Here is a 55,912-nt window from a genome sequence, read left to right on the forward strand (position 1 = left end):
CCACCGGCACGCCGAAGGGCGCGCCGCGGCCGCACACCTCGGCGCTGGCCTCGGCGCAGTTCCTCGACCGGATTCCGCTGCGGTCGAACGAGGCCACCTACATGGGCGCGCCGCTGTTCCACGGCACCGGCCTCTCGCAGTTCATCCTCTCCTTCGCGCTCGGTTCGAAGGTCGTGATGCGCCGCAAGTTCGCGCCGGAAGAGGCGCTGCGCGGCGTCGCCGAGCACAAGTGCACCGCGCTCGTGCTGGTGCCGACCATGCTGCAGCGCATCGTCGACCTGCCGAAGGACGTCCGCGAAAAGTACGACACGTCGGCGCTGCGGATCATCTTCGTCGCCGGCTCGGCGCTGTCCCCGGACCTCGGCAACCGCGCGAACGAGGCGTTCGGCCCGGTCGTGCACAACCTCTACGGCTCGACCGAGGTCGCCGTGGCGACGGTCGCGACGCCGGAGGACTGGGCGAAGGCACCGGGCACGGTCGGCCGCGCACCGGTCGGCTGCAAGGTGGCGCTGTACGACGAAAAGGGCGTGAAGATCACGAAGCCGCACGTCACCGGCCGGGTGTTCGTCGGCAGCGGACTCAGCTTCGGCGGCTACACCGACGGCCGCCACAAGGAGATCATCGACGGCCTGCTCTCCAGCGGGGACGTCGGCCACTTCGACGACGACGGCCTGCTGTTCATCGACGGCCGCGACGACGAGATGATCGTCTCCGGCGGCGAGAACGTGTTCCCGATCGAGGTGGAGAACCTCCTGGTGGAGCGGGAAGACGTGCTGGAGGCGGCGGTGATCGGTGTCGAGGACGCGGAGTTCGGGCAGCGGCTCAAGGCGTTCATCGTGCGCACCGAGGACTCGAAGCTCGACGTCGAGGGCGTCCGCGACTACGTCAAGGCGAACCTGGCGCGCTACAAGGTGCCGCGGGACGTCGAGTTCCTGGACGAGCTGCCGCGCAACGCGACCGGGAAGGTGCTCCGGAACAAGCTGTCATGAGCCGCGCTGGACGTTGACGATCTGCCAGCGCCCGCCGCGCCGCGCCGCCACCACCGTGCAGCCGGCGCCGTCGCGGTGACCGGTCGCGACGCCGACCGACGACGTCACCCGCAGGTCCGTCCACCGGAACGCGCCCGCGGGGGCCCGGCCGGGCCAGGCGTCCCGGTCGAGGACGCGGCCGTCCGGGCCGTCGCCGCGGAAGTCGGCGGCCAGCAGCGGCTCCCACGCGGGCGCGTCGCCGCGCGCCTCGGCGTCCCGCCAGCGCGTCAGCAGCTCTTCGAACGTCTCCACAGCGTCGAAGGTCGCAGCCGCGGCGCGCCGGGACATCTGCCACCTGGCCGAGATCCGCTGGCAGACTGGCCGGGCCATGACCGAGACGAACCTCCTCCCCGCCGGCACGGTCACGATCCTGTGCGCCGGTGACGCGCCCCCGGCCGTCTTCGCGACGCCCGAAGAAGCGCTCGCGACCCTGGCCGGCGGACCCGCCGCCCTCCACACCGGCGAAGCGCTGGTCCGCGACGACGGCACGCCCACCGGGCCCGCCGTCCGGCGCTGCGAACAGCTGCGGGAGCTGGCTGCCGACGGCCGGACGCTGATCTCGGCACCGGTCGCCGCGGGCCTGACCGGCGTCACGCTGCACGACCTCGGCGTCCACCGCCTGCCGGATCTCACCGCGCCGGAGCGGATCTTCCAGCTCGGCGGGACCCCCGCGCCGCTGCGCTCGCTCGACGCGGTCCCGAACAACCTCCCGGTGCAGCTGACCGGGTTCGTCGGCCGCGAGAGCGAGGCCGCCGAGGTCCGGGGCCGGCTGGCCGGCGGCCGGCTCGTCACGCTCGCCGGGCCGGGCGGCAGCGGCAAGACGCGGCTGGCCGCGCAGGTCGCGGCCGCGGCGGCCGGGCGGTGGCCCGACGGCGTGTGGTGGGCCGAGCTCGACGCCGTCGCCGGGCGCGCCGAGGTCGCCGAGCTGGTCGCCGCGACGCTGGGCGTGCCGGTGGAGCCGCGCGCGGGCGCCGCCCGTTCGGTCGCGACGGAGCTGCGCGACCGGCGCGTCCTGCTCTGCCTCGACAACTGCGAACAGGTCCTCGACGGCGTCGCGGACCTCGCCGTCGCACTGCTCCGGTCCTGCCCCGAGGTCGCGGTGCTGGCGACCAGCCGGGAACCCCTCGGCGTGCCGGGGGAGACGGTGTGGCGGGTGCCGCCGCTGGCCGTCGAGGAGGCCGTCGCGCTGTTCGTCGAACGGGCCGGCGCGGTGCGGCCACTGTTCACTTTGGACACTTCGAGTGCGGCCGCCGTCCGGTCGGTCTGTGCCCGGCTCGACGGCATCCCGTTGGCTGTCGAGCTCGCCGCCGCGTGGCTCGGAACCCTTACCCCGCACCAGATCGACGCCGGTCTCGACGACCGGTTCGCGCTGCTCACCCGGGGCCCGCGGGGCGGGCCGGCGCGGCAGCAGACCCTGGCTGCGTCGATCGCGTGGAGCCACGACCAGCTCGACGGCGAAGACCGCGTGGTGTTCCGCGGGCTCGCTGTCTTCGCCGGCGGGTTCACCCTCGACGCGGCGGGCGGCCCGGCCGTGCTGCCCGCGCTGGGCCGGCTGGTCGACAAGTCCTTGGTGCTGGCCGAAAACGGCCGCTTTCGGCTGCTGGAGACGCTGCGCGAGTACGCGGCGGCCCGGCTGGCCGAAGCGGGGGAGGCCGACGCCGTCCGCGACCGCCACCTCGACCACTTCCTCGCGCTCGCCGAAGCCGCCGAGCCCGACCTCGACCGGGACAAGGACGCCTGGCGCGCGCGGATGGAACCCGAGCGCGACAACCTCCGCGCGGCCTTGGAGTGGGGGCTGGGACGGGAAGATCCCACGCGGGGTCGCCGGCTCGCGGCCGCCGTCGCGTGGCTGTGGAACCTGCGGGGCCGCGGGCACGAGGGCCTGGCGTACCTGAAGCGCGCGGTCGCCCGGTGCCCGGACGAGCGGTCACCGCTGCAGGCCCGGCTGCTCACCGGGATGGGACTGGTCGCGGACACGACGGCGCCGTTCGACGTCGAGGCCGCGCGGCTGGGCCTGGAGATCGCCACCGAACTCGGCGAGACGGGACTTCGCGCGCGCTGCCTCTCACTCACCGCTCTCGGGCACCTGTACACGGACTTCGACGCCGCCTGGGACCTCGCTCTCGAAGCCGGGAAGGTCGCCGAAGCCGCCGGAGACGGCTTCGCGCGCGACAGTGCGTTGATGCTGCGCGGGATCGTCCTCCACGCCCGGGACCGGCACGACGAAGCCGACCCCCTGCTCGCCGAAGCGGCCGAAGGGCTCCTCCGCCGGGGCGATCGCGGACTCGGGTCGACGGTCCTCAGCGCCCGGTCGGCGAGCGCGCTCGCGGCGGCGGACCTGCCGCGGGCGCGCGAACTGGCCGAGCGCGCCGTCGAGGTCGCCGCGCCGCTCGGGGACTTCCACCGGGTCAACACGACGCTGTGCCGGCTGGCGATGGTGCATTGCCTGGCCGGCGACGTCGACGCCGGGTTCCGCGTGATGGGACCCTTCCTGCGGCTCCTCGAAACCGCGGGCGACGTCTTCGTGCCCGGCATGGCCGGGGTGATGGGTGAGCTCCACCGGCGGCGCGGCGAGTGGGAAGAGGCCACGCGCTGGTTCGAGCGCGAAGCCGTTCCCGGGACGTACATGGCGTCGCAGGGGCTCGCCGAACGCGGTGCCGTGCTGCGCGCGCTGGGCCGGGCCGAGGAGGCGGCGGAGGTGCTCGCCACCGCCGTCGACCTGACCCGGCGCTGGGGCCTGCGGTCGGCCCTGGCCGACGCCCTGGACCAGCAGGGGTACCTGGCCGGCCCGGAGCAGGCCGCCGAGCTGCACCACGAAGCGCTGGCGCTGCGCCTCGAGCACGGCCTCAGCCTGGGCGTGCTGAGCAGCCTGGACGCGCTGACCACGCTCCTGGCCCGCACCGGCCGCGAGGCCGACGCCGCCCGGGTGCTCGTCTCGGCCTCCCGTGTCCGCGCCGAGCTGGGCTTCCCGCGCCGCGCCGGGGAGCAGGCCGAGCTGGACGCGCTCGGGCTCGCGACGGCCGAAGCGCCGATGAGCCTCGACGACGTCGTCGCGTTCGTCCGCCGGACCCGCGGTGCGCGCGGCCGCCCGTCGAGCGGCTGGGGCAGCCTGACACCGACCGAGCTGGAGGTCGTGAAGCTCGCCGCCGAGGGCTGCACGAACCCGGAGATCGGCGCCCGGCTGTTCATGAGCCGCGGCACGGTGAAGACGCACCTCGCGCACGTCTACGCCAAGCTCGGGATCGCGAACCGCACCGAACTGGCCACCGTGGCGGCCGCGCACCGGAGCTGACGCCGGCCCGCCGGGTACGTCAGTCCCAGTCGATGCCGAAGACGCCGGGGCCGAAGTCGAGCGCCACCGCGTGCACGCCGTCGCCGCCGTCGAGCTTGAGCTGCCGGCGGGTGCGGGACCCGGTCGCACCGTTGCGGGTGTACTGCCAGCAGCGCTCGGGTGCCGTGCCCGGCGCGAACCGGACCTCCAGCAGGTACTCCCGCACCGGGCGCCGGAACTCGCGGTAGCAGGTGTTGCGGCACTCCGGGTACGGCGGCCCGCCGTTGGTCAGCGTGTACTCGATCAGGTGCGTCTCGCCCCGGTCGATCGGCCGGTCGAAGATCAGCTCGGCGACGATGAGGCCGTGGGCCTCGTCGACCTCGGCGCGGCCGACCCGGCAGTTGCGCACCGCGTGCAGCTCCGGTGCGCCGGCCGCCGGGTCGTCCTGGGTGTAGACGAGCAGCCAGCGGTCCTGGCCGTCGGTGCCCGCCTGGAACACCGCCCGCGCGGTGACCGCGCGCTGGCCGCCGTCTTCGGCGATCTCGCACAGGTCGTGCAGCCCGACCAGCTTCAGCGGGTGCTGGCGCTCGAGCGCGTCCGGCGCGCCGACCTTGTCCAGCAGCGGCTGCAGCGTCTCGCGGGGGAACGACAGGGGCTCGCCGCCCGCCTGGCGCCGCCCGGCGCCACCGCGGGGCCGGGGTGGGGGCAACAGCCCGAGGAGGGAGCCGGCCGGGACGTCGAGGATCTCTTCCAGAGTGCGGACCGCCGAGAGCGAGCTCTGCCGCTCCGGCTGGCGCTTGCCGGACTGCCAATAACTGAGGGCGGTGACGCTGACGACGACGCCGCGGGCACGCAGCCGCGCCTGGATCCGGTCGAGGGAGAGCCCGCTGGTGGCGATGGCCGCGCGCAGGTGGGTGGCGAACGCGGTGCGCTCACCCTGCTGACCGCCCGTCGTGCTGCTCGCCATTGCCGATCCCGACCCGCCCCGTGCCGTCCCCCGACGATCCCCGACACGGTGCACGTTAGCAGGATCTCCCCGGTCGCCCGCGTTCGTCTTCGCCGCGGTCGCCGATGACCGCGCCCGCGCGTCCACTCGGGCGAACGGGCTAGTACTGGCAACTGTGAACCATTGCCCCGGCCTGGGCGGACGCGCTTGTATGACTTGCCCGCACCGGTGGCTCCGCCTCCCCCTCACGGCCCATCCGGGAGCGGGCGGCAGCCGTGGACAACGGCTCCGGCTCACCCGGCCGCGTTGTGCGACCGGCCGGGGTGGCCGCGCGATGACCGGTGGCCCGGCGACGCCCCCAGCGCCGGGCCACCGGTCTTATTACCAGCGGGTAGGCTCCGGGCATGGCCGTCCGCAAGAACATCCTGATCACCGGCGCGAGCAGCGGGTTGGGCGAGGGCATGGCCCGCCGGTTCGCGGCGAAGGGGCGCAACCTGGCGTTGTGCGCGCGGCGAACCGACCGGCTCGAAAAGCTGGCCGGCGAGCTGACCGCGGCGCACCCCGGGATCAAGGTCGTGACGCGCAAGCTCGACGTCACCGACCACGACAGCGTCTTCACCGTCTTCGAGGAGTTCCGCGCCGAGCTGGGGTCCCTCGACCGGGTGATCGTGAACGCCGGGCTCGGGAAGGGGCAGCCGGTCGGCAAGGGCCGGTTCGACGCCAACCGGCAGACCCTCGAAGTCAACTTCGTCGGCGCCGCCGCCCAGATCGAAGCCGCCGCCGGGATCTTCCGCGAGCAGGGCGCCGGGCACCTCGCCGTCGTCTCGTCGTTCAGCGCGATCCGCGGCCTGCCGGGCAACCTCACCGCCTACGCCGCTTCGAAGGCGGGGATCTCGGCGTTCGTCGACGGCACCCGGCTCGAGCTGAAGCGCAAGGGCATCACCGTCACCGACATCCGGCCGGGCTACATCGAGTCGGAGATGAACGACCGGATCGGCCGGAACCCGTTGCTGGCCAAGGCCGAGAAGGGCGCGCGGGCGCTGGTCAAGGCGGTCGAGGCCGAGCGGGCGCGCGCCTACGTCCCGGCGTGGCCGTGGGTGCCGTTGAGCCTCGCGATGCGCGTGGTGCCGGCCTCGGTGCTGCGGAGGTTCGCATGACCACCATCGAGGTGCGTGAGGAAGACGCGTTCGATGCCGCCGCCGTGCACGCGTGGCTGGCCGCGCGGGTCGAGGGCCTCGGCGACGAGCCGCCCGCCGTCCGGCAGTTCCCGGGCGGCGCGTCGAACCTGACGTACCTGCTGACCTACCCGGACCGCGAGCTGATCCTGCGGCGCCCGCCCGCCGGGCACAAGGCGGCGTCGGCGCACGACATGCGGCGCGAGTACCGGGTCCAGCACGCGCTGAAGCCGGTGTTCCCGTACGTGCCGCGGATGCTCGCGTTCGGGGACGACCCGGCCGTGCTCGGCGGCGACTTCTACGTCATGGAGAAGCTGGCCGGCCTGATCCTGCGCGGTGACCTCCCCGCCGGTCTCGAACTGACCCCGGAGCAGGCCCGCGAGCTGTCCGGCAAGGTCGTCGACCGGCTGGTGGACCTGCACGCCGTCGACGTCGGAAAGGCCGGGCTGGCCGATCTGGGCAAGGGCGCCGGGTACGTCGAGCGGCAGATCCGCGGCTGGTCGGACCGGTACGCCGCGGCGCGCACGGACAACGTCGGCGACTTCGCCGAGGTCCGCTCGTGGCTGGCCGCGAACCAGCCTGGCGAAGTGAAGATCTGCCTGATCCACAACGACTACCGGCTCGACAACCTCGTGCTGGACGGGCCGTCGACGCTGAACATCACCGGCGTCCTCGACTGGGAGATGGCCACGCTCGGCGACCCGCTGATGGAGCTGGGCAGCATGCTCGCGTACTGGGTGCAGGCCGACGACGACGACGTCATGAAGGCCAGCCGCCGCCAGCCGACGCACCTGCCCGGGACGTTCACGCGCGAGGAGTTCGTCGCGCGGTACGCGGAGAAGACCGGGCTCGCCGTGGGCGACTGGCGGTTCTACGAGGTCTACGGCCTGTTCCGGCTCGCCGCGGTGCTGCAGCAGCTGTACCGGCGCTACCACGACGGCGCCACCCGCAACCCGGCGTTCAAGGACTTCTGGCAGTTCGTCGGGTACCTCGACTGGCGCTGCCGGGAGATCATCGCGAAGGGGAGTGCCTGAGTGGGCGCGATCTACCTGGTCCGGCACGGGCAGGCGTCCTTCGGCGCGTCCGACTACGACGCGCTTTCGCCGCGTGGCTTCGAACAGTCCACTGTGGTCGGTGCCGAGCTCCTGCGGCGCAACGTCTCCTTCAGCCAGGTCCGGTCGGGAACGCTCGCGCGGCAGCGGGACACGGCGGCGACGGCGCTGAAGGCCCTCGACGCGGTCGCCCCGGTCGTCGAGGACCCCCGCTGGAACGAGTACGACCACGTCGACATCGCGCTGCACCACGCCGGGGGCGCGCCGCAGGAGGATTCCCGGGCGTACCAAGGAGTTCTTGACGCGGCGCTGACGGCGTGGACGTCGGCGGGCGAGTCGGGGCCGTGCGCCGAGACGTGGCCGGCGTTCCTCGCGCGCTGCCGGTCCGCTTTGGAAGATCTGGTGGCGTCCCTGGGCAAGGGCGAGCACGCGGTGGTGTTCACTTCCGGCGGCGTGATCGCCACGATCTGCGGACTGCTGATGGGGACCCCCGAAGCCGGGTTGCTCAAGCTCAACCGCGTCACGGTCAACGGCGGGATCACGAAGCTGGTGTCCGGCCGCGGCGGCGTGACGATGCTGTCCTTCAACGAGCATCCGCACTTCGAGGCCGAAACGGCCTCGCTGCTCACCTACCGGTAGGAGACGTCCGATGCGGTTCGGCGAGGTCACGGTCATCCCGGTGAACGGGCACGGCCCGGAGGACGTCGTGGTCGACGGCGAGGGCCGGATCTACGCCGGCGTCGACGACGGCCGGATCCTGCGGCTGTCCCCGGACGGCCGGCGCATCGACGTCATCGCCGACACGGGCGGGCGGCCGCTGGGGCTGGAGCTGTACGGCGAGGACGAGCTGCTGATCTGCGACGCGCGGGCCGGGCTGCTGGTGGTCCCGCTGGCCGGCGGTTCTCCTTCTGTTTTGGCGACTTCCGCGTTGGGGCTGGACTTCGTGTTCTGCAACAACGCGGCGGTGGCGTCCGACGGGACGATCTACTTCACGGACTCGTCCCGCCGCTTCGGCATCGACAACTGGCGCGACGACCTGATCGAGCAGACCGGCGGCGGCAGGCTCTTGCGACGCTCGCCGGACGGCACGATCGACCTGCTCCTCGACGGCTTGCAGTTCGCGAACGGCGTGGCACTGGCCCCGGACGAGTCGTTCGTGGCGGTGGCGGAGACGGGCGCGTTCAGCGTGTCCCGCGTCCGGCTTTCGGACGGTCACCGGGACGTGCTGGTCGAGGACCTGTGGGGCTTCCCGGACAACATTTCGACGGGCTCGGACGGGCTGATCTGGATCACGCAGGCGTCCCCGCGAGTGGCGGCGCTGGACGTGGTGCGCCGCCTGCCGGCGTTCCTGCGAGCCGGCGTCCGGGCGCTCCCGACGTCGCTGCAGCCTCGGCCAGGACGCGAGGTGGGAGTCCTGGGCGTCACGGCGGACGGCAAGGTGGAGCACGAGCTGCGGGGCGAAATCCCGGGCTGGCACATGCTGGTGGGCGTGCGGGAGTGGCAGGGGAAGCTGTACTTCGGTTCGCTGGAGGAAGACGCGATCGCGGTGACGGCTACCCTCGGCTGATGCGGAACGACTTCCGGTTCGAATCGCGGCTCCCCACCCAGGACCTCGAGCGCGCCCGGCGCTGGTACAGCGAGAAGCTGGGCCTCGAGCCCGTCGAGGAGCGCGAAGGTGGACTCCGCTACGAAGGGGCGTCGGGAGTCTTCTGCCTGTACGCGTCGACGGGCGCGTCCGACGGGTCCTTCACCCAGGCCGGGTTCTACGTCGACGACCTGGACACGACCGTCTCGGCCCTGCGCGAGCGCGGGGTGGTCTTCGAGGACTACGGGGACGGCGGCATCGTGGAGATCCGAGGCAACTACCCGAGCAAGGGCAGCGGTGAGCGCGCGGCGTGGTTCCGCGACAGCGAAGGCAACCTGATCGGCCTCGCCCAGGTCGTTCCCTGAGACGAGTGCGCTCTCGGTGAGGTACTGGGCGTTCAGCCGCAATGACCGTAGCGGAGCACGCCGGCAGACTCACCGAGGTCGTCACTCACCCAAGGGGGGACCTTCTCCTGAAGCGACTCATCCACACCTGACTCGTCCTGGCTGTGGCGGCGGGTTTCCCGCCGGCCGCCGCCGCAGCCGCTTCCGCGGCGGAATCGGGACCTGCCTCGGCGGCCGCCTGCGCGGGGAAGGGGACGCGGTTCACCACCGGCAGCAGTCTCCAGCTCCACCTGGTCGGCCTGAGCCACCACCCCGCCGTCCACCTTTGGGACGTCGACGAAGGGTTCCGGCACATCGTGAACCGGGAGACCTTCGCCACCCGGGTACCGCTTCGACCCGGCGAAGATCGTTCGGCGTCCCAAGGCACCATCGACAGCGTCCGGGGTCCCGACTGGACCTGATCGTGCGTCAGCGGCCGGTCCAGCGGGGCTCGCGGCCCGCTGTCCAGGCTGCGTAGAACTCCTTGTGGTCCTTCGCCGTCATCAGCAGCGCCTGCGTCATCGCTTCCAGCTCGATCGCGCTGCCCAGGTCCATGTCCAGCTCTCGGGTCAGCAGCACCTTCGTCGTCGCGTACGCCAAGGCCGGGCCGTCCGCGAGCCGGCGCGCCAAGGCCGTGGCCGTGGCGGGAAGATCCGCGTCCGGCACCACCTGCGTGGCCAACCCGATCTCCGAAGCCCGTGCCGCGGACACCTTGTCGCCCAGGATCAGCAGTTCCGTCGCGCGGCCCAGACCCACCAGCCGCGGCAGCAGATACGCCGACCCCATGTCGGCCCCCGCCAAGCCCACCTTCGTGAACAGGAACGCGAACTTCGCCGACTCCGCCAGCAGCCGGAAGTCACTGGCCAGGGCGATCACCGAACCCGCGCCCGCCGCCACGCCGTTGACCGCCGCGATCACCGGCAGCGGGCACTCGCGCAGTGCTTTCACCACCGCGCCCGTCATGCGCGTGAACTCCAGCAACTCCGCCGTCTCGAACTTCTGCAGCTCGCCGATGATCTCCTCGACATCGCCGCCGGAGCAGAACCCACGGCCCTGCCCGGTGATCACCAGTACCCGCACGTCCTCGTGCTGCGGCAGCTCGACGACGAGGTCCCGCAGGTCGGCGTAGACGTCGAACGTCAGCGCGTTCAGCTTCTCCGGCCGGGTGAACGTCACCGTGGCGACGCCGTCGTCCACCGAGAACTCGAAGTGTTCCCACTCCTTCGTCAGCGGTGCGGTCGCGCGGAACGGGCTCATGACTGGATTCCTCCGCCGTCGAGTACGAGGGTCTGGCCGTTGATCGCGGCGGCTTCGGGCGCCGCCAAGAAGGCGACGGCGAACGCCACCTCCGAAGGTTCGAGCAGCCTGCCGAGCGGAGACGCCGCCGCCAGCGCGGATTCCGCGTCGTCCACGGAACGTCCGGTGCGCTCCTGGATCCGCGCCACCGAAGTCGCCGTCATGTCCGTGCGGACGAACGCCGGGCAGACCGCGTTCGCCGTGACGCCGGTGCCGGCCAGCTCCGCCGCGACCGCCCGCATCAGCCCGGCCGCCGCGTGCTTCGACGCCGTGTACCCGGCCGTGTAGCGGTAGCCGACGTGCGCCGCCGTCGACGCCACCGTGACGATCCGGCCGCGGTCCCGCGAGCGCATCCCCGGCAGCACCGCTCGGGTGCACAGGAACGCGCCGGTCGCGTTCACCTCGATCTGCGCCCGCCAGTCGTCGAGCGAAGTCTTCGAAAGCGGCGCGCTCGACGAAATCCCGGCGTTGTTCACCAGCACGTCCACCGGTCCCGCCGCCGCGAAGTACGCCGTGACGGCGTCCTCGTCGGTGACGTCGCACTCGGCGTGCCCCGGCGCGAGCACGGTGTCTCCGGCGGAACGAAACCGCTCGGCGATCGCGGCCCCGATCCCGCGGGTACCGCCGGTGACCACGACCAGGCGGCTCACGACCGGCCCGCCAGCGCGCGCCGGTCGAGCTTTCCGTTGGCGGTCCGGGGAAGTTCCGTAATGAACACCACTTCGCGGGGGTACTTGTGCTTGGCCAGCTGGGCTTTCGCGTGGTCCTTCAGCTCGTCCGCGGTCACCGACGCACCAGCCCGCAGCACGACGTACGCGCGCGGCACGACCAGGCCGTCGACCTCCTGGCCGACCACCGCGCAGTCGACCACCGAAGGGTGCCCGAGCAGGCAGTCCTCGATCTCGCCGGGCGCGACGAACACCCCGCCGACCTTGAGCAGCGCGTCGGCGCGGCCGTGGTGGCGGAAGAGACCGTCGGACCGGCTGAACAGGTCGCCGGACGTCAGCGTGTCGCCGTCGAACGTCCGCGCCGACTTCTCGGCGTCGCCGAAGTACTCCAGCGCGATCGTCGGCCCGGTGACCCGCAGCGGCCCGATTTCCCCGTCGGGCAACGGGTTTCCGAGCTCGTCGACGACCTGCGCCGTGTAGCCGGGGACCTCGGTGCCGAGCGTGCCGACCCGCGCGGCACCCGGGCGGTTCGACAGGTAGATGTGGTACGCCTCGGAAGAGCCGATCCCGTCCACCACCGGCACCCCGAAGGCCGCGTCCCACTTGCGGTGCAGCTCCGGCGGCAGCGCCTCGCCGGCGGACGTCGTCATGCGCAGGCAGCCGAGATCCTGCGCCCCCGCGTCCGGGTGCGCGACCATCGCGCTCATCATCGTCGGCACGTTCACCAGCACCGTCGGGCGGTACCGCGCGATCAGCTCGAACATCAGGTCCGCCGTGCTGCGTTCGGGGAACGCGATCCCGGCCGCGCCGACGCCGAACGGGAACAACGCCACGAGGTCGCGCGCGTAGCCGAAGAACAGCTTGGGCACGGCGAGCACCCGGTCGTCCTCCCGCAGCCCGAGCACCTGGACGGCGTACCGCTCGAAGCTCTCGATCGGGCTGCGCAGGGTGTGCACGCACGCCTTGGGCGCGCCGGTGCTGCCGGTGGTGAACTTCCAGATCCCGACGTCGTCGCGGGTCGTCGCCGCGGCTTCGAGCGAGTCCGGTGCGGCGTCGACGAGTGTCCGGAAGGGACGCTCGCCCGGCAGCAGCTCGCTCTCCGGAACTCCGGTGACCAGGAGCCCGGTGGCACCTGCCGTGCGCAGCGCGGGCAGCGTGACGGCATCGGCGACCACCGCGACGGCCCCGGTGTAGCCGAGGTAGTACGCGTAGTCCTTGGGCTGCAGGAACGGGTAGACCTCGGCGGTGACCGCGCCGATCTTCTGCGCGCCGTACCAGGTCGCGACGAACTCGTCGCCGTCGCTCAGCGCCAGCAGCACGCGCTGTCCTCTTCGGACACCGGCGTCGAGCAGCACGTTGCCGACGCGGTTGGCCAGCCGTGCCAGCTCCTCGTAGCTCACCGAGCGATCGCCGACGAACAGGGCGGTCCGATCGCCCCGCCCCGCAGCCACGTGCCGGTCGAGGAAGTACGTGGCGAGGTTGAACGGCTCACTCACGGGCCAGCTCCCGGATCGCTTCCACCAGCAGGTCGGTCAGGGTCGAGAACGTCTCGGTGCCCTCTTCCGCGGTCGCCTCGGCCGGCGAACCGCAGTACGCCTCGGTCATCCCCAGCTCGCGGAAACCACCGTCGGCGGGCGCCGAAGCCAAGCTCACCGGCACGTGCGGCAGCTCGCGCATGACCACCTGGTCGACCAGCTCGGGCCGGTCGGCGAGCACGAGCGACGTCTCGTAGCGGCCCGCGTGGCACTCGCCGGAGCGGAACTCCTCGGTCAGCCGCTGCGCGTGCCGCCGCCGGACCAGGTCGAGCAGCGCGACGCGGCCGTCGTAGGCGAAGTTCAGCGTCTCCACCGCGCGCCGCAGCGTGACCAGGTGCGCGGGCTCGAAGTGGTTGTTGACCAGCAGGATCCGGCTCAGGCGCTGGCCGATCAACGCCGCCCCGATGTCGACGAGCAGCGAGTGCAGCGTCTCCTCGCCGATGTGCACGCCACCGGCGAACCCGGCCGCGAACCGCGTCACGCCGTAGGGCACCTCGGGCAGGACCAGGACGTGCACTTCGGAATCGGCCGCCAGCCGCTCGGCCGCGCGCTCGCACATCCCGCGGGAGATCAGCGGGTCGGTGCCCAGCGGCGCGTGCGGCCCGTGCGGCTCGATCGCGCCCAGCGGGAGCAGCAGGACCGGCGTGCGTGAGCCGTCCGCCAAGGCCGCGACCTGCCGCGAGCTGAGGTCCGCGAAGTACGTCACGCAAATCAAGCTACACCGCAGCGGCCTGAGGTGTATAGAGTTGCATCATGCCCGGAGACGCCTTCGACGCCAGCCCCCAGGAGCTGGTCGTGACGTTGCTGGGCAGCTACGTGCACCCGCGCGAGACGCGCCGGGTGTGGTCGGGCGGGCTGGTCGCGGCGCTCGCCGAGCTGGGCTTCTCCGACGGCGCGGCCCGGATCGCGCTCACCCGCGTGGTGCGCCGCGGCCTGCTGCAGCGCCACCGCGAAGGCCGCACCGTGCACTACTCGCTGACGCGCCGCACCATCGCGCTGCTCGCCGACGGCGACCACCGCATCTTCTCCCTCGGCCGCCGTGAGCGCGCCGCCGGCGAGTGGACCGTGCTCTGGCAGAGCATCCCGGAGAGCCGCCGCCAGGCCCGGGAACGGCTGGTGCGGCGGCTGCGGTTCCTCGGGTTCGGGCCGTACCAGGACGGCACCTGGGTCGCCCCGCACGACCGCGAGGCCGAGGTCGTCGCCCTGCTCGGCGAGCTGGACGTCGCCGAGCACGCCGGGCTGCTGCTCGGCCGGCCGTCGGCCGCGCTGGACGTCCGCCGCTTCGCCGGCCGGGCCTGGGACCTCGACGACCTCGCCGCGCGCTACACCGCGTTCGTCGAGCAGTTCGGCGGTCACGCCGGCGAGGAGCTGCCCGACAGGACCGCGTTCGACGTCCGCACGCGGCTGGTGCACACGTTCCGCGCGTTCCCTTCGCTCGACCCCGAACTGCCCGCCGACCTGGTGCCCGCACCGGATCACCGGGCGGCGGCGGTCGAGTTGTTCCACGATCTGTACACCGCGCTGGCTCCGGCCGCTCAGCGCCATTTCGACGAGGTGACCCACGGATGACCGAAACCAGCCAAGCGACGCAGGAAGCCTTGAGCTACACCTCGTACCTCGCCCTGGACGAGGTGCTGGAAGCCCAGCGCCCGCGTTCGGACGAGCACGACGAGCTGCTGTTCATCGTGATCCACCAGGTGTACGAACTGTGGTTCAAGCAGATCCTGCACGAGGCCGAGTTCCTCCAGCGCAACCTCGAAAAGGGGAACACCGCGCACTCGATCCGGATCCTGCGCCGGATCCTGACCATCCTCAAGGTCGCCGTCGCGCAGATCGACGTGCTGGAAACCATGACGCCCAGCCAGTTCACGAGTTTCCGCACCCGTTTGGACGCTTCGAGCGGCTTCCAGTCGGCCCAGTTCCGGGAGCTGGAGGCCGTGCTCGGACGGCGTGACGAGCGCGTGTTCGCGCACTACCCCGAAGGCGGCGAGCAGCGGAAACGCATTGCCGAAGCGATGGCGCGACCGTCGTTGTTCGACTCTTTTCTCGCGTACCTCAAGGTTTCTGGCTACGCGGTCGAGTGTGACCGAGACGTCACTCGACCGGTGGAGCCCTCTTCTGCCCTGCAGGCGATATTGCTGGACGTGTACAGCGACGACGGCGGACCGTCGGTCGTCGCGGAGTGTCTGGTCGATCTCGACGAAGGGATGCAGGAGTGGCGCTACCGGCACGTGAAGATGGTCGAACGCACCATCGGCGACAAGACCGGGACGGGAGGATCATCCGGCGCGACCTACCTGCGTACCACGCTCTTCCAGCCGATGTTCCCGGATCTCTGGGCCGTACGGAGCCGACTGTGACCACTTTGGACGACCTGCGCGGTGACCACAACGCGCTCGCCCCGCACTACTCCCGGTTCGGGGTGGCCGAACGCCTGCTCCTGTCCGGGCACTCCCACCAGGCGTGGCCCGACGTCGCGGAGGAGGGCCTGCGGGAGTCCTTCGCGGACGCCGCCCGCGACGTCGACGAGAAGTGGGAGCGCGCTTTCGCGAAGGCCGACGAGCTGCGCGCGGGGTTCCGCCTGCTGCTCGGCGACCCGCACGGCGAGTACGCGCTCGGCGCGAGCACGCACGACCTGGTGCTGCGCTTCCTGTCGGCGATGGAGCTGCCGCGAAGACCGCGCCTGGTCACCACCGACGGCGAGTTCCACACCCTGCGCCGCCAGCTCGCCCGCCTCGAGGAAGAGGGCGTCGAGGTCGTCCGGGTGCCCCTGGACCCGGTGCCGACGCTCGCCGAGCGCGTCGCAGCCGAGGTCGACGACAACACCGCCGCGGTGCTCGTCTCGGCCGTGCTGTTCGAGACGTCCCGGCTGGTCCCCGGGCTCGCGCACCTGGCCGACTCGTGCCGCGCCCGGTCGATCGAGCTCGTCGTCGACGCCTACCACGCGCTCGGCGTCGTGCCGTTCGCGCTGCACGACCTCGGGCTCACCAACGCCTGGGTGCTCGGCGGCGGCTACAAGTACCTGCAGCTCGGCGAGGGCAACTGCTTCCTGCGGCTGCCCGCGCACGCCCAGGAGCTGCGGCCGGTGATCACCGGCTGGTACGCCGAGTTCGGCGCCCTCGCCGACGAGCGCCACCCCGGCAAGGTCGCCTACGCCACCGGCGGCGACCGGTTCGCCGGCGCCACCTACGACCCGGCCAGCCACTACCGCGGCGCCCGGGTCCAGCGGTTCTTCGCCGAGCAGGGCCTCACGCCGGAGTTCCTGCGCGAGGTTTCGCAGCACCAGGTGGGCCTGCTCGCGTCGGTGTTCGACCAGTTGACGCTGCCTGCTGACGTCGTCACGCGTGATCGCTCGGTGCCCTTGGACCGGCTCGGCGGGTTCCTCTCGCTGCGCTGCGCCGACGCCGGCGGCCTGCAGGCGGCCCTGGCCGCCCAGGGCGTCCGCACCGACAGCCGGGGGCCGTACCTGCGCTTCGGCCCGGCGCCCTACCTCTCCGACACCCAGCTCGAGACGGCGATGACCGCCCTCGGCAAGGTGGTCCGCGGCTGATCTCCGGGTTACCGGTCCGTATCCCGGGACCTGCACTGGTCCGGTGATCGGAAGGGATCTAGGTTGGTGCCGGGAACGCACTCGGGTGGACGACCTCCGCCCTGCGTCCTGCCACCCTTGAAGCGCGTCCCGGCCACGAACCGGGCGCGGGAGACAAAGGAGTCACCACCGTGACCGAAGGAGTGTTCGCCCGGAACTCCGGGCACGAACAGGTCGTGTACTGCCACGACCAGGCCAGTGGCCTGAAGGCCATCATCGGCATCTACTCCACCGCGCTCGGACCCGCCCTGGGCGGGACGCGCTTCCACCCCTACGCCACCGAAGCGGACGCGCTCGACGACGTGCTCGCGCTGTCCAAGGGCATGGCGTACAAGAACGCGCTGGCCGGGCTCGACCTCGGCGGCGGCAAGGCCGTCATCATCGGCGACCCGAAGACGCTCAAGTCCGAAGCGCTGCTGCGCGCGTACGGGCGCTTCGTGCAGTCCCTGGGCGGCCGCTACATCACGGCGTGCGACGTGGGCACGTACGTGCAGGACATGGACGTCGTGGCGCGCGAGTGCCAGTACGTCACCGGCCGCTCGCCCGAGGACGGCGGGGCCGGCGACTCGTCCGTGCTCACCGCGTTCGGCGTCTTCCAGGGCATGCGGGCCTCGGCCGAGCACGTGTGGGGCAGCCCGGACCTGGCCGGCAAGCGGGTCGGCGTCGCCGGCGTCGGCAAGGTCGGGCACATCCTCGTCGGGCACCTCGTGGACGCCGGCGCGCAGGTGACGATCACCGACGTCTACGCGCCCGCGATCGAGCGGACCCGCTCGATCTACCCGGACGTCCAGGTCGCGTCCGATGTGGACACTCTGCTGCGCACCGAGCTGGACGTCTTCGCACCCTGTGCCCTGGGTGGCGTCCTGAACGACGAGACCGTGCCGGTGCTCGGCGCCCGGATCGTCTGCGGTGCGGCGAACAACCAGCTCGCGCACGCCGGGATCGACAAGCAGCTCGCCGACCGCGGTGTCCTGTACGCGCCGGACTACCTGGTCAACGCCGGTGGCGTCATCCAGGTGGACGACGAGCGCCACGGCTTCACCTTCGAGCGCGCCAAGCGCAAGACGACGGCCATCTACGACACGACGAAGGCCGTGTTCGCGCTGGCCGACACCGAGGGCGTGCCCCCGGCGACGGCGGCCGACCGGCTCGCCGAGCGCCGGATGGCGGAGGTCGGGCGGTTGCGGTCCATCATGACCGTGTGAGTCCTTCTCCTGAAGAGATTTTCGAAGCGGCGGGCGTGCGGGGTTTCCTGCACGCCCGCCGTCTCGGTACGGCGGAGTCGGTGGGGGTGGACGCCGACACGCTGGTCGTCATGGCGTCCGTGGTGAAGGTGCCGCTGGTCCTGGAGTTCGCCCGCCAGGTGGCGGCCGGCCAGCTCGACCCGGCGGACCGGGTCCGCGCGACGGCGGCGGACCGCCTGGGCGGCAGCGGCACGGCGGGTTTCGCCGACGACGCCGAGTACAGCCTGCGCGACGCGGCGCTGCTGGCGTTGTCGGTTTCGGACAACACGGCCGCGGACCTGCTGTTCGACCGGGTGGGCGTGGAGAACGTGCGGTCGCTGCTGGCGGAGCTGGGGCTGTCGCGGACTTCGATCATCGGCGCGCCACGGGATCTGTTGCGCACGATCATCGACGACACCTCCGCGGGACTTCCCTTGCGGGCCTTGGATCCCGCGCGGACATCCGCCACCACGCCGCGTGAGATGACCTCCTTGCTGTCGGCGATCTGGCGTGACCCCGGGCCGGGTGCGCAGGTCCGCGAGTGGATGTCGGCGCAGGTCAGCTGGCACCGGCTGACCGCGGGGTTCCCGCCGGAGGTGGCCGTGGCGGCCAAGACCGGGACCATGCCGGGGATCCGCAACGAGATCGGGATCGCGACGTACCCGGACGGGAGCGCGTACGCGGTGGCGGTGTTCACGGTGGGGGGAGCGGAGACGTTGCGGCGCCCGGACATCGACCGCGCGATCGGCGACGCGGCCCGGGCGGCGGTGGAGGCCCTGCGGTCGTGAGTGGTCAGGGCGGTTAGAACCGCCCTGAACACTCACGAGGTCTTCAGGCGCGGTCGTAGAACACGTCCCACGGCCGCGCGCCGCCCGGGTCCGGTGGCACGATCCGCGAGACCCCGTCGTCGCGCAGCACGTCCGCGGCGATCTCCGCCAGCGTCGCCGCCTGCGGGTGTGGGCTCGACGACGGCCACGCGAACGCCATCCGCGCCCGCAGCACCTCGCCCGCCAGCGGGCGCCAGACCACCCGCGGTTCCTTGCGGGCCGCCGGCTCGAACGCCACCCCGTGCCCGGCCAGCACCAGGCCCAGCGCGAACTCCGGGTTGCGCGCGTGCCGGACGGCCGCCGGGCGGAAGCCGTGCTCCCAGCACGTGCGCAGCAGGGCGTCGTAACTCCCCGGCGCGGCCGCGCGCGGCGCGTGCACCAACCCTTCGCCCGCCAAGTCGGCGAGCGCCAGCTCCGAACGGCGCGCCAGCGGCGAGTCGCGGGGGAGGACCACACCCAGCGGCGTGTCGATGGCGGGCCCGAGGTCGAGCCCGACGACGTCGACCGGCAGCTGCAGCAGCCCCGCGTCGAGCTCGCGGTCGGCCAGCAGCCGGGTCTGCTCGGCGGTGGTCAGCTCCTGCAGGTCGAGCCGGACGGTGGGGCACTCGTCGGCGAACTTCGTCAGGATCGCGGCGAGGACCGAGCCGGGCAGCTCCGGCGGCACGCCCGCGCGCAGGGCGTCCAGCTCGCCGCGTTCGGCCTTGGCGACCAGCGCCGTCATCCGGTCCCAGCGGCTCAGCAGGTCGCGAGCCTCGGCGCGCAGCACTTCGCCGGCTTCGGTGAGCGTGACGCGCCGGCCGCGGTCGAACAGCTTCGCGCCCAGCTCGGCTTCGAGCCGCTTCACGCGCTGGCTCAACGGCGGCTGCGCGATGCCGAGCCGGTCGGCGGCGTGGCCGAAGTGCAGTTCCTCGGCGACGACCAGGAAGTACCGCAGCGAACGGAGGTGGTCCACGCTGAGACGATACCCGTCCGCATATCGATATGCCGATGTCTCGATCTTGGACAGCGCCGCCGCGCCCGTGGTCTGGTGCCGTCATGAACACTGGACTCAGCAGACGGGGGCTGTTCGGCGCGGGCGCGGCGGCGGCCACGATCCTCGCCGGGGTTTCGGCGGCTTCGGCGGCTCCCGCGGCGAAGAGCACGTCTCGGATGACACTGCGGTGGTGGGGAAACAACGGCTGGGAGATCCGCGTGCCGGGCTCGGCCGGGACGAAGACGATCCTCGTCGATCCGTGGCTGACGCGGTTCAAGACGGGGACGTACACGCCGGCGGGCGCGGACCCGAAGACGCCGCTGTCGGTGAACAAGGCGCTGATCGACGGCTACCTGGACCAGGGTTTCCTGCGCGCGGATCACATCCTGGTGACCCACGGCCACTACGACCACCTGACGGACGTCCCCTACCTGGCGAAACGCACCGGCGCGACGGTCCTCGGCACTGAGACCCATTTGAGTCTCATGGCGGCGCTGGGCGCGCCCGAAGACCAGCTGGCCGTCGCGAGCGGCGGCGAGGACCTGACCTTTGACGGTTACTCGATCCGCGTTCTCAGGTCCCTGCATTCGGCGACGGGAGAGCGGGCCCGGGTGCCGTTCCCGGGGTCGCGGCCGTTGTCCCGCCGGGATCGTCCCCGCGTGATCGAGGACCTGGTCGAGGGCGGCACGCTGGCTTACCAGGTGACCGGCGGTGGCGCGAGCGTCCTGGACTTCGGCGGCTCGAACTACGTCGAGTCCGAGCTGGCGGGGTTGCACCCGGACGTGGTGTGCGTGCCGGTGGGCGGAGCGAAGGTGACGCAGTACGTGCCGCGGCTGCTGCGCACGCTGGGCAACCCGCGTTACGTGGCGGCGACGCACTGGGACGACTTCGATCTGCCCCTGGGCCAGGCTCACGACCCGAACGGCGGCTTGGAGGCGCTGCGCAAGGCGGTGGCGGCGGCGAGCCCGGCCAGCGAGTTCGTGGTGCTGGACCACCTGGGCGAGCTCACGCCCTGACCCGGCGGGTCGCGACCAGCGGCACCGGTCCGGACGCGGTGAACGACTCGTTCATGTCGTCAGACGAGGTGAATGAGTCATTCATGACGTTCGAGCCGCAGCCGGGCGCGCCACCCCGACTTGGCCGGCCCGCGTTCCGCGACGGCCGAGCGTGCCCGACAACGGGCCCTGCCGGGCCCTGGTGTCCGACGCGGTGAACGAGTCGTGCACGACCAGCGCGGGCCCGTCGCCACCCGGGCCGTGAAGGTGCCCCTCACGACACTCCTGACACGTCGAAGGCCCCCACCGCGAGCGGTGGGGGCCTTCGACGTGTCCGCGGGGGCTCAGCCGCTCTTGCGGCGGAAAGTCCTCTTGTTGGCCGCCGGGCCGTGGGCGTGCTGGTTCTTGCCGCCGCCGTTCTCGTGGGACGCTCCCGAGCGGGCGTGGGCCTGCTTGCGCTCCAGGGCCTCCCGGAACTTGCGCTTGACGTCGTCCTCCTCGCCGCTGGGCGACGGATTCGGTTCACTCATGCTTACCTCCGGAACTGACGACGTGTGACCGCTCCAGCCTGGCATCAGACAAACCGCTTGGCGAGTCGATTACGTCACCCCGTCAGCGTTTGGGGGACGGTACCCCGCCGAACTGCACCGACGTGCGGGTCAGCGGGCGGCCGCAGTGGTCGCACAGCAGTATCGGGCGCAGCCGGTTGCCGCATTCGACGTGGTGGAGCGTGATGTCCGGCTCCTGGCCGACCACCTCGAAGCCGCGCGACCACTCCGCGATGAACGCCAGCGCCGGGAAGAACGCCAGCCCCTTCGCCGTCATCCGGTAGTCGCGGGCGTCGGTGCGGGTCTTCGCCGTGCCGGTGCGCAGCACGCCGACCTCGACCAGCTTGCTCAGCCGGGCCGACAGCACGCTCGGCCCGATGCCCAGTTCGCGCTCGAACTCCGAGAAGTGCCGGCAGCCGAGCAGGGCCGACACCAGCAGGCCCGTCGACCAGCGGTCGCCCAGCAGCTCCATCGTGTCGGGGAAGAACATCAGCGGGTCGCCGGCCAGGGACTCGGCGTCCTTGCGCCGGAAGCGCTTGGACGCCGTCGCGGCGGCGACGCCGGTGCTGTCGAGCCGCTCGGCGCGGACGTCGCGCGCGTCGACCCGGCGGCCGCAGGCGCCGCAGCCCAGTGGCGCTGATGTAGCCAGCTCACAGTCGAGGTGGATCAGCGTCGGCAGCACCTCGCGGCGGCCTTCGACCCACTCGCGCTCCCAGGCCCAGATCGAGATCAGCAGCGGCCACAGCTCCAGGCCGCGTTCGGTGAGCCGGTACTCGTGCCGCGTGCGGCGCGCGTCGCGGTACGGCACGCGCGTGAGCATGCCCGCGTCCACCATGTCCCGCAGGCGCCCGGACAACGCCGTCGGCGAGATGCCCAGCCGCAGGCGCAGCTCCTCGTAGCGCCGGAAGCGCAGGAACAGGCTCTGCAGGATGAGCAGCGTCCACTGGTCACCGACCAGTTCCAGCGCCCTGCGGAGCGGATCCCCCGCGGGCCGGATGCGGTGTGCGGTCGCCTCGGTCACCGTTCGTTCCCCCTTGTTGCTTCGCGGCCTCAGCGTACACCTGACTACAGCAAAAGAAGCCTATTGACACCTGGGTACACAAATCATAGTCTCTTCTCCATCAGCCAGCGCGGTGAGCCCGACAGTCAGGGAGCAGCCCGATGACCAGCACCTCCGAACAGCCGCTGATGGTGGCCAGGGCGGCGGACGCGGCCGCGGAGCCCAACCCCTACCTGCTGGGCGTCTACGCCCCGGTCGGCACCGAGATCGACGCCGAAGACCTGCAGGTCATCGGCGAGATCCCGAAGGACCTCAACGGCGTCTACCTGCGCAACGGCCCCAACCCGCGGTTCGCCCCGGAAGGCCGCTACCACTGGTTCGACGGCGACGGCATGATCCACGCCGTCCACCTGGAGAACGGCAAGGCGCGCTACCGCAACCGCTGGGTCCGCACGAAGGCCTTCGAGGCCGAGTCCGAAGCCGGCAAGGGCCTCTGGACCGGCGTCATGGAGAACCCGGCGGGCAACCCGTTCGGCAACACGCACGGCCTGGGGCTCAAGGACAACGCCAACACCGACGTCGTCTTCCACCGCGGCCGGATCCTCGCGACCTGGTACCTGTGCGGCTCGCCGTACGCGGTCGACCCGCTCTCGCTGGAGACGCTGGGCGCCGAGGACTTCCTCGGCACGCTGGTCGGCGACATGATGGCCCACCCCAAGGTGGACGAGGCCACCGGCGAGCTGTTCTGGTTCGACTACGGCCCACGGCCGCCGTACCTGCGCTACGGCGTGATCAGCGCGGACGGCCAGGTCGTCAAGACCACCGAGATCGAGCTGCCGGGCCCGCGCCTGCCGCACGACATGGCCATCACCGAGCACCACGCGGTGCTGATGGACCTGCCGCTGGTCCAGGACGTCCACGCGGCGAAACAGGGTCGCCACAAGCTGCACTTCGACCGCTCGATGCCGAGCCGCTTCGGCGTACTGCCACGCTACGGAGACGGTAGCCAGATCAAGTGGTTCGAAGCGAGCCCGTGCTACATCTACCACGTCGTCAACGCCTGGGAGCAGGGTGACGAGGTCGTCCTCGACGTCTGCCGCGTGCAGAAGCCGGCCCCGCGGGCCGACGCGCACACGCCGCTCGCGAAGATGCTCTCCTACCTGCGGCTCGACGCCCAGCTGCACCGCTACCGCTTCAACCTGCGGACCGGCGCGTGCCACGAGGCGCCGCTCGACGACGACAACACCGAGTTCCCGACCGTCGACTCCCGGGGCGTCGGCGCGCGGAACCGGTACTCCTACGCGGTGCACATCTCGCCCGAGTCGACGCTGAAGTTCGACGGGCTCGTGCGCTACGACAATCTTGCCGGCTCCAAGACCGAATACCGGTTCGGTCCCGGCCGGTGGGGCAGTGAGGCGCCCTTCGCACCCCGCGATGGCGCATCCGTCGACTCGGCGGACGGTTATCTGGTGACGTTCGTGCAGGACGAGCGTGAGGGACGCTCGGAACTGGACATCTTCGACGCCGCCGATCTCGCTGCCGGACCCGTGGCCAGGGTCCTGCTTCCCCAGCGTGTCCCGCTCGGTTTTCACGCGACCTGGGTCCGGGCGGACCAGCTGGAAAACCTCCGTTCATGAAATGCCATCGAGAGGGTCGCGCCCGGGACTTCCGGACGCGGGGATGGTGGAGTGCGGAGACGATCGACCGGCTCGTGAAGGAGCGGGTAGGTGCCGACCCGGAGGGTCTCGCGCTGGTCGATCCACCGAACACCACCGCACTGGTCGGACGCGACCCGGTGCGGTGGACCTGGAACCGGCTCGACGAACGCGTCGACGTCCTGGCCGCGTTCCTGCTCGCCAGAGGGGTGCGAGCAGGCGACGTCGTGGCCGTGCAGCTGCCGAACTGCTCGGCCCTGGTGCAGGCGTTCCTCGCGATCGTGCGGATCGGTGCCGTGGTCACCCCGTTCCCGGTGTCCTACCGGGAACACGAGATGGGTCCGATGTGCCGGCGCACCGGGGCCGTCGCGGTGGTGACCGCATCCAGATACGGCGAGCACGAGCTCGCCGGGGCGGCCCTTGGGCTCATCGGCGCTGCGGCGCCGTCGGTCCGGTTCGTCGTCGCCCGGGGGGACGACGAACCGGCCGGCGCCCTGGCCTGGCCCGACGCACCACTGTCCGAAGGGGACAAGTCCACTCTGGACTCGTATCTCGGCGGGCTCCAACCCGACGTGAACGACTGCGTGACGATCTGCTGGACGTCCGGCACCGAGGCCGAGCCGAAGGCGGTCCCGCGCTGCCACGGCGACTGGCTCGCGACGGCCGCGGGCTGCGTCCAGGCCGCGGGGATCACCCGGGACGACGTCCTGCTGTCCCCGTTCCCCATGACGAACATGGCCGGCATCGGCGGGATGTTCCTGCCGTGGCTGCTGACCGGTGCGGTGTTCGTCCCGCACCACCCGTTCGACCTGCCGGTGTTCCTGGGGCAGCTCGCGGCCGGACGCGTGACGTACACGCTCGCGCCCCCGGCGTTGCTGACCATGCTGCTGCACAACGAAAAGATCCTGTCCGGAGTGGACATCTCGGCGCTGCGCAAGATCGGGTCGGGTTCGGCGCCGCTCTCGCCGTGGCTCGTGCGCACCTGGGCCGAGCGGTACGGCATCGACATCATCAACTTCTTCGGCTCCAACGAAGGCACCGCCCTGCTGTCCGGTCCCGTGGACATCCCGGACCCGGACCAGCGCGCGAGCTACTTCCCGAACTACGCCTCGGACGTCACGTGGTCGACGCCGGTCGCGGGCTGGACGTCGGTGCGGCTGCGCGACCCGGTCACCGGCGAGCACGTGACCGAACCCGGGCGCCCCGGCGAGCTGCGCATCGCCGGGCCGACGGTGTTCGCCGGGTACCTCACCGAAACGGGCGAGCCGCTGGACACCTCGTCGTTCGACGAGGACGGGCACTTCCGCACCGGCGACGTCTTCGAGATCGCCGGCGGGCGCGGGGAGTTCCTCCGGTATGTCGACCGGATGAAGGACCTGGTCATCCGCGGCGGCATGAACATCTCGGCCGCCGAGGTCGAGGGCCTGCTGGCCGGGCACCCGGACGTCGCCGACGTCGGGGTCGTCGGCGTGCCCGACACCGTCATGGGGGAGCGGGTGTGCGCGGTCGTCGTGCCGGGTGCGCGGAAACCCTCGCTCGACGAGCTGGTCGCGTACCTGCGCGAGAAGAAGGTGGCGGCGTTCAAGCTGCCGGAACGGCTCGAGTACGCCGACGCCTTGCCCCGCAACCCGGTGGGGAAGATCCTGAAGCGGCAGCTGCGGGAAAGTCTGGAGTGAGGCCATGACCGTGTTCGTGCTGGGCGGGGCGCAGACCGACTTCGCGCGCAACTACGCGAAGGAGGGGCGCGGGATCCTCGAGCTGTTCGCCGAGGTCGTCCCCGCCGCCTTGGTGGACGCCGGCGTTGCGGCCGAAGACGTCGAGGTCGCGCACGTCGGCAACCTCGCGGCGGAGCTCTTCACCGGCCAGGCCCAGCTCGGCGGCCTGCTGGTGGCCGCGGTACCGGAGCTCGACGGCGTGCCCAGCACCCGGCACGAAGCCGCGTGCGCGTCCGGCAGCACCGCTGTGCTCGCCGCGTGCGCGGACCTCGAAGCCGGCCGCTACGACCTGGCGCTGGTCGTCGGGGTCGAGCTGATGCGCACCGTCGACGGGCAGCGGGCCGCCGAGCACCTCGGCTCCGCCGCGTGGGCCGGGCACGAAGCCGTCGCCGCGAAGTTCCCGTGGCCCGCGCTCTTCGCCGACGTCGCTTCCGCGTACGACGAGCGGTACGGACTCGACCCCGAGCACCTCGGGCAGTTCGCCGAGCACGCTTTCGCCCGCGCGACGGTGAACCCGCTCGCCCAGGCCCGCGACTGGCGTTTCCCGGCCGGCGCGTTCGGGCCGGACGACGAGCTGAACCCGCTGATCGAAGGACGCCTGCGCAAGCAGGACTGCGGCCGGATCACCGACGGTGCCGCGGCGGTCGTGCTGGCTTCGCCCGCGTTCGCCGAGCGGCTCGGCGGCGGGTTCCCGCGCATCGCGGGCTTCGGGCACCGCACCGCGCACATCGGTCTCGCCGAGAAGATCGCCGCCGACGGCGAGTACCTGTTCCCGCACCTGCGCGGCGCGGTCGTCGACGCCTACGAGCGCGCGGGCGTGGCCGGGCCGGACGCACTCGACGTCGTCGAGCTGCACGACTGCTTCACGATCACCGGGCTGGTCGCGCTGGAGCACCTCGGTGCCGCGCCGCCCGGCGACGGCGGCGAGTTCATCGCCGACGGCGGTCTCGACACGGCCGGGATCAACCCGGGCGGCGGCCTGATCGGGCTCGGCCACCCGGTCGGCGCGACCGGCGTCCGCATGCTGCACGACGTCGCCCGGCAGGTGAGCGGGACGGCGGGCGCGACGCAGGTCGAGGGCGCGCGCACGGCGTTGACGCTCAACGTCGGAGGCTCGTTCACCACGGTCGTGACCATGATCGTCACCGGAGAAACCGCGTGAGGCTTTCGGTGTCGCTGGGGCTCTGGCAGGACCGCCCGCCGGAGGAGGCCCTGGAAACCGCGCGTGCCGCCGAGGCCGCCGGGTACCCGGAGCTGTGGATCGGCGAGATGGCGACGTGGGACGCGTTCGCTTTGGGGACCGCGATCGGCGCGGCGACTTCGCACATCTCCCTGACGTTCGGGCCGCTCGCGGTGACCGTGCGGGACCCGGCGACGGTCGCGATGGGCGTCGCATCGGTCGCGGCGCTGACCGGGCGGTCGACCGGGGTCGCGCTGGGCACGTCCAGCGACGTCGTGGTCCGCGGCTGGCACGGCCGGTCGCGTTCGCGCGCGGCCACCGCGCTCGAAGAGTCCGCGGTCGCCGTCCGGCAGCTGGTGTCCGGCGATAAGTCCACTGTGGACGGATTGGTGGTGGGTTCCCGGGGCTACCGGTTGCGGCTGGCCGCCCCGAAGGCGCCGGTGACGATCGCCGCGTTCGGCCCTCGCGCCCTCGACGTCGCCGCCCGGTGCGCCGACCGCATGGTGGTCAACCTGGTCAGCCCGGCCGCCGCGGCGACACTGGTCCGCGGGATGCGGGAAGCGGCCGCGCGGGCGGGCACCACGCCGCCGCCCGTGGCCGCGTGGGTGGTCGGCGCCGTCGACCCGGGGCCGGCCGAGATCGAGCAGCTGCGCCGGGGCGTGGTCGGGTACCTGGCGGCGCCCGGCTACGGCGAAATGTTCCGCGCGGCGGGCTTCGGCGACCTGGTCGACTTCGCGCGGACGCGGCCGCACCCGCGTGAGCTGCTGGCGGCGGTCCCGGTCGAGGCGATCGCGACGGTGGGCCTGCTGGGCTCGCCGGCGGAGATCGCCGCGAAGGCGCGGGAGTACGCGGAGGCCGGCATCGACGAGCTGGCGATCGTGCCCGCCACCAGCGACGGCGACCCCGGTGGGGCGAAGACTCTCGCCGCGTGTCGATCCGCGGTCGTCCCGTTCGACGCGTAGGCATGACCGAGCCGACGAAGACCACGAACCTCGACCAGAACGGGTGCCCGCCGCTGCCGTGGAGCCGGGCGCGCGACCTCCTCGCGACCCAGACGCCCAAGGAGGACCTGACGTTCTTCGTCGGGACCGTCCGCCCCGACGGCAGGCCGCACGCCGCCGGTGTCGGCGCGATCTGGGTCGACGACACCCTGTACTTCGTGAGCGGGCCCGGCACGCGCCGGGCCCGCAACCTGGCGGCGAACCCGGCGTGCACCGTGTCGGTGCGCCTGAAGGGTCTCGACCTCACCTTCGAGGGCGAGGCCGAGCACGTCGCCGATCCCGCCACCCTCGAGCGGGTGGCGGCCGTCTACCGCGAGGGCGGCTGGCCCGCGACGGTGACCGGCGGCGGGTACACGGCGCCGTTCATGGCGCCGAGCGCCGGACCCGCGCCGTGGTTCCTGTACCGGCTCGTCCTCAGCCGGGCGATCGGCGTCGCCTGTGCCGAGCCGTACGGCGCGAGCCGCTGGGACTTCAGCCGCTGATCGCCGCGGCCGCCAGCGCGCCGATGTTCCGCATCCCCGTCGCGTTGGGGTGCAGCGGGGCCGCGACCGATGTCGGGATCACGCTCTCGAACCACTTGACCCCGGGCAGCTTGCAGACGTCGTGCCCGATCGACGCCGTCCGGACGTCGACGTACCGCGCGTTGTGCGCGGCGGCCTGCCGGGCCAGGGCGGCGTTGGTCTTGTCGACGCTGCCCTGGATGTAGTTCGCGTCGCGCGGGGTCAGCGGCGCGACCGGCCAGCACCCGTTGTGCGGCAGGTAGGTGCCGTAGCCGGCGACGAAGACATCGGCGTTCGGCGCGTGCGCGTGGATCGCGTCCAGCAGCGCGCCCCACGTCGGTTCGAACGCGGCGATCTTCTCGGCCAGCTGGTCGTGCCCGCCGGCGGTGTAGCGGTCGACGCAGTCCGGGTTGATGCCGGGCAGCAGGTTGATGCAGCTCGTCGCGGCGCCGACCAGGCCGACGTCGTTGCCGCCGATGGTCAGCGTGACGGTCTTCGTGCTCGCGCTCAACGCGTCCAGCTGCGGCGGGACGGCGCCGGTGTCCGTCGACTGCGGTGCGTACATGTCCGCGGTCGTCGCGCCGGAGCAGGTGACGTCGTCGAGCGGGACGCCCAGCCGGTTCGCGGCGATGTGCGGGTAGTCCGCGAGCGACCGGAGGCAGCCCGGGGACGAGAGGTCCGGGGGCAGGATCAGCGGGCCGGCCGCCGCCGAGTCCCCGAGTGCCACGTACTCCCCGGCGGGGGCCGCTGTCGCCGTGCCCGCCGCCGCGGTCGCCAGGGCCGTGACCATGATCGTGATGAACGCCGTTGTCCTCACTCGCACGCCGTCCTCCTTGACGTTGTGCCTACGGTTGGTCTCCGTGACACCATCGGCACCGAGGGTGGCCGGATTGACTGGGAATCCGGGCAGAGAACGAGGGGATCGGTTGTGACGGACCACAAACCCGGCGGGGACCTGGCCCTCGGCGGGCAGCGCGTCCACGAGCGGCTCACCCAGGAGGAGCCGGAGCTGATCGCGCGCGTGCTGACGCGCATCCAGGACGAGGTCGCGGACTACCGGCGGCTGCCGGTGGAGGAGCTCGCCGGCGACATCGCGCGGATCACCCAGCAGGCGGTGCGCGCGTTCGCCCGGAGCCTGCGCGAAGACCGGCAGCTCAACGACGCCGAGCTGCGGCAGATCGGCGCGTCCGCGGTGCGCCGGGCCGAGGAGGGCTTTCCGCTGGAAGCCGTACTGACCGCGTACCACGTGGGTGCGCGGGAGATCTTCGCCGTCGGCTCGGCCGAGGCGGGCAGTGCGGACGTCGCCGACCTCCTCGACGTCGCGGACCGGGTGCTCGCGTTCGTCGGCACCGTCACCGGTGCGGTCACGCGGGGCTACCTGGAGGAGCTGCGCACGAAGGTCGGGCAGGAGCACACCGCGCGTCGCACGCTGCTTTCGGTGCTGGCCGACGGCGGCCCGGTCGACGTCGTCGCCCGCAGCGCCGGGATCACGCTGCCGGCGCGGTACCTGGTGCTGAGCGTCGAGTTGGGGCCGCACGCCGACGAGGCGTCGCCGGGGGTCGACGCCGACATCGCGATCCGCCGGAAGCTGCGGCGGTTCCTGGCCGCGTTCGAACGTTCTTGCGGCGAAGGGGTCCTGGCGTCGCTCGACGGCCCGGGCGGCCTGGTGCTGCTGCCGCTGGCCGGGCGCCTGTCGGCGGTTCCGGAGTGGCACGCGCTGGTCGACGCGGCCGGGCGCGCGGCGGGCGTGGACGTGCTGGCGGCGGCCGACACGGCGACGCCGCCGGAGGTCCGGCTCGTGGCGGCGCGGACGGGGGAAGTGCTGGACGTGCTCCGCTGGTTCGGCCGCCCGCCGGGGCTGTACCGCCTCGACGACGTCCTGGTGGAGTACCAGCTGACCCGCCCGGGCGAGGCCCGCGACCGCCTTGCGGCGGTGCTCGCGCCGCTGGACGCGCACCCGGAGCTGGTCGAGACGCTTTCGGCGTACCTGGAGCTGGACACGAACCGCCGTCGCACGGCGGCTCGCCTGCACGTCCACCCCAACACGGTCGACTACCGCCTGCGCCGCGTCCGGGACCTGACCGGCATCGACCCGCTCCACCCGGCCGGCCTGCCCCGCATCATCGCGGCCCTGGCGGCCCGCCGTGCCACGGTCCCACGCAACTGACGTGTCGACTCTCCAATCACGCGAGTCGACCCTCCAATCACGCGAGTTACGCCCCCAATCACGCCGGTTACGTCCTTAATCACGCGAGTTCCGGGTCCGGTCACGCGAGTTCGGTGTGCCGGAACGGCGAACTCGCGTGCCTGGATGGACGACTCGCGTGATCAGACGCGGGACTCGCGTGATTGAAGGCGGAACTCGCGTGATCGGGGAGCGAACTCGCGTGATTGGAAGGTCGACACGGCCGGCGGGCCTCCCGATCCCGCCGGCCGGGAGCCGGACCCGGGTCAGCTTGCCGGGGTGAGCGGGCGCGAGGCCGGGACCTCGGCCGGACGGCGAGGGGCCGGGATCCGGGCCAGCGCCGGAGGGCGGGAGACGAGCCGGGCGAGGAAGCCGAAGGCGACGAGCACGGCGAGGACCAGGGCGGCTACCGCCGAAGCCGGGGAGAAGGTGAGTTCGCCGGCCCGGCCGAGCACGAACCCCGAGTCCAGCGCCCACGCCACCACCGCGACCCCGATCGCGGCCGGGACCGAGCTCCAGAAGGCGGTCAGCAGCACGACCGCACCCAGCGTGACCAGCGCGTACCACGGATGACCCGTCGCACCGGCGACGTCCGCCGAGAGCGTCGCGACCACCGCGGTCACACAGCCGAACGGGAACCCGAAGCCACCACTCATGCCGTCCAGCGAACCCCGCGAAAAGCCGGAGAACATGAGCCAGGACACATTCCCTACGCCCGGGCCCCGGGATCTTGACGCGTTATTGACCCGTCACGCGCCCGATCGCCTCCGCCAGCGAGGGCCAGACCGCGCGCGGCAGGTTGTGGCCCATGCCCGGGATGACCAGCAGTTCCGCGCCCGGGATCGCCTCCGCCGTCGCCTTGCCGCCGCTCACGTCGATCAGCGGGTCGGCGTCGCCGTGCACGACCAACGCCGGCAGCCGCACCGAACGCAGCCCCTCCGTGCGGTCACCGGAGGCCAGCACCGCCGCCGCGTGGCGCAGCGTGCCCACCGGGTGGCGGGCGCGGTCGTAGTGCAGCGTCGCCTTGGCCAGCAGGAACGCCTCGTCGTCCGGGTAGCCGGGCGAGCCGAGCTGCCGGTAGCCGTCGATGCTGTCGGCGAGGGCCTGCTCGCGCGTCGACGCCGGCGGCCGCGCCAGCATGGCCAGGGCCCACGGCTCGGCCTGCCCGACCGCCGGGTCGCCGGTGGTCGACATGATCGACGTGACGCTCAGCAGCCGGCCCGGGTGGTCGATGGCCAGCTGCTGCACGATCATCCCGCCCATCGACGCGCCGACGACGTGCGCCTCGCCGATGCCGAGCGCGTCGAACAGCCCGACGGCGTCGTCGGCCATGTCCGAAAGGCGGTACGGCGCCGTCGTCAGGTCGCCGCCGGCCAGCGCGGCCAGGTCCGGCGCGGGCAGGTCGTCGAGCCAGGTGGAGAGCCCGACGTCCCGGTTGTCGTAGCGCACGACGAAGAACCCGCGGCCGGCGAGCAGCTCGCAGAAGCCGTCCTCCCAGGTGATCATCTGGGCCCCGAGGCCCATCACCAGGACCAGCGGCGGACTGCCCGGATCGCCGAAGGTGTCGTACTCGAGCTCGAGACCGTTGGCCTGTGCGCGTGCCATGCCCCGATCCTGCCGTACCCGTGCGCAGCTGGCACCGATCGCACCCGTGCGGTTACCGTTACCCCCCATGCCGACCTCATCCTCGGGTACCGGACAGCGCCCCCGGTCACGGGCCGCGGCGGGACTGCCGGCGCTCACGGCCGACCGGATCATCAGCGCGGCGACGACCCTGACCGGCGAACGCGGCCTCGACAACTGGACGCTGCGGGAGCTCGCCCGCGCGGTCGAGGCCTACCCCGCGGTGATCTACCACCACGTCGGTGACCGGGACGCGGTGGTGAACGCCGTCGTCGACCGGGTGGTCGGCCTGCTGGAGCTGCCCGGCGGGGACCTGCCCTGGCAGGACTGGTTCACCCAGCTGCTGGCCAGCCTGCGCGCCGTGCTGCGGGCCTACCCGGGCTGCGCGCGGCGGCTCGCGCTGTTCGGCCCGTCCGTCCAGGCGGCCACGCGCAGCATCGACGCGGGCATCGGCGTGCTGCTGAAGGCGGGCTTCGGCCGGGAAAGCGTGCTGGCCTACAACCTGCTGGTGATGACCGCGTGCCAGTTCGTCGCGATGGAGGACGACCGCGACGGCGCGCTCGCGCTGCGGATCGACAACACCGAGGCGTACGCGGCCTACCGCGAGCGGGACGACCTGCCCGGAATGGCCGAGCTGGGCTCGGCGATGCACGACCTGATGGGCGATCCCGACCTCGCCGCGGGCTACTACGCGCAGTTGTACGACTACGCGGTCCGAAGGTGTCTCGACGGGCTCGCCCACCGGCTCGGAGAACTTCGCGAACCGGACGGCGAAGGCCTGACAGCGACTTGACAGCGCACCGGCGTACCGTGAGCGTGCGTCGGCGGTTCGTCCGCTGACCCGGAGCCCCTGGCGCCCTCCTCCCCCTCGTGGCGCCGGGGGCTTCGGTCTATTCGCGACCGTCCTGGTGCGGCGGTTCCGCCTGGATCGCCGGGAAGATCTCGCCGACCAGCGTGACGAGCGACTTGGACAGCAGCAGGTGCACCTGGCTGCGGGTCAGGGACCCGCGCACGAGCCATTCCCGGCCGGCGGACTTCACCATCCCGCCGAACGCGCGCACGAGCGCGTTCAGTTCGGGGCCGTGCTCGCTTTCACTGGACAGCCCGACGGCTTCGAGCACGCGGTCGGCGGATTCGCGGTCGGCCTCTTCGAGGATGCGCTCCACCTCGAGGTCGCGGCCGATGCCCTCCGGCGCGATCGCGGCCAGCCACATGCGCTCCTGGCTGGTGACCATGTCGAGGAACCACTCGATGGCGACGTCGGCCCGCAGGTCCAGCGGCCCGTCCGGCAGGATCTCGACGGCCAGCCGCGGCACGGTCAGCGCGCGGCGGATGATTTCCAGGTACAGCTCGCGTTTCGTGCCGAAGTAGTGGTTGATCAACCCCCGTGCGACGCCGGCCGCGGCGGCGATGTCCGAAGTGGACACTTCGGAGTAGGGCCGGTCACCGAACAGCCGCGCCGCGCAAGCGTAGATCTGTTCCTTCCGTTCGTCCGGTTCCAATCTTCGCCATCTCGGCGCCGGCTCGGTGTTCATGGCTCCATCGTCCCACGGCCGCCGGGCCCGGGCAGCTCAGCACGCACGTTGCCGGACGCCGTGCCACGATCGGGGCACGCTCGGTCCGGCAGCGTGATCGGTGCCGGCCCGTTCCGCGCCCCGCAAGCCCCGACTCGGTGAATGGCGCGAACGGGCTCGGTCAGTCCCGGCGGTACGACTTGCGCTGAAGGGTCCCTCCTCGGATGTGGTGGGAGCAAAGGCCCCTCAGCGCGTCGGATGCCGTGGCCACCGAAGGGCACGCTCAGTCCGGCAGCGTGATCGGGGCGAGGTCCGCGAAACTGTCGCCGGGGCCCGGGTTCGCGGGGTGCGTCCGGCCGTCGAAATGGTGCAGCACGCCCCAAACGGCGTTGAGCGCGGTCTGCACGGCGCCCTCGGCCCAGCCCGCCGTCCACGAGACGTCGTCACCCGCCAGGAAGAGGCCGCGGTGACGCTCCGCCAGCTCGTCCTGCACGAAGTGCGTGAACAGCCGGTGCTGGTAGCGGTAGTGCCCGGGCAGGTTCGCCTTGAACGCGCCCATGAAGTGCGGCTCCGCCTCCCACGACACCGTCACCGGGTCGCCGATGATGTGCCGCCGGACGTCGACGCCGGGGTAGATCTCGCGCAGCGACTGCAGCATCACCTCGACGCGCTCGGTCGCCGAAAGCGGCAGCCACTTCAGCGAGTCGTCCGCCCACGTGTAGGACAGGCAGATCACCGCCGGGGCGGACGGGTCGGAACCGAGCAGGTAGGTGCCGCGCGGCATCCGGTCGGTCAGCGTCATGCTCATCGTGTCGCGGCCGGTCGCCGGGTCGGGGTCGAGCCAGAACGGCCGGTCGACCGGCACGAACACCTTCGACGACTCCATGTAGTGCGTGCGCTCGATCGCCGTCCAGTGGTCGATCGGGAAGAGCGCTTCGTCGCATTCGATCTTGGACAGCAGCATCCAGCTCTGCGCGGTGAACACGGCCGCCGGGTAGGTCCGGATGTGCCCGGACGCGTCGGTCACCGTGATGTTGTTCGGCGCCGTCCGGTGCAGCCGCGTCACGCCCGGCCGAGGGCCGCCTTCGTGCAGCGATGCCAACGACGTTCCGGCGGGCCAGAACGTGAGCTCAGCAGGTGCGTGGTCCCACAGCCGCAGCGGGAGCTGCCGGCTGCCGCCGACGATGCTGCGGTGCTCGTCGTCGGCGCCGGTGTAGACGACGCGCAGGATTTCCAGGATGGAGTTGGGGAAGTCGGTGTCCCAGCCGCCGGTGCCGAAGCCGACCTGGCCGAAGATCTCGCGGTGGCGGAAGGAGGCGAACGCGGGGGAGTCGCAGAGGAACCCGTAGAACGTCTGGTCGTCCAGCTTCGGGACGAGCTCGTTCCACAGCCGCTTGACCGTCTTCGCGTCGCGGTCGCGGATCGCCGTCTGCATCTCGGCGAACGACGCCTGTTCGGCCAGGGTCCGGTCCCAGGCGGCAGCGACGTCGGCGAACACCGCGGGCAGGTCGGCCGGCGTGCGCGCGTAGTGGCTCTGTCCTTTGAGGTCGACGACGGTGCTCGGCGTCTCCGGCGCCAGGGGATTGGGGAACGGCGTGGTCTCGAGCCCGACCTTGTCGATGTAGTGGAACAGCGCGGTGGACGCGGGTGGGAAGCGCATGGCGCCCATCTCCGCGACGACGTCGTCCGGGCAGCCGGGAAACCGCACGGTGCGCAGCCGGCCGCCGATCTCGGCGATCTCGTACACCACCGGCCGCAGGCCGAGTTTCATCAGTTCGTACGCGGTGACGATGCCGGACAGCCCGCCGCCGATCACCGCGACCTCGGTGCCGTGCCGGTGGGCCGGCACCGAGCCCAGCCCGGCGGGGTGGGCGAGGTAGTCGTCGTAGGCGAACGGGAAGTCGGGGCCGAACATCGTGATCGGGCGGCCCGCCGGCTCGTCGTGGTGGATCGCGGTCGGGACAGCGGAGGTCATGCGGTGGTTCCTCGGTACAGGTCGGGCCGCCGGTCGGCCAGGTGGGTGTTCTCCAGGCGTGACGCGGCGAGCGCGGCGCGGGTGATTTCGGCGGTGATGAGCGCGGGATCGCTCCCGGCCCGGGTCAGCACCTCGCCGGTGGGAGCGACGACACAGGAGCGTCCGCAGTACGTCAGCTCCTGTTCGACGTCACAACGGTTGGCGTAGGCAACGAACAGCTGGCTTTCGTAGGCCCGCGCCGGCACGAGCGTGTCGGCGACCAGCTCGTACGGGCTCATCAGCGCGGTCGGCACGACCAGCAGTTCCGTGCCGGCCAGCGTGTGCGCCCGGACCAGTTCGGGGAACTCGACGTCGTAGCAGATCAGCAGTCCGACGCGGATGCCGGCGACATCGGCCTGCACCACCGGCTCGTCGCCCGAGGTGAACCACGCCTTGTCGAGGTCGCCGAACAGGTGCGTCTTGCGGTAGTTGGCCAGGCGCCGCCCGGTCGCGTCGACGAGCTGGACACTGTTGTAGACGTTCTCGCCGTCGAGTTCCGGGTAGCCGTAGGCCAGCGCGACGCCGGTCTCCCCGGCCAGCGCGGACATCCTGGCCGCGGTGGGGCCGTCGGCCGGTTCCGCGAGTTCGTGCGTGCGCGCGCCGATGTGGTAGCCGGTGGTGCTCATCTCCGCCGTGACGACCAGGTCGGCGCCGGACGCGGCCACGGCTTCGGGCAGCGCGTCGACCGGGCCCTGGTGGATCGCGACCCTCATGCCAGCCTCGACCGCCGGATGCCGTAGCCGAAGTAGATCAGCAGGCCCAGTGCCATCCAGCCGCCGAAGACCACCCAGGTGGCGCCGTCGAGGCTGACCATCATGTAACCGCAGCACAGCACGCCCAGCAGCGGTGTCACCGGCGAGAGCGGCACGCGGAACGAGCGCGGCCGGTCGGGCTGGCGCTGTCGCAGGAGCAGGACGGCGATGTTGACCAGCAGGAACGCGAACAGGGTCCCGATGCTGGTGGCGTCGGCGAGCTTGCCCAGCGGGATGAACGCGGCCAGGACCGCGACGAACGCCGAGACCACCAGCGTGTTGAGCCGCGGCGACCCCGACTTCGGGTCCACTTTGGACAGCGACGACGGGACCAGGCCGTCGCGGGACATCGCGAACAGGATGCGCGTCTGTCCGTAGAGGACGGTCAGCACGACGCTGGAGATCGCCACGATCGCGCCGACGGCGAGCAGGCCGGCCCAGAACGGGCTGCCCGAAACGACGGAGAGCACGTGCGACAGCGCGGCCTCCTGGCCGTCGAACTCCTGCCACGGCAGCGCACCGACCGCGGCCACCGCGACCAGGCAGTACAGCACGGTGACGATGCCGAGCGAGAACAGGATCGCCCGCGGCAGGTCGCGCTGCGGGTTCTTCGCCTCCTCGCCGGCGGTCGAGGCGGCGTCGAACCCGATGTAGGAGAAGAACAGCTTGGCGCCCCCGGCGCTCATCCCGGCCAGGCCGAGCGGCAGGAACGGCGTGAAGTTCCGCGCCTGCACCGCGGTGAAGGCGATCGCGCAGAACAGCACCAGCGTCGCGATCTTGACCGCGACCATGACGGCGTTGGCCCGCGCGCTCTCCTTCGCGCCGGACAGCAGCAGGAGCATCGCGAGAACCACCACGACGATCGCGGGCACGTTGACGATCCCGCCGGAGCCGGGCGGCCGGCTCAGCGCGTCCGGGATGGTGAACCCGAAGGCCAGCCGGAGCAGTTCGTTGAGGTACTGCCCCCACCCGACGGCGACCGACGCCACCGAGACGCCGTATTCGAGGACCAGGCACCAGCCGCAGACCCAGGCGACCAGCTCGCCGAGGGTGGCGTAGGCGTAGGAGTAGGACGAACCGGACAGCGGGATCATACCGGCGAGTTCGGCGTAGGAGAGGGCGGAGAACAGCGCGGTGACCCCGGCGAGCACGAACGACACGACCACGGCCGGACCGGCCACCGGGACGGCTTCGCCGAGGACGACGAAGATCCCGCTGCCCAGCGTCGCGCCGATGCTCAGCATGGTCAGCTGCCCGAGTCCGAGCGACCGCTTCAGCGTGCCATGATCACTTTCGGCGACCAGCTCGGCGACCGGTTTCCGCCGCACCGTCGCGGCTCGCAGATTCATGCCGACGACGGTATCGGCCGTCTCCGGCGGGCAAAACAGGAGAACGTTGCGCGTACAGATGAATCACAGGTGATTCATTGCACAAGCCGAACGAATCACGGCGAATCGTTCCGGACGGCGAGTCACTCGGCGGCGGGGAGCAGCAGCGTGAACGTCGGCGGCTCCGGCTTGCTCAGCCGCAGCCTGCCGCCCTCCGCTTCGGCGAGGCTGCGCGCGAGCGGCAGGCCGATTCCGGTGCCGCCGGGCGCGGCGGCGAACGGGTCGGTCTCGCCGAGGTCGGGGCCTTCGTCGGCGACGTCGACGGCGAGCGTGTCCCCGGCGTCGCGGGCCACCACGGTGACCGTGCCCCGCCCGTGCGTCACCGCGTTGTCGAGCAGCACGCCGAGCACCTGCCGCACGGCCGCGGCCGCCACGCGCGCGGGCGGCGGGTCCTGCCGGACGATCCGCAGCGCCCGCCCGCGCGGCCCCAGCAGGGCTTCGCCCGACTGCCGGAGTTCGTCGAGGAGGGCGTCGAGGTCGAGCTCCGCGCGGGGCGCCCGGCGTTCCCGGCCCAGCGCCAGGAGGTCGTCGATGGTGCGTTCCAGCCGGTCGGCGGAGGCGATCCCGGCGCGGATCGCCTCGTACGGGTCGGCGCCCGGGGTCTGCAACGCGGCTTCGAGCTGCAGGCGCAGCCCGGTCAGCGGGGTCCGCAGCTGGTGCGACGCCTCCGCCGAGAACGCGCGCTCGCGGTCCAGCGTCTCGCCGATCCGGACCGCGGTGGTGTCGAGCGCCTCGCCGACCTGGTCGATCTCGGCGATGCCCGCGCGGGGTGACCGGGCGGTGAAGTCGCCGTCGCCGAGCCGCTCGGCCGCGGCGGCAAGCTCCTCCAGGGGACGTACCAGCCGCCTGGTGGACCGCCGGGCCATCAGCCAGCTCACCCCGGTCGTCGCGACCGCGAGCCCGGCCATGCCGAGCCAGGTCAGCACGATCCGCAGCCGCAGCTCGGTCAGGGGCAGCGCGGCGCGGACCACGCCGGTCACCCGGGAGCCGTTGACCACCGGCACCGCCAGGGCCATTTCGTCGCCTTCGCGGCCGATGACGAGGTCCACCTTGGCCTTCGCCGCCTGCCGCTCGACCGGACCGCCGGCGGCGGGCCCGCGCCCGGCGAGCAGCCGCCCGTCCGGGGCGTAGACGGCGACTTCGCCCCCGGCTTCGTCGTCCTGCTCGTCGAGCGGGGGCAGGGCCGGCGTCCGCCCGGCGGCCAGGTCGTCCGACACGGCGAGCGCGGCGGCGTCCGCGGCCCGCTCCAGGTCGCTCTTCGTGTCGTCGTGGTAGTACTGCCACACCGCGATGCCCAGCGGCAGCGCGAACAGCACGGTGGCGACGAGTGCGGCCAGCACTGTCAGCGAGGTGATCCGGCGGCGCACGGCTAACCTTCGGCGAGGGTCCGCGTGGGATCCTCCAGCCGGTACCCGTGCCCGCGCAGGGTGGCGATCCGGGGCACCTCGGCCCCGGGCCCGGCCGCCGAGGTGAGCTTGCGGCGCACCGCCGCGATGTGCACGTCCAGGGTCTTCGTCGAGCCGTACCAGTGCGCGTCCCAGACCTCGGCCATCAGCGTCTCGCGGCTGACGGCGACTCCGGGCTGCTCGGCCAGCCGCGCCAGCAGGTCGAACTCCTTGGCCCGCAGCACCACCTCGCGTCCGCCCAGGGTGGCGCGGCGGCCGGCGATGTCGACGGTCAGCCCGCCGACGGTCACCGGGGGCCGGGCCGCGGCCGGCGCGCCGCGGCGGAGGTGCGCGCGCACCCGGGCCAGCAGCTCGCCCAGCCGGATCGGCTTGGTGAGGTAGTCGTCGGCGCCGGCGTCGAGGCCGACGACGACGTCCATCTCCTCCTGCCGGGCGGTGAGGATGACCAGCACCGAGGCGGGCAGCGCGGCCCGCAGGCGGCGGCAGACCTCGACGCCGTCGAGGTCGGGGAGACCGAGGTCGAGCAGCACGAGGTCGAAGTCGCCGGCCTCGGCGGCCTGCAGGGCGGTGCGGCCGTCGCGGCGCCAGCACACCTGGTAACCGTGCAGTCGCAGGGTCGATTCGAGCACGCTGCCGATCGCGGCGTCGTCTTCCACCACCAGCAGGTTCGGCATGCCGGGAGCCTACGTTCTACTCCGGCCGGGCACCGAAACCGATGCGCGAAATGCGCCGTGAGGCTTCCGTCACTCCCGCGCCGAACCTCGCCACGGCCTCGGCCGTGAAGCGCGTGGTGGGGCCGGTGACCGCCAGCGCCGCCAGCAGCCGCCCGTCGCCGTCGAGCACCGCGGCGGCGACGCTGGACGCGCCCGGCTCCGGCTCGCCGTGGCTGACCGCGGTGCCCTCGGCCGCGCCGGCGAGCACCTGCCCGGCGGCCCCGCACCCGAGCGGCAGCTCGTCCCCGACGCGGCCGACGTGCCGGATGGCCCGCGAGCCCTCCTGCTGGGCCACGCAGACGAGCACTTCGGTGCTGCGGACGTACAAATTGACCGTTTCGCCGTATTCCTGCGCCAGCTCGCGCAGGACCTGGCGGACCGGCTCGGGCAGCTGCCACGCGGTGTTGGCCAGCTGGGCCCAGCGCAGCATCCCCGGCCCGACGGTGACCCGCCCGTCCGGGCGCGTCCAGAGCAGGCCGCGCTGTTCGCAGGTGGCGACCAGCCGCAGAACCGTGGTCTTCGCGAGGCCGCTGGCGGCGGTGAGGTCCTTGACCGCCCACGTCCGGTGATGCTCGGTGAAGAGAGCGAGCAGGTCGAACGCGCGCAGCACGCTCCGGACCGCTCCGTCGTCTTCCGCCATCATCGAGCGACCCCCCCGTCCGCCTGATGGCCCCAGCGTACGGGGGGACGGACGGCTCAGGCCACGTACCGCTCGAACGCCGCGACGGTCTCGGCGAGCACCTCCGCCCCCGGCCGGGCCCACAGCCCGGCGTTGAACACCTCGACCTCGATCGGGCCGGTGTAGCCCGCGGCCTCGACGCGGGCGCGCAGGTGGCGGTGGTCGATCGGGCCGTCGCCCGGCAGCGCGCGGCCCAGCAGCGGGTCGGGCAGGGGCACGAGGACGTCGCACACGTGGAAGCCGGCGATCCGGCCGGCGGCCGCGGCGATCGACTCCTCGATCCGCGGGTCCCACCAGACGTGGAACTCGTCGACGATCACCCCGACCTGCTCGGCGGGGTGCTCCTGGGCGATCTTCACCGCCTGGTCCACAGTGGACAAAACGGACCGCTCCGCGCACTGCATCGGGTGCAGCGGTTCCAGGCCGAGCCGTACGCCGCGCTCGCCGGCGTACGGCGCGAGCTCGCCCACGGCGTCCGCGACCCGCTGCCGGGACGCGGCGAGGTCGTTGCCCGCGATCCCGCCGACGACCAGCACGAGGACGTCGGCACCCAGCGTCGCGGCCTCGTCGATGGCCTCCCGCGTCTGCGCCACACCGTCCACAGGGGACCCTTCGGGCGTCACGCCGGTGAAGAACCCACCGCGGCACAACGACGAAACCCGGACGCCGTGCTCCTTGAGCAGGCGCGCGGCCTCGCCGACGCCGGTTTCCGCGACCTTGTCCCGCCACAGCCCGATCCAGCCGACGCCGGCCGCGGCGCACCCGGCCACCGCTTCGGGCAGCGACCAGGCCTTGGTGGTGATCTGGTTGAGGCTGAACCGCGGGTCCATCACGCCACCCCCGCGGCCTGCAGCAGCGGCCGCATCCGGGCGACGGCCAGCTCGGGGTCGGCGAGCGCGCCGGCCGCGTCGGCCAGCCGCAGCAGCGTGGCGAGGTGGGTGATCGTGCGCGCGGACTCGTTCCCGGCGAGCATCCGGAAGTGCTCTTGATGGCCGTTCAAGTAGGCGAGGAAGACAACGCCGGTCTTGTAGTGCCGGGTCGGGGCGCGGAAGATCTCGCGCGCCAGTGGCACGGTCGGGTCGAGCAGGGCGTGGAACCCCGCGCGGTCGCCGTCGTCCAGCCGACGCAGCCCCGCCGCGGCGACCGGCGCGATCGGGTCGAAGATGCCGAGCAGGGCCTCGCTGTGGCCCCGGTCGTCGCCGGCGATGAGCTGCGGGTAGTGGAAGTCGTCGCCGGTGTAGCAGGCGACGCCTGCGGGCAGCGCGCGCCGGAACTCCGTCTCCACCTCGGCGTCCAGGACCGAGACCTTCACCCCGGCGACGGTGCCCGCGTGCTCGGCGCACAGGGCCGCCAGCTCGCGGGCCGCGGCGCGGACGTCGTCGTGCCCCCAGTACCCGGCCAGCGCCGGGTCGAACTGCTCGCCCAGCCAGTGCAGCAGGACCGGTCCGCTCGCCTCGGACAGCAGCTTCCCGTAGGCCGCGTGGTAGTCGCCGGGACCTCGCGCCGCCGCGGCCAGTGCCCGGCTCGCCATGACGACCGGGACCGCGCCCGCGCCGCCGACCAGGTCCAGCTGCTCCCGCCAGGCGTCCACAATGGACGCCGGAGTGGCCGGTCCCGCCGGCAGCTGGTCGGTGCCGACGCCGGCGCACCACCGGCGTCCCGCGGCGATCACCCCGGTGCGGGTGACCAGTTCCTTCGTCGTGGCCCAGTCGAGGCCCATGCCGCGCTGTGCGGTGTCCATGGCCTCCGCGACGCCGAGCCCGCACGACCAGAGGTGCTCGCGGAAGGCCAGCGTCGTGTCCCAGTCCACGGCGCCGGGCTCGTCGGCCAGCGCGTCGGCGACGACGTGCGCGGCGGCGTAGGCGATCCGCGACGACGGGGGTTCACCCGGTGGCGCGGGCGGCGGTGGGCCGGATGGTGCCCACTTCACGAGCCCGCCGCCGGGGACCGGGAGCAGGAGCATCGGGAAACCTCCAGAGAGTCAGAAAGCGCTTTCTCGATTCACGGTAAGGCCTGCGCCCAGGCACGACAAGGCCCGGCCGGGTGGGGTACGAACGACGTGAATGACTCATTCCTGTCGTCCGACGACAGGAATGAGTCATTCACGTCGTCGCGGCCGTCAGCGCTTGGGGCGCGCGGTGCTTTCTCGCAGGACGACCTCGCCGGAAAGCCGGACGGTCCGCGGCCGGGTGCCCCCGGCCCCCTTGATCGCCAGGTCCATCGCCCGCTCGCCCAGCTCCTCCAGCGGCAGCCGGACCGTGGTCAGCGCCGGGACCAGGTCGCGGACCACCGGGATGTCGTCGAAGCCGGCGACCGAGATGTCGCCGGGCACGGACAGGCCTTCCTCGCGCAACGCCGTCAGCGCGCCGATCGCCATCACGTCGGTGACGGCGAAGACGCAGGTCGGCAGCTTGCGCTTGCGGCCGGCGAGCAGCCGCTTCGTCGCTTCGTAGCCGCCGTCGCGGGTGAAGGCGGCCTCGACGACGTCGTCTTCGCGCAGGGTGATGCCGTGTCCGGCGAGCGCGTCGGTGAACCCCGCCAGCCGGTCGACGACCGTGCTCAGCTTCCGCGGCCCGGCGAGCACGGCGAACCGCTTGTGGCCGAGCCCGACCAGCGCCTCGGCCAGCGCCGCGGCGCCGCCCTTGTTGTCCGGCTGGACGGTGTCGATCTTGAGCCCGCGGTGCCGGCTGACCGCCGCGACCTGCCCGCCGCCGCGGCGGTACGGCTCCAGCTCGGCCGCCATCGCGCGTTCCCACGCGCGGTCCTCGAACGCCGAGCCGATCAGCAGGATGGCGGCGGCTCGCTGCGCGCGCAGCGTCGAGACGTAGGCGACCTCGCGGTCCGGGTCGCGGAAGGTGCCGGCCAGCATGACGAGCAGCCCGTTGTCGGTGGCCACCCGCATCACCCCGCCGGCGATCGCGGCGAAGTACGGGTCGCCGACGTCGTGGCAGATCACGCCGACCGTGCGGTGCGTGCCGCCGGCGAGCGCCTGCGCGTGCGCGTTCGGGGCGTAGGCCAGCTCGGCCGCGGCGGCGGAAACCCGCTCCCGCAGGTCGGCGCGGACGGACGCGGTGCCGTTGAGCACCCGCGACGCCGTCGCGAGCGAGACGTTCGCGCTGCGTGCCACGTCTTCCAGTGTCACGTGCGGCCGGGCCTTCATGGCTGGCTCCTCCAAGATCGGTTTCGAGTGTCTCCGCGTGCTCGGTCGGTGCAATCTACTGGGAGGAGGGTGGGCCGGGAGAAGCCGCTGGCCGGGGGACCTGACCCGTTCGAGTGAAACGTGCGGGGAAGATCGGCGGTGGCGGGTGTGTTGAAAACAAGGAGAACCTTCAAGTGGTGAGTACGCCACTGCCGATGAACCGCGAAAGGAACCACGCATGCTGTTCGGTGACGAGCACGTCCGCCGCTACGAGGAGACCGACGGCGAGGTCGGCCACGAGTGGAAGGAAGGCGTCCCGACACTGGTGCTGACCACGAAGGGCCGCAAGACCGGCCAGGAGCGCAAGTTCGCCCTGATCTACCAGGAGGTCGACGGCAACCCGGTGATCGTGGCCTCCAAGGGTGGCGCGCCGAACCACCCCGGCTGGTACTTCAACCTCGTCGAGACCCCCGAGGTCGGCGTGCAGGTCAAGGCCGACAAGTTCACCGCCCGCGCCCGTACGGCCGAGGGCGAGGAGCGCGCGAAGCTGTGGGAGAAGCTCGCCGCCGTCTGGCCGGACTACAACGAGTACGCGAAGAAGACCGACCGCGAGATCCCCGTGGTGGTGCTCGAGCGCGTGTGATCTGCGCCGCGTTCGGCGTCCGCGAGGGCCGATCCGCCCGGTCTTCGGCTACGAATGACAGCCATGGACCGCTGGACCGCCCTGGACATCGAGGGTGAGCTGCTCACCCGACGCCAGATGATCGCCTACGGCCGGCGCTTCGCCCGCGCCGGCCGGGGCGCCTGGTACAGCTTCGCGATCGAGGTCGTGTGGCAGTTCCTCGTCCAGACGACCCGCTTCCGGGTGCGCGGCTCACACCACATCCCGAAGACCGGGGGCGTCCTGGTGGCGTCGAACCACCTGTCGTTCGCCGACCCGACGACCTTGACGGCGTTCTGCCTGGCCGCCGGCCGCGTGCCGCGGTACCTGGCGAAGGCCTCGCTGTGGAAGCTGCCGGTGGTGAACCGCGTGATGCGCTCGGGGCGGCACATCCCGGTCTACCGCGGCGCGGCGACGGCGGCGGAGGCCTACCGCGACCTGGTCGGCTCCGTGCGGGCCGGCGAGTGCGTCGCGGTCTTCCCCGAAGGCACGTTCTCGAAGGACCCCGGCGGCTGGCCGATGCGCGGCAAGACCGGCATCGTGCGGGCGGCCCTGGAGACCGGCGCGCCGGTGATCCCGGTGGCCAACTGGGGGACCCACCATCTGCTGCCGTCGACGGCGTGGTTCCCCCGCAGCATCCCGCGCAAGACCGTCGAGCTGGTGGCGGGACCGCCGGTCGACCTGTCCGACCTGCGCGGCCGCCCGCTCACCCGCGAGGTGCTGGAGGAGGCGACGGCGCGGATCATGGCGGCGGTGACGGCGCTGCTGGAGTCGATCCGCGGCGAGCGGCGCCCGTTCGCCGCGTGAGGTCGGCGTCACCCCGCCCGGCCGGGCCGGAAGGGGTACTTTCGGGCGCATGAGTGCACAACACTTTGATGTCGTCGTGCTGGGGGCCGGAGTGGGCGGCTACGTCGCGGCGATCCGCGCGTCCCAGCTGGGGCTGAGCGCCGCGGTGGTCGAGGAGAAGTACTGGGGCGGCGTCTGCCTGAACGTCGGGTGCATCCCGTCGAAGGCACTGCTGCGCAACGCCGAGCTGGCGCACGTCGTGACGCAGGAGGCGAAGGCGTTCGGGATCTCGTCCGACAGCCCGATCCGCGTCGACTACACGGCCGCCTACGAGCGGAGCCGGAAGGTCGCCGACGGGCGCGTCAAAGGCGTGCACTTCCTCATGAAGAAGAACAAGATCACCGAGTTCGACGGGCACGGCACGTTCGTCGACGACCACACCCTCGAGGTCAACGGCTCGCAGGTGACCTTCGACCACTGCATCATCGCGACGGGCGCGACGACGCGGTTGCTGCCGGGCACGTCGCGCAGCTCGCGCGTGGTGACGTACGAAGAGCAGATCCTCTCGAGCGAGCTGCCCTCGAGCATCATCATCGCCGGTGCGGGCGCGATCGGCGTCGAGTTCGCCTACGTGCTGCACAACTACGGCGTCGACGTCACGATCGTCGAGTTCCTCGACCGGATGGTGCCCCTGGAGGACGCCGAGGTGTCGGCGGAGCTGGCACGCCGCTACCGCAAGCTCGGCATCAAGGTGCTGACGTCCACGCGGGTCGAGTCGATCGACGAGTCGGATTCTTCGGTGCACGTGACGGTGTCTTCGGAGAAGGACGGGAAGCAGGTCCTCGAGGCGGACAAGGTCCTGCAGGCGATCGGGTTCCAGCCGCGGGTCGAGGGCTACGGGCTGGAGAAGACCGGCGTCGCGCTGACCGACCGGGGCGCGATCGCGATCGACGGCCGCGGCCGCACGAACGTCCCGCACCTCTTCGCGATCGGGGACGTGACGGCGAAACTGATGCTGGCGCACGCGTCCGAATCGATGGGCGTGGTCGCGGCGGAGACGATCGCGGGCGCGGAGACGATGGAGCTCGACTTCCCGATGATCCCGCGCGCGACGTACTGCCAGCCCCAGATCGCCAGCTTCGGCTGGACGGAGGAGCAGGCGCGCGAGAAGGGCTTCGACGTCCAGGTGGCGAAGTTCCCGTTCACGGCCAACGGGAAGGCCCAGGGTCTCGGGGACGCCGGCGGGTTCGTGAAGCTGATCAGCGATCGCACGCACGGAGAGCTCATCGGCGGGCACCTGATCGGGCCGGACGTCACGGAGCTGCTGCCCGAGCTGACGCTGGCGCAGCAGTGGGATCTGACGGTGCACGAGGTCGCGCGGAACGTCCACGCCCACCCGACGCTGGGCGAAGCGGTGAAGGAAGCCGTCCACGGCCTCGCCGGGCACATGATCAACCTGTAGGGACGTCGAAGCGCAGCTCCGGCCGGTCCCACCGGACCTTCGGCGGGGCCGCCGGGATCGTGCCGGTGCGCCGCGCGCCCATGCGGAGGTAGAACGGCAGCGCGGGCGGATGCGAGACGACGCGGACGTCGCGCATCCCCCGCGCCCGGGCTTCCCGGAGCATGTGCGCGATCAGGCGCGCGCCGAGGCCGAGCCCCTGCGCGGCGTCCGCCACGAACAGGATGTCGAGTTCCGGGGGATCTTCGAGCAGCGAGTAGAAGCCGAGCAGCTCGTCGCCGGCCATGGCGGCGAAGGTCGGGTTGCCCGCGATGTAGGCGGGCGTGACCGCGTAGCCGTCGAGGATGGACGCGTAGTCGCCCTGGTATGCGGCCGAAGCGTGCATCAAGGCGGTCAGGGCGCCGGCTTGCGCCGGTGTCGCGCGGAGGATTTCGGGCCGGCCCATGCGGGGCAGCTTACGGTGACCCCATGGCGGACTTCGAACGACTTCAGGACATCCTGTCGCACAACGAGATCCTCGTCGAGCTGCTGCACCGCGCCCGGGAGTTCGACCTGCCGCACTGGTACTTCGCGGCGGGCTGCGTGGTGCAGACCGTGTGGAACGTCCTGAGCGAACGGGGAGCCGCACGCGGGATCCAGGACTACGACCTCGTCTACCACGACGCGGCCGACCTCGGCTGGGACGCGGAAGACCGCGTGATCCGGACCGTGGCGGCCCGGTGCGAAGACCTGCCCGCCGAGGTGGAAGTGCGCAACGAAGCCCGCGTGCACCTCTGGTACGAAGCCAAGTTCGGCCTGCCCTGCCGTCCCTACCCGACCACGGAGTCGGCGATCGACGCCTTCCCGTCGGTCTGTTCGTGCATCGGTGTCCGCCTCGAGCGGGACGGGACCTGGCACTTCCACGCACCCCGCGGGCTCGACGACCTCTTCGCCATGGTCGTCCGGCCGAACCCCGTGCTCGCCCCGCGCGAGGTCTACGAAACCAAAGCCGCCCGGTGGCTGACCCAGTGGCCGCGGTTGCGGGTGCTGCCGTGGCCCTGACTCGAGGGAACTCGCGGTTCCCCTTCCGGCCCTGATCGTTCCAGCATGTGGACGGACGGACGTTCCCGACTTTGGTCGCTGGATCCCCGCCCGGTCACTCCTTAGATTCTCCCCATTACACCCGGTCGGGTGTCATTCGGTCAGGTGACCGAGTACCGCAGGGAGAAATCGATGGTGAGATTCAGCCGGGTCGCCGCGCACGCGGTTCCGCTGACGGTCGGTGCATTGCTGCTGACGACGGGGGTCTCGGCGGCGCAGCCGTCCACCGTGGACGCGGCGGCCGCGCGCACCGAGGCGGGCATCAACGCGCTGCAGGGCATCAAGAAGAGCCTGACCCCCGCCGAGCGCAAGCAATCGAGCCAACTGGTCGTCGAGAAGCGGTTGCGGGCCGACCGGTCCCTGGCCGCGAAGCTGCCCGACTACCGCTCGGGCGTCGGCGTCAGCGCCGCGGGCACCGTCTCGGTCGACATCGCGGCCACCCGCGACCAGGCCGTCGCGAACGCCGTCAAGGCGGCGGGCGGCACCGTCCGCTTCGCCTCGCCGGACGGCGCCGTCCGCGCCGACCTCCCGCTGTCGGCCGTGGACGCGATCGCCGGGCGCGCCGACGTCGCCGAGATCAAGCCGGCCGCGCAGGCGACGACCTGGAGCGAGGCGGGCAACCGGGACTTCCGCCAGGCCGCGGCCGCGCAGGCGGCGCAGGCCGCCGCGACCCAGGTTTCCGAAGGCGACAAGGCGCACGGCGCCGACACCGCCCGCACGACCTACGGCGTCAGCGGCTCCGGCGTCAAGGTCTGCGTGCTCTCCGACGGCGTCGACTCGCTGGCGAAGTCGCAGGGCGCCGGCGAGCTGCCCGCGGTGGACGTCCTGTCCGGCCAGAAGGGCAGCGGCGACGAGGGCACCGCGATGCTGGAGATCGTCCACGACCTCGCGCCGGACGCCGCGCTCGGGTTCGCGACCGCGTTCACCAGCGAGGCGAGCTTCGCCGCGAACATCCGCGCCCTGCGCACCACCGGCCACTGCACGATCATCGTCGACGACGTCGCCTACTTCGACGAGTCGCCGTTCCAGGACACGCAGGTCGCGCAGGCGGTCAACGACGTCACCGCGGCCGGTGTCCTGTACTTCTCCTCGGCCGGCAACTCGGGCAACGCGACCGACGGCACCAGCGGCTACTACGAAGGCGACTTCCGCGCCTCCTCGTCGAAGATCAGCGGCGTCACCGGCACCCCGCACGACTTCGACCCGAGTGCCACCACGCAGAACTTCGACGCGCTTTCGGCCGGCTCGCTCGGCAAGCCGGTGACGTTGTTCTGGTCCGACCCGTGGGGCAAGTCCGCCAACGACTACGACCTGTTCATCCTGAACTCGTCGGGCAGCGTCGTGGCCTCCAGCGAGAACGGCCAGTCCGGCTCGCAGAACCCGTACGAGATCGCCAGCGTGCCCACCACCGGCTCCGGCTACAAGGTCGCCGTGGTCAAGTACAGCGGCGCGGACCGGTTCATCGCGCTCAACGTGATCCGCGGCCGGTTCGTCGCCTCGGGTTCGCTCAAGGCGTTCAGCACCGACGGCGTCACGAACGGCCACTCGGCGGCGGCGAACGCGTTCAGCGTGGCGGCGGCCCCGGCCGGTCCCGCGTTCACGCGGCCGCTGGAGACCGGTGACCCGGCCAACCCGGCGGGCCCGTACCCCGGCCAGTTCACCGCGGCGAGCAAGTGGGAGCGCTTCTCCTCCGACGGCAAGCGCCACCTGTTCTACAACGCCGACGGCACGGCGATCACCCCGGGCAACGTGACCTCGACGGGCGGGACGACGCGGAACAAGCCGGACATCACGGCGGCCGACGGCGTGGCCACGTCGGTGACCGGGTTCCAGCCGTTCTACGGGACGTCGGCGGCGGCCCCGCACGCGGCGGCGATCGCGGCGCTGCTGCTGTCGGGCAAGCCGACGGCGACCCCGGCCGAGATCCGGTCGGCGCTGGTGTCCTCGGCGATCGACCTGGGTGCGCCCGGGTTCGACACGGTGACCGGCAACGGCGTGATCATGGCCGGCCCGGCGCTCGCCGCGCTGGGCGTCCAGGCCAGGTAGAGGCACCTACGATCGGGGGTCCGGCTCCGGCCGGGCCCCCGGTTCGCCGTTTCCGGCGACCAGCAGGTGGAAGCCGAGGCCGCTGTGGGCGAACCGTTCGTGCCGCGACAGCGCCAGGCCCGCCGCGTCGAGGGTCGCTTCGATCTCGGCGATCGGGCGGATGCGGAAGCCGTTCTCCGTCAGCATCCGCGACCGACCCATCAGGTCGGGGTCGCCGATGCCCAGCACGAACCGCCCGCCCGGCGCCAGCACCCGCGCGACCTCCGCGAAGGCCTTCCCGAGGTCGTCCACGAAGTAGACCGTGTTCGTCGAGACGATCGCGTCGACCGAGCCGGCGGCCAAGGGGAGCGCCGTCATCGAGCCCTCGCTCACCACCAGCCTGCCCGTCGCGATCTCTTTGCGGAACGTCTCCCGCGCCCGCTCGAGCATCGTCGCCGAGATGTCCACGCCGTGCACCGTGCCGGCCTCGCGCAGCAGCAGCGTGAGCCCCAGCCCGCCGCCGAAGCCGATGTCCAAGGCGGTTTCGCCGCCCGACAGCTCCAGGGCCGCCACCGCCTTCACCACCGCGGTGTGGTTGCGGCGGTTGAGCATCGCGCCGACGAGCCGGCCCCGCAGGCCGCTAGGGTGGCCGAGTTGTCGGGCGAGGCCGGCCTGAAAGCTCTCGCGAAGTCCCATCCGGGCAGTCTAGGAGGCGTGATGGCGAAGACCGCGGTGGTGACCGGGGCCGGTTCGGGCATCGGGCGGGCCGTGGCGCGGGCCCTTCTGGAAGACGGTTACCTCGTCGCCCTCGCCGGGCGGCGCGAAGACGCCCTCGCCGAAACCGCCGCCGGCTTCGAGAACGCTCTCGTTCATCCCGCCGACGTCTCGGACGAGGCCTCCGTCGAAGGCCTCTTCGACGCCGTTCGCGCCGAGTGGGGGCGGCTCGACCTGCTCGTCAACAACGCCGGGATCGGCGCCGCGGGGACCGTGGCCGACCTGTCCGTCGAGGACTGGAAGCGGACCGTCGACGTCAACCTCACCGGGATGTTCCTCTGCGCCCGGCAGGCCGCGCGGCTGATGCGGGACCAGGACCCGCGCGGCGGCCGGATCGTCAACAACGGCTCCATCTCCGCGCACGTCCCGCGGCCCGAGAGCGTCGCCTACACCGCGACCAAGCACGCGGTCACCGGCCTCACCCGGTCGATCTCGCTCGACGGCCGCGCGTGGAACGTCGCCTGCGGGCAGATCGACATCGGCAACGCCGCCACGGAGATGACCGAGCGGATGGCCGCCGGTATCCCGCAGGCCGACGGCCGGGTCGTCGCCGAGCCGACGTTCGACGTCCGGCACGTCGCCGACGCGGTGCGGTACATGGCCGCGCTGCCGCTCGACGCCAACGTCCAGTTCCTCACCCTCACCGCGACGACCATGCCCTTCATCGGCCGCGGCTAGTGTCGCGCGTTGCCCGACCCGTGCAGTCCCGGCCGCGATGCAGTGAATGACCCATTCACCTCGTCCGGCGACATGAATGACTCATTCATGTCGCCGGACCTGCCGCCGCGACTCTCGGCAGATCCGGGTCCGATGCACCCGATGCCACCTCGGCGCGCAGGGCCGGGCCGCTGTCAACGAACCTCGGACGCGCGACACTAGGGGATCACCTGCGCCTTCCGGAACTCGTCGAACAGCCGGTAGAACATCTGTTCCGTCTCGACGTAGGTGGAGAAGCCCGCCCGCCGCGACTTCGACGTGTCCGCGAACATGTCGTAGTCCCAGCCGAACACGAAGTCGCCGAACGCCCACGAGGACGACACGTCCGCATACGAGGCCGACAAGCCGTACCGGGCCGCCATGGAGGTCCACAGTGGACCCTTGTCGGCCATCACGTCCGCCAGGGACATCCGCAGGGGCGGCGCGACCTCCAGCCCGAAGTACGCCGCCAGCTTCGGCCACAGCTCGCGCCACCGGAACAGGTCGCCGTTCGCGATGTTGAACGCGCCCTCCTGGCCCGTCGCCCAGACCGTCGCGTCGGCCAGCAGGCCCGCGTCCGTCATCTCCAGCAGGCTGTCATACGCGCCGGGCTTGCCCGGGAACCGCAGCGGCAGGCCGAGCTCCTTCGAGATCGACGCGTACACCGCGATCACCAGCGCCAGGTTCATCGGGTTCCCCAGCGCCGTGCCGCCGACCACCGACGGCCGGATCGCCGACCACGTCCACGAACCCGCCCGGCGTTCGAGGAACGCCTGCTGGTCGACGTTGAACTCGGGCGGCATGTGCCCCGCGTCGGTCTCGCGCGCCGGGGTCTTGAACGGGCCGAGGTGCGCGCCGTAGACCTTGTACCCCTGCATCAGGCTGACGTGCTCGAGGGCGGCGGGGTCCACCGCGTCGACGAGGTTCGTCAGCATCGCCAGGTTCGGCGGAACCAGCTCGGCCCACGTCGGCCGGTCCTGGTAAGCCGTGTAGAAGAGGTGCGTGACGCCGGTCAGCGCCCCGACCTTGGCCTGGGTGTCCGCCGGGTCGAGGAGGTCCACGGCGAGGCCGTCGCCGCCGCGGCGGGAGAGGCCGACGACGTCCCAGCCGCCGTCCGCCCGCAGGTGCTCGACGAGGTTCCGGCCGATGATCCCGTTGGCCCCGGCGACCAGGGCTGTCTTGCGTTCCATGGCATCGAGCCTGCGCACGCGGGCGCGATAAGTCCAAGGCTTGCTTTTCATCTCGGCGATAAGCTGAGCTCATGACAAGCCTGCGGCAGCTGGAGTACCTGGTCACGGTGGTCGACACCGGCTCCTTCACCCGCGCGGCCGAACAGCTGCACGTGACGCAGCCCGCGTTGTCGCACCAGGTGCGGGCCCTCGAACAGAGCCTCGGCGGGCCGGTGCTGGAGCGCCTGCCCCGCGCCGTGCGGCTCACCCCGATGGGCCGGGCGATGCTCCCGCACGCGCGGGCAGCGCTGGCCGACGCCGAACGCGCGCGCTGCGCCGCCCGGCTCGCGTCCGGCACGACGGCGGGGGAACTGCAGGTCGCGACGGTCTACTCGATGAGCCTCGGCGTCCTGCCGCCGGCGCTGCGCGTGTGGCGGCGCGCCCGGCCGGACGTCGACGTCCGGCTGATCGAGTTCCGGCACGCCGACGAGCTGCGGGAGGCGATGACGGCCGGCGAGGCCGACGTCGCGCTCGGCCCGCTCCCGTCCTCCTGGCCGGGGCCGGTGCGCGAGCTGGGAGTCGAGGAGTTCGTGGTCGTGCTCCCGGCGGACGGCGCTTCGGAAGACGACGCATCCGGTGCGGTCGACCTGGCCACGCTCGCCGGCTGCGCATGGGTGCACTACGCGCCGGGCAACGGCCTGGCCGAGCTGGTCGACGCGGCGTGCGCGGCGGCGGGGTTCCGCCCCCGCGCGGCGGTCCGCACCGAGCAGACGGCCGCGGCGCCGATCCTCGCCGCGGCGGGTCTCGGCCCCGCGCTGGTCCCGGCGAACGTCCTGCCGGCGCGGTTCGACGGCCGGGTCCTGCGGCCGTCGGTGCCGGTGCGCCGCCCGCTGGCCGCCTACACCCGGGCCGCTCCGGACCCGTTGACCACGGCGTTCATCGAGACCCTGGCTGAGCACGCCGCGGTCTAGAGGCGGGCGAGCCAGGGGTGCTCGCCGAACGCCGTCCGGAGCGCGTCCGCGAGCCACTGCCGTCGGGAGGCGCCCAGCACCGGCAGCGCGGCGGCGAAGTCCCGCTCGTCCTTCGGCCGGGTACCGCGGGCCTTGGCGAACAGCTGTACTTCCGGTGCCAGGTAAGGGATCCCGTCCGCCGAGACGTCGCCGAGGCCGGTCACCGCGCGGCGCACGGCGGGGTTCCGGCGGGAGACCCACTCGTCGCCCTCCGCCTCGTCGAGCATCACCTGGATCCGCCACGGCCCGGCCGCGGCCGGGCGGCACCAGATGTCGTCGACGCCTTCGGGGAGCAGCTCACCGGCCCGCCACGGCCGCAGCGTCCCCGGCGGGTCCGCCGCCCACCACTCCCACGGCCGCAGCGCCTCCTGGACCGCGAGCTGGTCACGCCGCAGGACCAGGACGTCGACGTCCGCGTGCTCGCGGACCGGCCGTCCGACGGCCAGTTCGATCGCGTGGCCGCCCGCGATCCACCACGGCACCCGGACCGCCGAGAACAGTGCGACGACCTCGGACAGCGGCGCCGGGTCCCAGGTCACGAGACCCCGATCCCCGCCAGCACCGGGCCGGTGAACGGCGTCGTCAGGACGTCGTGGACGCGCGACGACCAGACCGCGTGGCCGTGGCCGGACCACAGCGGGGCCACCGGGAGGTCGCGCAGCAGCTGGTTCTCCGCCAGCCGGTACAGCTCGCCCGCCTCCTCCGGGGTGGCCGCCGCGTCCGCGAGCTCGAGGTTCTGGCGGAACACTTCGTCGGTGTAGCCGGACTCCGCCGCCAGTGCCGACAGCAGCTCGTACGGGCTCGCGGTGGTCAGCGAAACGTCCAGTGTGGACGGCCCGTCGACAGTGCCGGACGAGGGTTTCGCCTGGGCGGTCACCGAAACGTCCAGCGACTTGTGCAGGCCGACCACCAGTGCCCGGGTCCACGCCTCGGTCGATGGTCCGAAGTAGACGGTCGCGCCGCCCGGGAAGGCGGCCTGCTGCAGCAGAGCCTTGCCGGCCGCCGCGTCGAAGCTGCACGGCCGGCAGGTGCCCGACCGCTCGCCGGGGGCGTCCGCCGGCGGCAGCAACGCCTTGGCGGGGTCGGCTTGGTGGGCCAGCGGACCGGCTTCGAGGGCCGCGCGGTCGACGCCGAGGGCGAAGCCGTGGCGGACCGTCGCGTCGGCGAACCGCGGGTTCGCCACCGGGAACGCGAGGTAGCCGGCCCGCGGCAGCGCCCAGGTCGCGTGGTGGTCGTCGCCGAAGTCGTCGTGCAGGGCGTCGTGCTTCTCGCCGGGCACCTCGGTGGCGAGGTCGAGCGTGCCCGCCTTGACCGCGTCGTACTGGGCGGCCGGGTCGCCGACGCGCAGCTCGATCTCCGCGGCCTTGCCGACGCCCTCGCCGACGCGCTTCAGCGTGCCGCCCGAGCCGGGCCGCCACCCGCCGTCGAGCCGGTACGGGCCGTTGCCGACCGGCGCCTTCGCGAAGCCCGCCCAGTCGCGCGAGGCGAGCACCGACGCGGGCAGCGGCACCAGGCCCGGCGCCGAGAGCAGTGCGGGCACCTGGCCGGACGGGCGGTCCAGGACAAGGCTGATCGTGTCCGGCGCCGCCGCCCGGATCTCCTTGGCGCGCACCAGCTTCGTCAACACCGGCGCGGCGGCCCACTTCGAAGCCGCGACCGCTCGCCAAGTGTCCACATAGGAATGAGCGGTGACCGGGGTGCCGTCGTGGAACGTCGCCGGCCGCAGCTTGACCGTCCAGTGCACCCGGTCGGTGCTCTCGATCGACTCGGCCGCGCGCGGCGTGAGCTGCCCGGTCGCCGCGTCGTAGTCGGCGAGCGGGGTCCACAGCGCGCCGGTCACCAGCCGGCCCGCCTGGTCGGTGACGTCGGCGGGCAGCAGCGTCGCGGGCTCCCGGAGGCCCGCGGACAGGACACCGGGGCGAGCCGGGCCGGAATCGGAACAGCCGGTGACGGCGAGGGTCACGACGGCGAGCAGGGCGAGCAGGCGCATGGGCCAGTCCTACCAGTCAGCCGCCAACCAAAGGCGCTTGTGTCCGGTTGATCTCCGTCGTACCGTTCGCTGGGTCACGCTCGTAGCGTTCTGGGAGGTTTGCGTGCGCACCTGGTTGCGGTCGTGCTTCGCCGCCGTCACCGTCAGCGCCACGCTGGTCGCGACCGGGCTTCCGGCCGCCGCCTGCGGCGAAGACGACAAGCCCGCCGTTCCGGCCGCCCGCACCCCGGGCGATCCGGGGGCGATCAAGAACGTCAAGGCCGTCGGCAGCGTGCCGGACGCCGCCGGCGCCATCTCGGTCAACTTCCTCGACTACGGCCGCCGCGACGTCATGGTCGTGTCCGGCGAGTTCGGGCTGAAGGTGTACGACCTGACGAAGAACCCGGCCGCGCCGAAGCTGGTCGGCCAGGTCAGCCTGCCGGGCCTGTGGGAGACCGAGGACACCGAGGTGGACCCGGACCGCAAGCTGGTGTTCCTGTCCCGCGACCCGCGCGCGTTCGGCGGCACCACGCACACCGGCGAGTCCGGCATCTACGTCGTCGACGTCTCGAAGCCCGAGGCCCCGGCGATCCTGAGCTACACGAAGGTCCCGGCCGGGCACACCACCAGCTGCGTCGACGGCTGCCGCTACCTCTGGACCGGCGGCCCGGCGAAGGCCGACGACCAGCCCGCCGACTGGGGCGGCCGCCCGATCTGGGTCACCG

Annotated in this window: 55 protein-coding genes (2 of these 55 running past the window's edge); 28 read left to right on the plus strand and 27 right to left on the minus strand. The window is 72.3% G+C overall.

Translation table 11 applies throughout. The annotated features are described in order from the left end of the window. A protein-coding gene (locus QRX60_RS24155) for an acyl-CoA synthetase (protein WP_286003050.1) crosses the window boundary here: on the plus strand, nt 1–989 show its 3' portion. The gene continues 646 nt to the left of window position 1, outside the view; 989 of the gene's 1,635 nt are visible here — the last part of the coding sequence; its start codon lies off the left edge, out of view; its stop codon occupies nt 987–989. Here the strand turns inward: QRX60_RS24155 and QRX60_RS24160 are convergent. Further along, entirely contained in the window at nt 984–1,358 is a 375-nt protein-coding gene (locus QRX60_RS24160) for a nuclear transport factor 2 family protein (protein ID WP_286003051.1), read from the minus strand. The two genes, QRX60_RS24155 and QRX60_RS24160, sit on opposite strands and share 6 nt — an antisense overlap. On the opposite strand from QRX60_RS24160, the gene QRX60_RS24165 reads away from it, so the two are divergent. Further along, a complete protein-coding gene (locus QRX60_RS24165; RefSeq protein WP_286003052.1) occupies nt 1,357–4,320 on the plus strand; it encodes a helix-turn-helix transcriptional regulator in 2,964 nt (987 codons plus the stop codon). The genes QRX60_RS24160 and QRX60_RS24165 overlap by 2 nt on opposite strands. A 19-nt stretch (nt 4,321–4,339) precedes the next feature. Here the strand turns inward: QRX60_RS24165 and QRX60_RS24170 are convergent, their stop codons facing one another. Then, nucleotides 4,340–5,266 (minus strand): hypothetical protein, encoded by a 927-nt coding sequence (locus QRX60_RS24170; protein ID WP_286003053.1) that lies wholly within the window; start codon nt 5,264–5,266, stop codon nt 4,340–4,342. Between the two features lie 383 nt (nt 5,267–5,649). Between QRX60_RS24170 and QRX60_RS24175 the strand changes: the two genes are divergently transcribed. The 5 genes from QRX60_RS24175 to QRX60_RS24195 are packed head-to-tail and all read left to right on the plus strand — an operon-like array spanning nt 5,650 to nt 9,422. Beyond that, a complete protein-coding gene (locus tag QRX60_RS24175) occupies nt 5,650–6,402 on the plus strand; it encodes an SDR family oxidoreductase (protein ID WP_286003054.1) in 753 nt (250 codons plus the stop codon). Next, complete coding sequence (locus QRX60_RS24180) at nt 6,399–7,454, plus strand: phosphotransferase family protein (RefSeq protein ID WP_286003055.1); 1,056 nt, start codon at nt 6,399–6,401, stop codon at nt 7,452–7,454. Before QRX60_RS24175 ends, QRX60_RS24180 begins: the two co-directional genes overlap by 4 nt. Then, nucleotides 7,455–8,111: a histidine phosphatase family protein gene (locus QRX60_RS24185; protein ID WP_286003056.1), complete on the plus strand. Its 657-nt coding sequence runs from the start codon at nt 7,455–7,457 to the stop codon at nt 8,109–8,111. A 10-nt stretch (nt 8,112–8,121) separates the two neighbouring features. Beyond that, nucleotides 8,122–9,039 carry an SMP-30/gluconolactonase/LRE family protein gene (locus QRX60_RS24190; protein WP_286003057.1) on the plus strand — a complete coding sequence of 306 codons (918 nt, stop codon included), beginning with the start codon at nt 8,122–8,124 and terminating at the stop codon, nt 9,037–9,039. Further along, nucleotides 9,039–9,422, plus strand: coding sequence for a VOC family protein (locus QRX60_RS24195; RefSeq protein WP_286003058.1), 384 nt, complete (start codon nt 9,039–9,041; stop codon nt 9,420–9,422). The genes QRX60_RS24190 and QRX60_RS24195 overlap by 1 nt, the downstream gene beginning before the upstream one ends. 447 nt (nt 9,423–9,869) lie before the next feature. On the opposite strand, the gene QRX60_RS24200 is transcribed toward QRX60_RS24195, so the two are convergent. From QRX60_RS24200 to QRX60_RS24215, 4 genes are read right to left on the minus strand one after another with little or no spacing between them, the layout of a single operon-like run. Beyond that, nucleotides 9,870–10,697 (minus strand): enoyl-CoA hydratase family protein, encoded by an 828-nt coding sequence (locus QRX60_RS24200; RefSeq protein ID WP_286003059.1) that lies wholly within the window; start codon nt 10,695–10,697, stop codon nt 9,870–9,872. After that, a complete protein-coding gene (locus tag QRX60_RS24205; RefSeq protein WP_286003060.1) occupies nt 10,694–11,386 on the minus strand; it encodes an SDR family NAD(P)-dependent oxidoreductase in 693 nt (230 codons plus the stop codon). Before QRX60_RS24205 ends, QRX60_RS24200 begins: the two co-directional genes overlap by 4 nt. Beyond that, entirely contained in the window at nt 11,383–12,900 is a 1,518-nt protein-coding gene (locus QRX60_RS24210) for a benzoate-CoA ligase family protein (protein ID WP_286003061.1), read from the minus strand. Before QRX60_RS24210 ends, QRX60_RS24205 begins: the two co-directional genes overlap by 4 nt. After that, on the minus strand, nt 12,893–13,645 hold the full coding sequence (locus tag QRX60_RS24215; protein WP_286003062.1) for a creatininase family protein: 753 nt from the start codon (nt 13,643–13,645) through the stop codon (nt 12,893–12,895). The genes QRX60_RS24210 and QRX60_RS24215 overlap by 8 nt, the downstream gene beginning before the upstream one ends. 47 nt (nt 13,646–13,692) lie before the next feature. On the opposite strand from QRX60_RS24215, the gene QRX60_RS24220 reads away from it, so the two are divergent. From QRX60_RS24220 to QRX60_RS24240, 5 genes are all read left to right on the plus strand, one after another. Further along, nucleotides 13,693–14,508, plus strand: coding sequence for a PaaX family transcriptional regulator (locus tag QRX60_RS24220; RefSeq protein WP_286003063.1), 816 nt, complete (start codon nt 13,693–13,695; stop codon nt 14,506–14,508). Beyond that, nucleotides 14,505–15,299 carry a tryptophan 2,3-dioxygenase gene (locus QRX60_RS24225; RefSeq protein ID WP_286003064.1) on the plus strand — a complete coding sequence of 265 codons (795 nt, stop codon included), beginning with the start codon at nt 14,505–14,507 and terminating at the stop codon, nt 15,297–15,299. The genes QRX60_RS24220 and QRX60_RS24225 overlap by 4 nt, the downstream gene beginning before the upstream one ends. Then, complete coding sequence (locus QRX60_RS24230) at nt 15,296–16,489, plus strand: kynureninase (RefSeq protein WP_286003065.1); 1,194 nt, start codon at nt 15,296–15,298, stop codon at nt 16,487–16,489. Before QRX60_RS24225 ends, QRX60_RS24230 begins: the two co-directional genes overlap by 4 nt. Before the next feature lie 170 nt (nt 16,490–16,659). After that, nucleotides 16,660–17,733, plus strand: coding sequence for a Glu/Leu/Phe/Val dehydrogenase dimerization domain-containing protein (locus QRX60_RS24235; RefSeq protein ID WP_286003066.1), 1,074 nt, complete (start codon nt 16,660–16,662; stop codon nt 17,731–17,733). After that, a complete protein-coding gene (locus QRX60_RS24240) occupies nt 17,730–18,539 on the plus strand; it encodes a serine hydrolase (protein ID WP_286003067.1) in 810 nt (269 codons plus the stop codon). The genes QRX60_RS24235 and QRX60_RS24240 overlap by 4 nt, the downstream gene beginning before the upstream one ends. A 43-nt stretch (nt 18,540–18,582) precedes the next feature. On the opposite strand, the gene QRX60_RS24245 is transcribed toward QRX60_RS24240, so the two are convergent. After that, a complete protein-coding gene (locus QRX60_RS24245) occupies nt 18,583–19,530 on the minus strand; it encodes a LysR substrate-binding domain-containing protein (RefSeq protein ID WP_286003068.1) in 948 nt (315 codons plus the stop codon). Nucleotides 19,531–19,613: 83 nt separating this feature from the next. On the opposite strand from QRX60_RS24245, the gene QRX60_RS24250 reads away from it, so the two are divergent. Beyond that, entirely contained in the window at nt 19,614–20,567 is a 954-nt protein-coding gene (locus QRX60_RS24250; protein ID WP_286003069.1) for an MBL fold metallo-hydrolase, read from the plus strand. Between the two features lie 323 nt (nt 20,568–20,890). Here the strand turns inward: QRX60_RS24250 and QRX60_RS24255 are convergent, their stop codons facing one another. After that, complete coding sequence (locus tag QRX60_RS24255) at nt 20,891–21,076, minus strand: DUF5302 domain-containing protein (RefSeq protein ID WP_004559232.1); 186 nt, start codon at nt 21,074–21,076, stop codon at nt 20,891–20,893. A gap of 82 nt (nt 21,077–21,158) precedes the next feature. Then, a complete protein-coding gene (locus tag QRX60_RS24260) occupies nt 21,159–22,115 on the minus strand; it encodes a winged helix-turn-helix transcriptional regulator (protein WP_286003070.1) in 957 nt (318 codons plus the stop codon). 140 nt (nt 22,116–22,255) lie between these two features. Here QRX60_RS24260 and QRX60_RS24265 point away from each other — a divergent pair, with 140 nt between their 5' ends. The 5 genes from QRX60_RS24265 to QRX60_RS24285 all read left to right on the plus strand — a co-directional run bounded on the left by QRX60_RS24265 (nt 22,256) and on the right by QRX60_RS24285 (nt 28,127). After that, entirely contained in the window at nt 22,256–23,731 is a 1,476-nt protein-coding gene (locus QRX60_RS24265; RefSeq protein ID WP_286003071.1) for a carotenoid oxygenase family protein, read from the plus strand. A gap of 74 nt (nt 23,732–23,805) precedes the next feature. Continuing rightward, the gene (locus QRX60_RS24270) at nt 23,806–25,425 is read left to right on the plus strand and encodes a class I adenylate-forming enzyme family protein (RefSeq protein WP_286003072.1); all 1,620 of its coding nucleotides are present in this window, start codon (nt 23,806–23,808) and stop codon (nt 25,423–25,425) included. Nucleotides 25,426–25,429: 4 nt separating this feature from the next. Further along, nucleotides 25,430–26,626, plus strand: a complete 1,197-nt coding sequence (locus tag QRX60_RS24275) for an acetyl-CoA acetyltransferase (protein ID WP_286003073.1) — start codon at nt 25,430–25,432, stop codon at nt 26,624–26,626. An 8-nt stretch (nt 26,627–26,634) separates the two neighbouring features. Further along, complete coding sequence (locus tag QRX60_RS24280; RefSeq protein WP_286003682.1) at nt 26,635–27,606, plus strand: LLM class F420-dependent oxidoreductase; 972 nt, start codon at nt 26,635–26,637, stop codon at nt 27,604–27,606. Nucleotides 27,607–27,608: 2 nt separating this feature from the next. Then, nucleotides 27,609–28,127 (plus strand): pyridoxamine 5'-phosphate oxidase family protein, encoded by a 519-nt coding sequence (locus QRX60_RS24285; protein ID WP_286003074.1) that lies wholly within the window; start codon nt 27,609–27,611, stop codon nt 28,125–28,127. On the opposite strand, the gene QRX60_RS24290 is transcribed toward QRX60_RS24285, so the two are convergent. Beyond that, nucleotides 28,117–28,962 (minus strand): SGNH/GDSL hydrolase family protein, encoded by an 846-nt coding sequence (locus tag QRX60_RS24290; RefSeq protein ID WP_286003683.1) that lies wholly within the window; start codon nt 28,960–28,962, stop codon nt 28,117–28,119. The two genes, QRX60_RS24285 and QRX60_RS24290, sit on opposite strands and share 11 nt — an antisense overlap. A 111-nt stretch (nt 28,963–29,073) precedes the next feature. Here QRX60_RS24290 and QRX60_RS24295 point away from each other — a divergent pair, with 111 nt between their 5' ends. Next, nucleotides 29,074–30,312 carry a PucR family transcriptional regulator gene (locus tag QRX60_RS24295; RefSeq protein WP_286003075.1) on the plus strand — a complete coding sequence of 413 codons (1,239 nt, stop codon included), beginning with the start codon at nt 29,074–29,076 and terminating at the stop codon, nt 30,310–30,312. Nucleotides 30,313–30,596: 284 nt separating this feature from the next. On the opposite strand, the gene QRX60_RS24300 is transcribed toward QRX60_RS24295, so the two are convergent. Further along, nucleotides 30,597–30,986: a hypothetical protein gene (locus tag QRX60_RS24300; RefSeq protein ID WP_286003076.1), complete on the minus strand. Its 390-nt coding sequence runs from the start codon at nt 30,984–30,986 to the stop codon at nt 30,597–30,599. 82 nt (nt 30,987–31,068) lie between these two features. Beyond that, a complete protein-coding gene (locus tag QRX60_RS24305; protein ID WP_286003077.1) occupies nt 31,069–31,935 on the minus strand; it encodes an alpha/beta fold hydrolase in 867 nt (288 codons plus the stop codon). A 67-nt stretch (nt 31,936–32,002) separates the two neighbouring features. Between QRX60_RS24305 and QRX60_RS24310 the strand changes: the two genes are divergently transcribed. Next, nucleotides 32,003–32,746 carry a TetR/AcrR family transcriptional regulator gene (locus tag QRX60_RS24310; protein ID WP_286003078.1) on the plus strand — a complete coding sequence of 248 codons (744 nt, stop codon included), beginning with the start codon at nt 32,003–32,005 and terminating at the stop codon, nt 32,744–32,746. Between the two features lie 97 nt (nt 32,747–32,843). Here QRX60_RS24310 and QRX60_RS24315 read toward each other — a convergent pair whose 3' ends face one another. The 10 genes from QRX60_RS24315 to QRX60_RS24360 all read right to left on the minus strand — a co-directional run bounded on the left by QRX60_RS24315 (nt 32,844) and on the right by QRX60_RS24360 (nt 43,579). Beyond that, complete coding sequence (locus QRX60_RS24315; protein WP_286003079.1) at nt 32,844–33,488, minus strand: TetR/AcrR family transcriptional regulator; 645 nt, start codon at nt 33,486–33,488, stop codon at nt 32,844–32,846. A gap of 262 nt (nt 33,489–33,750) precedes the next feature. Next, entirely contained in the window at nt 33,751–35,442 is a 1,692-nt protein-coding gene (locus tag QRX60_RS24320) for a flavin monoamine oxidase family protein (protein ID WP_286003080.1), read from the minus strand. Further along, nucleotides 35,439–36,194 carry a carbon-nitrogen hydrolase family protein gene (locus tag QRX60_RS24325; RefSeq protein ID WP_286003081.1) on the minus strand — a complete coding sequence of 252 codons (756 nt, stop codon included), beginning with the start codon at nt 36,192–36,194 and terminating at the stop codon, nt 35,439–35,441. The genes QRX60_RS24320 and QRX60_RS24325 overlap by 4 nt, the downstream gene beginning before the upstream one ends. Further along, nucleotides 36,191–37,582: an amino acid permease gene (locus QRX60_RS24330; protein ID WP_286003082.1), complete on the minus strand. Its 1,392-nt coding sequence runs from the start codon at nt 37,580–37,582 to the stop codon at nt 36,191–36,193. The genes QRX60_RS24325 and QRX60_RS24330 overlap by 4 nt, the downstream gene beginning before the upstream one ends. Nucleotides 37,583–37,704: 122 nt before the next feature. Beyond that, nucleotides 37,705–38,988, minus strand: coding sequence for a sensor histidine kinase (locus QRX60_RS24335; RefSeq protein WP_286003083.1), 1,284 nt, complete (start codon nt 38,986–38,988; stop codon nt 37,705–37,707). 2 nt (nt 38,989–38,990) lie between these two features. Then, nucleotides 38,991–39,701, minus strand: coding sequence for a response regulator transcription factor (locus QRX60_RS24340; protein WP_286003084.1), 711 nt, complete (start codon nt 39,699–39,701; stop codon nt 38,991–38,993). 16 nt (nt 39,702–39,717) lie between these two features. Then, nucleotides 39,718–40,383, minus strand: coding sequence for an IclR family transcriptional regulator (locus tag QRX60_RS24345; protein ID WP_286003085.1), 666 nt, complete (start codon nt 40,381–40,383; stop codon nt 39,718–39,720). Between the two features lie 53 nt (nt 40,384–40,436). Continuing rightward, nucleotides 40,437–41,249, minus strand: a complete 813-nt coding sequence (locus QRX60_RS24350; protein WP_286003086.1) for a sugar phosphate isomerase/epimerase family protein — start codon at nt 41,247–41,249, stop codon at nt 40,437–40,439. After that, a complete protein-coding gene (locus QRX60_RS24355) occupies nt 41,249–42,382 on the minus strand; it encodes a DUF993 family protein (protein WP_286003087.1) in 1,134 nt (377 codons plus the stop codon). Before QRX60_RS24355 ends, QRX60_RS24350 begins: the two co-directional genes overlap by 1 nt. Before the next feature lie 156 nt (nt 42,383–42,538). Next, nucleotides 42,539–43,579: a LacI family DNA-binding transcriptional regulator gene (locus tag QRX60_RS24360; RefSeq protein ID WP_286003088.1), complete on the minus strand. Its 1,041-nt coding sequence runs from the start codon at nt 43,577–43,579 to the stop codon at nt 42,539–42,541. A gap of 217 nt (nt 43,580–43,796) precedes the next feature. Here QRX60_RS24360 and QRX60_RS24365 point away from each other — a divergent pair, with 217 nt between their 5' ends. The 3 genes from QRX60_RS24365 to lpdA all read left to right on the plus strand — a co-directional run bounded on the left by QRX60_RS24365 (nt 43,797) and on the right by lpdA (nt 46,467). Beyond that, nucleotides 43,797–44,201, plus strand: coding sequence for a nitroreductase family deazaflavin-dependent oxidoreductase (locus QRX60_RS24365; RefSeq protein ID WP_286003089.1), 405 nt, complete (start codon nt 43,797–43,799; stop codon nt 44,199–44,201). 63 nt (nt 44,202–44,264) lie between these two features. Further along, nucleotides 44,265–45,026 (plus strand): lysophospholipid acyltransferase family protein, encoded by a 762-nt coding sequence (locus QRX60_RS24370; protein ID WP_286003090.1) that lies wholly within the window; start codon nt 44,265–44,267, stop codon nt 45,024–45,026. Nucleotides 45,027–45,075: 49 nt separating this feature from the next. Continuing rightward, nucleotides 45,076–46,467: a dihydrolipoyl dehydrogenase gene (gene lpdA / locus QRX60_RS24375; protein ID WP_286003091.1), complete on the plus strand. Its 1,392-nt coding sequence runs from the start codon at nt 45,076–45,078 to the stop codon at nt 46,465–46,467. Here lpdA and QRX60_RS24380 read toward each other — a convergent pair. Then, nucleotides 46,457–46,909, minus strand: coding sequence for a GNAT family N-acetyltransferase (locus QRX60_RS24380; protein ID WP_286003092.1), 453 nt, complete (start codon nt 46,907–46,909; stop codon nt 46,457–46,459). The genes lpdA and QRX60_RS24380 overlap by 11 nt on opposite strands. Before the next feature lie 23 nt (nt 46,910–46,932). On the opposite strand from QRX60_RS24380, the gene QRX60_RS24385 reads away from it, so the two are divergent. After that, the gene (locus tag QRX60_RS24385) at nt 46,933–47,505 is read left to right on the plus strand and encodes a nucleotidyltransferase family protein (protein ID WP_286003093.1); all 573 of its coding nucleotides are present in this window, start codon (nt 46,933–46,935) and stop codon (nt 47,503–47,505) included. 171 nt (nt 47,506–47,676) lie between these two features. Continuing rightward, nucleotides 47,677–49,590 carry a S8 family serine peptidase gene (locus QRX60_RS24390; RefSeq protein ID WP_286003094.1) on the plus strand — a complete coding sequence of 638 codons (1,914 nt, stop codon included), beginning with the start codon at nt 47,677–47,679 and terminating at the stop codon, nt 49,588–49,590. Nucleotides 49,591–49,596: 6 nt separating this feature from the next. Here the strand turns inward: QRX60_RS24390 and QRX60_RS24395 are convergent, their stop codons facing one another. Next, on the minus strand, nt 49,597–50,181 hold the full coding sequence (locus QRX60_RS24395; protein WP_286003095.1) for a class I SAM-dependent methyltransferase: 585 nt from the start codon (nt 50,179–50,181) through the stop codon (nt 49,597–49,599). Between the two features lie 105 nt (nt 50,182–50,286). On the opposite strand from QRX60_RS24395, the gene QRX60_RS24400 reads away from it, so the two are divergent. After that, nucleotides 50,287–51,021 (plus strand): SDR family oxidoreductase, encoded by a 735-nt coding sequence (locus tag QRX60_RS24400; RefSeq protein WP_286003096.1) that lies wholly within the window; start codon nt 50,287–50,289, stop codon nt 51,019–51,021. A 197-nt stretch (nt 51,022–51,218) separates the two neighbouring features. On the opposite strand, the gene QRX60_RS24405 is transcribed toward QRX60_RS24400, so the two are convergent. Continuing rightward, a complete protein-coding gene (locus QRX60_RS24405; RefSeq protein ID WP_286003097.1) occupies nt 51,219–52,229 on the minus strand; it encodes an SDR family oxidoreductase in 1,011 nt (336 codons plus the stop codon). Nucleotides 52,230–52,300: 71 nt separating this feature from the next. Between QRX60_RS24405 and QRX60_RS24410 the strand changes: the two genes are divergently transcribed. Beyond that, the gene (locus tag QRX60_RS24410) at nt 52,301–53,179 is read left to right on the plus strand and encodes a LysR family transcriptional regulator (RefSeq protein WP_286003098.1); all 879 of its coding nucleotides are present in this window, start codon (nt 52,301–52,303) and stop codon (nt 53,177–53,179) included. On the opposite strand, the gene QRX60_RS24415 is transcribed toward QRX60_RS24410, so the two are convergent. Together QRX60_RS24415 and QRX60_RS24420 are read right to left on the minus strand one after the other, a co-directional pair. Next, a complete protein-coding gene (locus QRX60_RS24415) occupies nt 53,176–53,757 on the minus strand; it encodes a nucleotidyltransferase domain-containing protein (protein WP_286003099.1) in 582 nt (193 codons plus the stop codon). The genes QRX60_RS24410 and QRX60_RS24415 overlap by 4 nt on opposite strands. Further along, nucleotides 53,754–55,208, minus strand: a complete 1,455-nt coding sequence (locus QRX60_RS24420; RefSeq protein WP_286003100.1) for a peptide ABC transporter substrate-binding protein — start codon at nt 55,206–55,208, stop codon at nt 53,754–53,756. Before QRX60_RS24420 ends, QRX60_RS24415 begins: the two co-directional genes overlap by 4 nt. A gap of 103 nt (nt 55,209–55,311) precedes the next feature. On the opposite strand from QRX60_RS24420, the gene QRX60_RS24425 reads away from it, so the two are divergent. After that, nucleotides 55,312–55,912 carry the 5' portion of an LVIVD repeat-containing protein gene (locus QRX60_RS24425; protein WP_286003101.1) on the plus strand. The gene runs 734 nt beyond the window's last position, so 601 of the gene's 1,335 nt are visible here — the first part of the coding sequence; the start codon lies at nt 55,312–55,314; its stop codon lies beyond the right edge, outside the window.

Origin of the sequence: Amycolatopsis mongoliensis (assembly GCF_030285665.1) — a bacterium.
Taxonomy (GTDB): Bacteria; Actinomycetota; Actinomycetes; order Mycobacteriales; family Pseudonocardiaceae; genus Amycolatopsis; species Amycolatopsis mongoliensis.

Coding starts and splice junctions, on each gene's coding strand:
- QRX60_RS24165 (WP_286003052.1), top strand. CDS start 1,357: ATGACCGAGACGAACCTCCTCCCCGCCGGCACGGTCACGATCCTGTGC.
- QRX60_RS24160 (WP_286003051.1), bottom strand. CDS start 1,358: ATGGCCCGGCCAGTCTGCCAGCGGATCTCGGCCAGGTGGCAGATGTCC.
- QRX60_RS24170 (WP_286003053.1), bottom strand. CDS start 5,266: ATGGCGAGCAGCACGACGGGCGGTCAGCAGGGTGAGCGCACCGCGTTC.
- QRX60_RS24175 (WP_286003054.1), top strand. CDS start 5,650: ATGGCCGTCCGCAAGAACATCCTGATCACCGGCGCGAGCAGCGGGTTG.
- QRX60_RS24180 (WP_286003055.1), top strand. CDS start 6,399: ATGACCACCATCGAGGTGCGTGAGGAAGACGCGTTCGATGCCGCCGCC.
- QRX60_RS24190 (WP_286003057.1), top strand. CDS start 8,122: ATGCGGTTCGGCGAGGTCACGGTCATCCCGGTGAACGGGCACGGCCCG.
- QRX60_RS24195 (WP_286003058.1), top strand. CDS start 9,039: ATGCGGAACGACTTCCGGTTCGAATCGCGGCTCCCCACCCAGGACCTC.
- QRX60_RS24200 (WP_286003059.1), bottom strand. CDS start 10,697: ATGAGCCCGTTCCGCGCGACCGCACCGCTGACGAAGGAGTGGGAACAC.
- QRX60_RS24220 (WP_286003063.1), top strand. CDS start 13,693: ATGCCCGGAGACGCCTTCGACGCCAGCCCCCAGGAGCTGGTCGTGACG.
- QRX60_RS24225 (WP_286003064.1), top strand. CDS start 14,505: ATGACCGAAACCAGCCAAGCGACGCAGGAAGCCTTGAGCTACACCTCG.
- QRX60_RS24250 (WP_286003069.1), top strand. CDS start 19,614: ATGAACACTGGACTCAGCAGACGGGGGCTGTTCGGCGCGGGCGCGGCG.
- QRX60_RS24255 (WP_004559232.1), bottom strand. CDS start 21,076: ATGAGTGAACCGAATCCGTCGCCCAGCGGCGAGGAGGACGACGTCAAG.
- QRX60_RS24265 (WP_286003071.1), top strand. CDS start 22,256: ATGACCAGCACCTCCGAACAGCCGCTGATGGTGGCCAGGGCGGCGGAC.
- QRX60_RS24275 (WP_286003073.1), top strand. CDS start 25,430: ATGACCGTGTTCGTGCTGGGCGGGGCGCAGACCGACTTCGCGCGCAAC.
- QRX60_RS24285 (WP_286003074.1), top strand. CDS start 27,609: ATGACCGAGCCGACGAAGACCACGAACCTCGACCAGAACGGGTGCCCG.
- QRX60_RS24300 (WP_286003076.1), bottom strand. CDS start 30,986: ATGAGTGGTGGCTTCGGGTTCCCGTTCGGCTGTGTGACCGCGGTGGTC.
- QRX60_RS24305 (WP_286003077.1), bottom strand. CDS start 31,935: ATGGCACGCGCACAGGCCAACGGTCTCGAGCTCGAGTACGACACCTTC.
- QRX60_RS24310 (WP_286003078.1), top strand. CDS start 32,003: ATGCCGACCTCATCCTCGGGTACCGGACAGCGCCCCCGGTCACGGGCC.
- QRX60_RS24315 (WP_286003079.1), bottom strand. CDS start 33,488: ATGAACACCGAGCCGGCGCCGAGATGGCGAAGATTGGAACCGGACGAA.
- QRX60_RS24320 (WP_286003080.1), bottom strand. CDS start 35,442: ATGACCTCCGCTGTCCCGACCGCGATCCACCACGACGAGCCGGCGGGC.
- QRX60_RS24325 (WP_286003081.1), bottom strand. CDS start 36,194: ATGAGGGTCGCGATCCACCAGGGCCCGGTCGACGCGCTGCCCGAAGCC.
- QRX60_RS24330 (WP_286003082.1), bottom strand. CDS start 37,582: ATGAATCTGCGAGCCGCGACGGTGCGGCGGAAACCGGTCGCCGAGCTG.
- QRX60_RS24340 (WP_286003084.1), bottom strand. CDS start 39,701: ATGCCGAACCTGCTGGTGGTGGAAGACGACGCCGCGATCGGCAGCGTG.
- QRX60_RS24345 (WP_286003085.1), bottom strand. CDS start 40,383: ATGATGGCGGAAGACGACGGAGCGGTCCGGAGCGTGCTGCGCGCGTTC.
- QRX60_RS24350 (WP_286003086.1), bottom strand. CDS start 41,249: ATGGACCCGCGGTTCAGCCTCAACCAGATCACCACCAAGGCCTGGTCG.
- QRX60_RS24355 (WP_286003087.1), bottom strand. CDS start 42,382: ATGCTCCTGCTCCCGGTCCCCGGCGGCGGGCTCGTGAAGTGGGCACCA.
- QRX60_RS24360 (WP_286003088.1), bottom strand. CDS start 43,579: ATGAAGGCCCGGCCGCACGTGACACTGGAAGACGTGGCACGCAGCGCG.
- QRX60_RS24365 (WP_286003089.1), top strand. CDS start 43,797: ATGCTGTTCGGTGACGAGCACGTCCGCCGCTACGAGGAGACCGACGGC.
- QRX60_RS24370 (WP_286003090.1), top strand. CDS start 44,265: ATGGACCGCTGGACCGCCCTGGACATCGAGGGTGAGCTGCTCACCCGA.
- lpdA (WP_286003091.1), top strand. CDS start 45,076: ATGAGTGCACAACACTTTGATGTCGTCGTGCTGGGGGCCGGAGTGGGC.
- QRX60_RS24380 (WP_286003092.1), bottom strand. CDS start 46,909: ATGGGCCGGCCCGAAATCCTCCGCGCGACACCGGCGCAAGCCGGCGCC.
- QRX60_RS24385 (WP_286003093.1), top strand. CDS start 46,933: ATGGCGGACTTCGAACGACTTCAGGACATCCTGTCGCACAACGAGATC.
- QRX60_RS24390 (WP_286003094.1), top strand. CDS start 47,677: ATGGTGAGATTCAGCCGGGTCGCCGCGCACGCGGTTCCGCTGACGGTC.
- QRX60_RS24395 (WP_286003095.1), bottom strand. CDS start 50,181: ATGCTCAACCGCCGCAACCACACCGCGGTGGTGAAGGCGGTGGCGGCC.
- QRX60_RS24400 (WP_286003096.1), top strand. CDS start 50,287: ATGGCGAAGACCGCGGTGGTGACCGGGGCCGGTTCGGGCATCGGGCGG.
- QRX60_RS24405 (WP_286003097.1), bottom strand. CDS start 52,229: ATGGAACGCAAGACAGCCCTGGTCGCCGGGGCCAACGGGATCATCGGC.
- QRX60_RS24410 (WP_286003098.1), top strand. CDS start 52,301: ATGACAAGCCTGCGGCAGCTGGAGTACCTGGTCACGGTGGTCGACACC.
- QRX60_RS24420 (WP_286003100.1), bottom strand. CDS start 55,208: ATGCGCCTGCTCGCCCTGCTCGCCGTCGTGACCCTCGCCGTCACCGGC.